Below are 56,978 nucleotides of genomic sequence, written 5' to 3' on the forward strand. Positions count from 1 at the left end.
ACCCAGCAGTATCGGCTGGTGGACGCGGCGACCGGCGAATTCGAACGCGGCTACGTCCAGGTGGCGGACATGGTGACCCGCCAACCGTGGGCCGACGACGTGCCGGTACACGTGCTCTCTCAAGCGCGCCGAGCGTAACGCCACTGCGAATCCGCCGTTCGAAAATCGCGGTGGCGTTACGCTCGCGCGAGACTAGGCGTTGGCGCGGACCTTCTTGGTCGCCTCGACCAGGTTGGCCAACGACGCGTTCACCTCATCGGAGTTACGGGTCTTCAGGCCGCAGTCCGGGTTGACCCAAAGCCGATCCGCTGGAACGGCTTTCAGCGCCTCGCGCAACGACGTGGCTATCTCGTCGGTGCTCGGGACCCGCGGCGAGTGGATGTCGTAGACACCGGGCCCGACGCTGTTGGAGAAGCCGATCGAGTTCAGGTCGTCGAGCACTTCCATGTGCGAGCGGGCCGCTTCGATCGAAGTGACGTCGGCGTCCAGGTCGGCGATCGCACCGATCACCTCACCGAACTCCGAGTAGCACAGGTGCGTGTGGATCTGGGTCGAGTCCTCCACTCCCGACGTCGCCAGCCGGAACGAGCCGACCGCCCAATCCAGATATGCCGGCTTCGCAGAGTTGCGGAGCGGCAACAGCTCTCGCAGCGCCGGCTCGTCGACCTGGATTACTGCGATACCGGCCGACTGCAGGTCCACGGTCTCGTCGCGGATCGCCAGCGCCACCTGGTAGGCGGTGTCGGCCAGCGGCTGGTCGTCGCGAACGAACGACCACGCCAGGATCGTCACCGGACCGGTGAGCATTCCCTTGACCGGCTTGTCGGTCAGCGACTGCGCGTACGTGGCCCACTGCACCGTCATCGGGTGCTGACGGGTCACGTCGCCATAGAGAACCGGCGGACGTACGCAGCGGCTGCCGTAGGACTGCACCCAGCCGTTCTTGGTGGCGAAGAAGCCGTCCAACTGCTCAGCGAAGTACTGCACCATGTCATTGCGCTCCGGCTCGCCGTGCACCAGCACGTCAAGGCCCAGGTCTTCTTGCAGCTTGATCACGTCGGCCACCTCGGACTGCATCCGGCGGGTGTATTCCGCGTCGTCGATCTCCCCGGCGACCCAGGCGGCGCGCGCCTTTCGGATCTCGACGGTCTGCGGGAACGACCCGATGGTGGTCGTCGGCAGCGGCGGCAGGTGCAGCCGATCAGTCTGGGCCGCACGGCGTTGGGCCGCCGGCCCGCGCTCGGTGCCCCCAGACGTCGCGATCGACTCGATGCGCTCGCGCACCTTGTCGTTGTTCAGCCGTGGGTCCTTCTTGCGGGACGCGACCGCCGCGTTCGATTCGGCGATCTCGTCGGCCACTGCGTCTCGGCCGTCCTTCAGGGCCTTGGCCAAGGTGACCACCTCGTGCACCTTTTCGGCGCCGAATGCCAGCCAACTGCGCAGCGCGTCGTCCAGATCGGTCTCTGGCTCCAACGAGTACGGCACGTGCAGCGTCGAGCACGATGTAGAAACAGCCACGGCAGCAACGCTTTCCCGCAAGCCGGCCAGCGTGCCGAGTGCCGCTTCCAGATCGGTGCGCCAAATGTTGCGACCGTCGACGATGCCGGCCACCAGAGTCTTGCCGCTCAGTTGGGGGACCGACCCGATCGCGGCGTCGGCGCCATAGACCAGGTCGACACCGATCGCCTCGACCGGCGTGCGTGCCAGAGCGGGCAACGTGGCGCCGGGGTCACCGAAGTAGGTGGCGACGTGAATCGCCGGTCGGTTGTCCAGCGCGCCCAGCGTGCCGTAGCCGCGCTCGGCGAGCGTCGCGGCGTCGGCCGAGATGTCGGTCACCAGCGCCGGCTCGTCGATCTGCACCCATGCCGCGCCCTCGTCGGCGAGTTGGCCGAGCAGATCGCTGTACAGCGGAACCAGCTCGTCGAGCCGCTCGATCGGTGCGCCGGCGCCGTCGACTGCCTTACTCAGGAGCAGGAAGGTGATCGGGCCGATGATGACGGGACGGGCCGGAATACCTTGGTCGCGAGCCTCTTTGAGTTCGGAGATCACTTTGTCCGGGTGCAGTGAGAACTCGGTGTTCGGGCCGATCTCCGGCACGATGTAGTGGTAGTTGGTGTCGAACCACTTGGTCATCTCCAGCGGCGCGATGTCCCCGGTGCCGCGAGCCGCGGCGAAGTAGCGGTCCAGGTCGTCGGAGACGGCCTGGACGCGGGACGGCAGCGCGCCGAACAGCACGGCGGTGTCCAGCATTTGGTCGTAGTAGGAGAAGGTGTTCACCGGCACTGAGTCGAGGCCGGCGGCGGCCAGCGCAGACCAGGTGTCGCGTCGCAGCGTGGCGGCGACCTTCTCCAGATCCGAGCGGCTGGTCTTGCCATTCCAGTAGCTCTCGGTGGCGCGCTTGAGCTCACGCTTCGGGCCGATGCGCGGAGAGCCGGTGATGGTGGCGGTAAACGGTGTTGCGGTCACAATCGTTGTCGTCCTTCAATCGACGGGGTGGTCACCGCCAACGAACGCACAACCGGTCCGGTGCAGCGCACACAGCCACTGCAACCGTTACGGCCAGACGCCCATTCCACGAGGCGATGAGCCGCCAGGCGCGGCGCGCCCGGCACAGTCGGCAGGTCTTCGGACTCACAGGCGTGCACCCGGTGGTGCTCCTACTGGCCGTCGCTTCCCGGTCTGGGTTGGTTCTCCGAAGACCAGTGCTATTGACGGCGGTCGTTCCTGCATACCGCTGCGGGACAGTCCCGGACTCACACCGGGTTCCCTCTTACGAAGCACATCTAACCTGCTTCGCTCGATGCCGAATCTCCTCGTGTACGACGAGATCGGCAGACCGACTGCGAGGTGGACATTATCTGATCGACGCCGGTGACCCGCTGCTCCCGCTTTTTGCCGGGCTAGCTATCGCCGCTGGTAGCCAGTGCTTCGGCGATAGGCAGGTCGCCGTTGTTGAACTCGATCGTCCGGTGGATCGTCGCGTCGTCGAGGAGCACTTCGGCGGCGACCAACGCGACATCCTCGCGCGACACCGAGCCCTTCTTGGCCGCGGCAGCGCCGACTTCGATCCGCCCGGTCGCCGGGTCCAGGGTGAGGCCACTGGGTCCCAGCACGGTCCAGTCCAGGTCGGTGGCGCGAAGATGGGCGTCGGCGGCCGCTTTGGCCTCAGCGTAGGGGTAGAACGAGTTGTTCTCCGCCACACCGTGATCAGGTCCCGCTCCGAAATACGACACCATCACGAATCGCCGGACGCCGGACTGCCCGGCCGCATCGATCACGCGGATCGCGGCGTCGCGGTCGACGGCGTAGGTGCGGGCCGGGTCGCCACCGCCGGCGCCGGCGGAGAACACCACGGCATCGTGGCCGGCCAGCAGATCGGCCAGCGCTTCGGTGTCCGACTGCTCGATGTCTGCGACGACGGGATGCGCGCCGGTGGCGCCGATGTCGTCGGCGTGATCGGGATTGCGGATGACCGACGTCACCTCGTCCGAACGGTCGCTGAGGATGCGGGCCAGGTGCAGAGCGACTTTGCCGTGGCCGCCGATGATGAGGATGCGAGACATGTTCTCGACGCTACCGACCGGTAGGGCACCCCGACGAGTGCCCAACTAAGCGGTTGGTCAACAATCGGAAGAAGTCCTCACGTCAAAGGAGATAGAGCCATGGCTGAAGCCGTCATTGTCGAGGCAGTTCGTTCACCGGTCGGCAAACGGAACGGCGGGTTATCCGGTGTCCACGCCGCCGACCTGTCCGCGCAGGTGCTCAACGCCCTGGTCAACAAAGCCGGCATCGACCCGGCCCTTGTCGACGACGTGATCTGGGGCTGCGTCATGCAGGCCGGAGAACAAACTCTGGACATCGCCCGCACCGCCGTGTTGACCGCCGGCTGGCCCGAGACCGTGCCCGGCGTGACCGTCGACCGCCAGTGCGGATCCAGCCAGCAATCCATCCACTTTGCCGCTGCCGGTGTCGTCGCCGGACACTATGACGTCGTCGTCGCCGGCGGCGTGGAGTCGATGTCGCGGACGCCGATGGGCGCCTCGCTGGCCAACGGCGGCCGGCCTTATTCCGAGACGTTCCTGGATCGCTACCACGGCCAGGTACCGAACCAGGGCATCGGTGCGGAGATGATCGCCGAGCAATGGGGACTCGACCGGACCGCAGTCGACCAGTTCTCGCTGGGATCGCACGAAAAGGCGGCGGCTGCACAGGATTCCGGTGCTTTCGACGACCAGATCGCGCCGATCAAGGACCAGGACGGCAATCCGGTGCTCAAGGACGAGGGCATCCGCCGTGGCACACCGATCGAGAAGATGGCACAGCTCAAGCCCGCCTTCAAAGAGGACGGTGTGATCCACGCCGGTAACTCCAGCCAGATCTCCGATGGATCGGCCGCGTTGCTGTTCATGTCGGCGGAGAAGGCAAAAGAGTTGAAGCTCAACCCGATTGCCAAGGTGCACACCGCGGTGCTGGCCGGCGCCGACCCGGTGATCATGCTGACAGCGCCGATTCCGGCAACTCAGAAAGCGCTGAAGCGTTCCGGTCTGTCGCTGGACGATATCGGCGTCTTCGAGGTCAACGAGGCGTTCGCGCCGGTGCCGTTGGCCTGGCTCAAAGACATCGGAGCCGACGAGAAGAAGCTCAACCCCAACGGCGGGGCGATCGCACTCGGCCACCCGCTCGGCGGATCCGGTGCCCGGATCATGACCACGATGCTGTACCACATGCGGGACAAGGGAATTCGTTACGGCTTGCAGACCATGTGTGAAGGTGGGGGCCAGGCCAACGCCACCATCGTGGAGCTGCTGTGACCGACCCCGCGGTACTCGTCGAGCGTCGCGACGACGTCCTCGTCGTCACGATCAACCGGCCGGAGGCGCGTAACTGCGTCAACGGCGCTGTCAGCATCGGCGTGGGTGACGCACTCGAGCAGGCGCAGCATGACGCGGACGTGCGCGCCGTGGTGATCACCGGTGCCGGCGACAAATCCTTTTGCGCCGGAGCGGATCTCAAGGCCATCTCGCGCCGCGAGAATTTGTATCACCCGGACCACGGCGAGTGGGGTTTCGCGGGCTACGTTCACCACTTCATCGACAAGCCGACGATCGCCGCGGTCAACGGCACGGCGCTGGGTGGCGGCACCGAGCTGGCCCTGGCCAGCGACCTGGTGGTGGCTGAGGAACGCGCGCAGTTCGGACTGCCGGAGGTCAAGGTCGGCCTGCTCGCCGGCGCGGGTGGCGTGTTCCGAATCGCGCAGCAACTGCCCCGCAAGGTAGGCATGCAGATGTTGCTGACCGGTGAGCCGATCAGCGCCGACGAGGCCGCGGATTGGGGACTGATCAACGCGGTCGTCGCAGATGGCACGGTGCTGGAAGCCGCACTGGCGCTGGCCAAGCGGATCACCGTCAACGCCCCGCTGTCGGTGCAGGCCAGCAAGCGCATCGCGTGCGGCGCCGACGACGGTGTGATCCCCGACGAGGAGCCGAGCTGGTCGCGGACCATGCGTGAGTTCGGCACGTTGCTGCGCACCGAGGACGCCAAGGAAGGACCGGCGGCGTTCGCGGAAAAGCGTAAGCCGATCTGGAAGGCGCGCTAAGGCGATCGCGGCGGTCTACCAGCCGAGCAGCACGAGTTCCGAGCAGAATGCCGGGCCCATGGCGATCATCAGCCCGAACGAGCCAGGCGGCGGTGGATCGGCCAAGTTCGCCCGGAGAACGTCGAGCACCGATACCGACGACATATTTCCGTTGTCGCGTAACGAGTTTCGAGTGTGGTCCAGGGCGTCTACCGGTAGGTCGAGGGTGTTTTCGATGGCTTCGATGACTTTCGGGCCGCCGGGATGGCAGATCCATGTGGCAATGTCGGCTTTGCCCAGGCCGTAGTCGCTGAGAAAATTCCGGACGTCGTCACCCACATACTTTTCGGCGACGGTGGCCACCTCGGTCGACAGCTTGATCTTGAACCCACTGCTGCCGATGTCCCAGCCCATCACGTCCTCGGTGTCGGGATAGATACGGCTTCGAGTGGCCAGCACCCTGGGCCCGGTGCACGAGTGATTGCCACCTTTGCCGACGACGGCAGCCGCCCCATCGCCAAACAGGCTGCTGGCCACCAGATTTGCGATGGAGGAATCGTCGCGTTGCAGCGTCAGCGAACACAATTCGACAGCCAGCAACACCCCAACGTGGCCGGGGAACGCCAGCAGATAGTCGTGCATGCGCGCTACTCCAGCGGCACCGGCGACACAGCCGAGTCCGAACAGCGGCACCCGTTTGACGTCGGGCCGCAAACCGATGCGCGTCGCCAATCGTGCTTCCACGGTGGGTACCGCCAGGCCGGTCACCGTCGTCGAGAAGATGACATCCACGTCGGCGGGTTTCAGGTCGGCAGAGTCGAGCGCCGCGAGAATCGCGCGTTCGGCGAGTGTCATCGCGACATCGATGTAGATGTCGTTGGCTTCGGTGAAGCCGGTCAACGTGCCGTATTCAGCCAGCGGTAACGCGATGCGGCGCCACTCGACTCCCGCGCTTGCCGCGAACCGGTCGAATTGCGGGCCGCCGAACCCACTGAGGCCGGCCAGCGCTTCCGTCTGGCCAACCTGGTACGGCGGAAACTCGACAGCTACCGTCGTTAGCGACGGGCCGGGTGTCATGTTGGCTTCACCCCTCGGGATCCGGATAGGGCAGCGCGCACAGCCATGTCGTTTCCACGGTTGCGCGGCCCGGTTGGTTCAACCAATTTATCGGAATTTCATTCCGGCAGATCAGATGAGCCGCCGGCCTCGGAGGTCAACGCGCCAATATGTGCACAGCCTGCTCGAATACCGCAGGTAGCAGCGTGCATGCGGGTACGAGGGCGCGTCGAGCGGTTTTCGGCACGGTGGTCAGCACCAGCCCGCGGGTGAGGAGTCGGTAGTCGCGAGTGACCCGGCGCCAGGCCAATTCATATCTGGCCGGCGAGTCGTCGGTAATGGCGCGCACCGCGGCGGCGGCCTGTTTTACGGCCAGGCTGACACCCTCGCCGGTGAGTGCGTCTTCGTAGCCGGCCGCATCGCCCACCAACAGCACCCGTCCCGCGACGCGGCGGGACACTACCTGGCGCATCGGCCCGCAGCCGCGAGCACGGCCGTGATCGGCATCCCGTAGATGGTGCGCCAGCCCAGGGAACCAGGCGAGGTCCGGACGCTCGTCTGACAAGATCGCCACGCCGACGAGATCGGGCTCGACGGGTGTCACATACGCCTCGCCCCACCGTGACCAGTGCACCTCGACGAACTCCGACCACGCCGGTACTCGGTAGTGCCAGCGAACGCCGTGCCGTCGCGGACGTCCGGTGACCACGCCGATACCGACGGCACGGCGAACCGCCGAATGCAGTCCGTCGGCGGCGATCAGCCATTTCGCTCGGATCCCGGCTGCCATGACGCCGTCGGCATCCTGTTCGACTGTGGTGACGCGCTTCGAGATCCATTCGGTGTCTTGTTCTTTGGCGCGCGACGCCAGCGCTGCGTGCAAGGTGGTACGTCGCACACCGCGCCCGGTGCGGCCGCGAAATGGCGCTTCGACCCGGCGTTTGTCATCGAGGTAGGCGATGCCCCGCAACGGCATCCCGGCGGGGTCGACGCCCAGCGACACCAGTTCGGCCAAGCCGCCGGGCATCAGGCCCTCGCCGCATGCCTTGTCGATCGGATCATTTCTGGGCTCGGCGACGATCACCGAAAGTCCTTGTCGACGAGCGTTTATCGCCGAAGCCAGGCCGGCCGGCCCGCCGCCGACGATCAGCAGGTCGGCGTCATATGTCATCTGTGCCGCTTCCCGTCGCGGTGCTCTGCATGGTCGCCGATGCGTCGTGCGTATAGCCCAGTGCGGCGTTTTCGACCCTGATCCGCACCCTCAGCAGCAGCAAGTTCGCCAACGTGAACACAATGGCTGTCAACCATGCCGTGTGCACCAGAGGCAATGCCACGCCTTCGGCGACGACGGCCACGTAGTTCGGGTGGTGCAGAAACCGGTACGGACCTCGGCGAACAAGGGGGGCGTTCGGCACCACGATGACCAAGGTGTTCCAGCGCCGGCCCAGCGTCGTGACACACCACCAGCGCAGCACCTGACTGGCCGCCGCCACGCCGAGCATCGGCCAACCCAGCCAACCGATGAAAGGCCTGTGCAGACCCCACACTTCGAGGACGCAGCCCAGCAGCAGCGTCGTGTGGAGGGTGACCATCACCGGATAGTGGTTGTGGCCGAATTCCTTGCCGCCGTGGCTGAAGGCCCATCGCGCATTGCGTTTGGCGACGAACAGCTCTATCAGGCGTTCGACGCCGACGGCCAGTATCAGCACGTAGTACATGTCTACCAGCTCATCAACACGAGCTCGGCGGAGAATCCGGGGCCCATGGCGATCATCAGCCCCATGGAGCCCGGCGGTGGAGGATCGGCCATAGTGTCCTGCAGTATATCCAGTACGGAAACTGATGAAAGATTTCCGTTGTCGCGCAGAGACTTTCGGGTTATGTCGAAGGCATCCCTCGGCACGCCAACCACACTTTCGACCGCGTCGATCACTTTCGGGCCGGCGGCGTGAAGGACCCACCTCGAGATGTCCGAGGTCGTCAGCCCGTGATCGGCAAGGAAGTCGCGGATGTCCTGACCGAGGTATCTCTTGACGACGGTGGCGATTTCGACGGACAGGACAATCTGGAATCCCGAGGCGCCGATATTCCAGCCCAGCACGTCCTCGGTGTCCGGGTAGGTGCGGCTGCGGGTCGCGATCAGTTTCGGTCCGGTTGCGGGGCGGTCGGCTCCGATCGCGATAACCGCGGCGGCGCCGTCACCGAACAGACTGGACGCGACCAGGTTTGCCATCGAGTGGTCATCACGCTGAATGGTCAACGAGCACAACTCGACAGCGAGTAGAACAGCCACATGATCGGGGAAAGCGCGAAGGTAATCGTGGACGCGCGCCATCCCAGCGGCACCTGCGACACATCCCAGTCCGAACAGCGGGACCCGCTTGATGTCAGGCCGAAAACCCAGCCGTGTCGCCAGTCGCGCTTCGAGCGAGGGAACGGTGAGCCCGGTGACCGTCGTCGAGAACACGACGTCGACCTCGGACGGCTCGATTCCAGCTTGTGCCAGTGCCGATTTTATTGAGCGCTCGCCGAGTTCGAGTGCGATGTCAAGGTAGGCGTCGTTGGCTTCGGTGAAGCCGCTGAGCTCGCGGTAGCGCGACAATGGCAACGCCAGGTGGCGGGTGGCGACACCACTCTTCGCGGCGAACCGCTGAAACTCCGGACCGGCGAAGTCGGCCAGGGCGCCGATCACTTCGTCTTGGGTGTGCCGGTTCGGAGGGAACTCGACGGCCACCGATGCAACCGACGGGGTTCGCTTGGTCAGCTCGCTCAACTCGATTTCAGGTTTTACGGAATGCGCGCTAGGCGTTAGGTTTCCCACATTGAAGGTACGAGGCTCGGCTGTGATCGGTTCAATGTCTCGGTACAGATTGCCGATTCGACGTACGCCAATTGCGGTGGTACTGGCCGGGCCACCGTGTTTGAAGTGTGCCGATAATGTCTACGTTGGGGGTGTGCGAGTTCTTGTGACCGGCGCGACCGGTTATGTCGGGTCGCGACTGGTCACGGAGCTCCTCCTCGCCGGTCATGACGTGTGTGCCGCTACCCGTGACCCCGAGCGGCTCGGCGGGTTCGGATGGATCGACGACGTCAGGCCTGTGCAACTGGACGCCGGGAAACCTGAGTCGGTTCGCGCCGCGCTGGCCGCTTCCGGGCCGATCGACGTCATCTACTACTTAGTGCACGCTATCGGTCAGCCGGACTTCCGCGACGCCGACCGCGCCGCGGCCGGAAACGTGGCTGCCGCGGCCAAAGACGCCGGCGTCGGTCGCATCGTCTATCTCGGCGGTTTTGTTCCGTCGGACGAGGGGCTGTCCGAACACCTGGCAAGTCGGGCAGAGGTGGCCGAGGCGCTGACGATCGACGGCGGACCCGAAGTCGTATGGCTTGGTGCCGCAGTGATTTTCGGCGCAGGCTCGACGTCCTTCGAGATGATGCGATACGTCGCCGACCGGTTCCCGGTGATCCCGGTGCCCAAGTGGATGGAGAATCCGATCGACCCGATCTCCATTCGGGACGTGCTGCACTACCTGCTCGCTGCCGCAGACGCCGAGCAGGTTCCGGCCGGCGCCTACGACATCGCCGGGCCGGATACGACGTCCTATCGCGACATGCTGAAGACGTATGCGAGCGTTGCCGGCACCTGGCAGGGCGGTCTGCCGGTGTGGGGGATCGACACCGCGTTGGCGTCGTGGGTGACCGGATTGGCGTTGCCGGTTCCCGATGGGCTGGCCGCCGATCTGGTCCAGTCGCTGGACTACCCGATGCAGGCCAGCGGCCGCGGCCTGCGCGACCTGGTTCCCGATCCGCCGGGTGGGCTGCTGTCCATCAAGAGCGCCATCAGTCTCTCGCTGTCCACGCATCGGCCGCGCCCAGTCAATGCCCTCGCCGATCCGCACCACCTTGCCGACAGCGATCCGGCCTGGGCCGGCGGCGATGCGCTGCGCCTGCGCCGGCTGGCCTGCCTGGTGACGCCGTCGATCGCGCGACCCGGCCTCAGCTTGGTTAATGTTGTTCCCGGCCCGATCGCCGGCGTGTTGCGGACCGGGCTGGACATCCTGATCACGCTGACACCGAAGGTGCACCTGTGACGAATGCACGACCACGCGCTGAGGACGGACGGCGGTGATGGCTGACCTGTCTCAGCCGCCCAGCGCTCTGGAGGAAATCCGCCGCGGCGTCGTCAATATCGCTGTGTCGCATAATGAGCCGCCTCGCGTCGTGCTCCGCCGACGGATCGTCGTCGCGATCGTGCTGGTGCTTGGTGCCACGGCGCTCAGCTTCGCGTTACGTAGCCATCCCGGTCAGCCGAATTTCTACTGGTGGTCGCTGGTGCTGGCGGGCGTGTGGGCGCTCGGCGCGATGGCGTCCGGACCGCTCCATCTGGGTGGCGCCCGCTGGCGCGGTCGCAATCAGCGACCGGTGATCAGCGGTTCCGTGATCGGTCTGCTGCTCGGCGGTGTCTTTGTGCTCGGCGGTTTGGTCTGCAGGGAGATCCCGGTGATCGCGGAGCTGATCACCCGCGTGCTGCAGTACACCGACCAGGGATCATGGCGGCTGACCATGGCCGTCGCTCTGCTGGGTGGCATCACTGAGGAATTGTTCTACCGTGGCGCGCTCTACACTGCGCTGGGCCGGCACCACCCGTTGCTGATTTCGACGGTGATCTACGTGATCGCGACGCTGGCCAGTGGCAATGTGATGCTCGGCTTCGCCGCGATCTTTCTCGGGACCGTCTGCTCACTCGAGCGTCGCGCCACCGGTGGCGTGCTGGCACCGATCCTGACCCACTTCGTGTGGACCCTGGTCGTGCTGCTCGCTTTGCCGCCGCTCTTCGGTTTGTGAGCCGAAAGCTCAGTTATCCGTGCTCAGCTGTCTCTGAAGGCAGGTGCCCGGTGCTGCTGGAAAGCCCTTGCGCCTTCGCGGAAATCGTGCGATTCGAGCAGCAGCGACTGACCCTCGAGCTCGCGCTGCAGCGTCGGCTCCAACTCGGTCAGCGTGGCCGCGTTGATCGCGTGCTTGGTCTTGGCGAAGGCCACCGCGGGACCCGCCAACAGGCGTGCGATCACGTTGTCCACTTCGGCGTCGAAGTCGTCGGCCGGGTAGACGGCGGTGACCAACCCGGCGGCCAGGGCGTCGGCCGCGGGCAGTCGCTCGGCCAGTAAGGCCATCCGCATCGCTCCGATGCGACCGATCGCGGCGGCGATCAGTGCCGAGGCGCCGCCGTCGGGCATCAGCCCGATCTTGGTGAAGGCGAGCATGAAAAATGCTTTGTCCGAAGCCAATACAAGGTCGCAGGCCAGTGCGATGGAGACGCCGATACCGGCCGCCGGACCCTGAATCACCGCGACGACCGGGCGCGGCAGCGTCGTGATCGCCCGCACCAGCCGATTGGCCGCCAAGATCAGCGCATCGCCGGGGCCACCGCCGGCGACGTCGTCGGCGCTCATCCCCGCCCCCGAGCAGAAGCCGCGGCCGGCACCGCCGAGTCGCACGACCTTCACCCGGGGATCGTTGTCCGCGTGCTCGATCGCGTCGGCGAGTCCTTCGAACACCGAAAGTGTCAGCGAGTTCAAGCTGTCGGGACGGTCGATCGTCACTGACAGCACGCCGTCGGCCAGGCTTACCGCAAGTCCGTCGACGGGTGCCAGGGAGTCGATTCCGGAATCGATGGCAGTCATGCGCTCGACTCTAAGCCACCGGCGTGCAGCGTCGGTCGGGCCGACTGCGAAGATGCATAGAGTTTTGGTGGCGACCCGCTGCGCCCGGCTTTGCCGCGCTGGCGATCGCCACGGAGTTTTGGTGGCGACCCGCTGCGCCCGGCAATGCCGCGCTGGCGATCGCCACGGAGAATTAAAGCGTCGACAAGGAGGTCGGTTGAGATGGCGGGTCCGCTGACAGGATTGCGAGTCGTCGAACTCGCGGGAATCGGGCCGGGCCCGCACGCCGCGATGATTCTCGGCGATCTCGGCGCCGACGTGGCGCGAGTCGATCGGCCCGGAGCCAAAGGCACCGACCCCACGCTGCGCAACCGCCGGTGCGTCATCGCCGACCTGAAATCCGAGGAAGGCCGCGAGCTGGTGCTCAAGCTCGTCGCGAGGGCCGACGTGCTGATCGAGGGCTTCCGGCCGGGTGTCACCGAACGTCTGGGGCTGGGCCCCGAGGACTGCGCCAAGGTCAACGAGCGGCTCGTCTACGCCCGGATGACCGGTTGGGGCCAGACCGGGCCGCGGAGTCAGCAAGCCGGCCACGACATCAACTACATCTCGCTCAACGGTGTGCTGCACTCCATCGGCCGGGTCGGCGAGCGGCCGGTGCCGCCGTTGAACCTGGTCGGCGACTTCGGTGGCGGGTCGATGTTCCTGCTGCTCGGAATCCTGTCGGCGCTATGGGAACGACAGACCTCCGGCAAGGGCCAGGTTGTCGACGCGGCGATGGTGGACGGGTCCTCGGTGCTGGCGCAAATGATGTGGGGGATGCGCGAAATGGGCATCTGGACCGACGAGCGCGGCACCAACATGCTCGACGGCGGCGCGCCTTACTACGACACTTACGAATGCGCCGACGGTCGGTATGTCGCGGTGGGCGCCATCGAGCCGCAGTTCTACGCGGCGATGCTGGACGGGCTCGGCCTGAACCCCGCCGACCTGCCGGGGCAGAACGACCGCTCCCGCTGGCCCGAGTTGCGGGCCCGGTTCGCCGATGCGTTTGCCAGCAAGGACCGCGACCACTGGGCCAAGGTGTTCGCCACTTCCGACGCGTGCGTGACGCCGGTGCTGGCATTCGGCGAAGTCGAGATCGAGCCCCACATCACCGAACGCGACACCTTCTACCCGGTCGGCAGCGGGCTGCAGCCGCTCCCGGCACCCCGATTCTCGCGCAGCACTCCCCACAAGCCGCGTCCGCCGCGGCAACCGGGATGCGACACCGAATCCGTCCTCAACGACTGGGTATAGCGTCCCCCGTCGAACGTCGAGTTGTTGGGACGAAATCGCCGGTGCTGCTCAACAAGTCGACGTTGGCGCCGAAAAAGCCCCCGCCGAGGGGCGAGGGCTTTATTGCTCTATAGCGAGCACCCGAGGTGACACGGAGGCTGACGATCGCCTCGACACGCCGCAGTGGTGAGCGTGTGTCGCGCGGACTAACTCGCGTTGGGCAGCGGGTGCCAGTCGTCGAGCTGCTCCGAGCACTCACCCTCGACTAACACGTCACCGTGGTAGAGAGCGTCGAAATCAACTTTGATCACGTCGGCACTGGCATCGTCGATCCACATGAGATGAGCCTATGGGCAACGTTTAAGGAATCTTTGAGTCACGATTCGGAAAATCATGGCAATTGTTACCGCTCAGTAGGGCTCAGCCGGCCGGACGCCCCGTCCGGATGGTTGGAAGAGGGCTATTGGGCAGACGTTCAACCACATATGCTCCGCAAATGTCCTGGTTATCGGGGGCCGCATTGAACCAATGCGGGTAGCGGCCTCGTTCCCTTCGATGAGGCGCCGACGACGCGCCCAGATGTTGCCACGATAGCTTATCGCTGATAACTTATCGTCGGTATCGAAGCGGGAGGATTACCATGCTGCAGCAGATCGCTCGCCTTGCCATCGCAGGGCCCCGGCGCATACTCGCAGCGGCGGTGTTGGTCCTGGTGGCAGCCGCGGTTTTCGGCCTTCCGGTCGCCAAAAGTTTGTCCGCCGGCGGCTTTCAGGACCCGGCCTCAGAGTCGGCGCGGGCGATCAAGCTGTTGACCGACAAGTTCGGCCAAAGCGATCAGCAGCTCGTCATCCTGGTCGCGGCACCGGGTGGCGCGCAAAGCGATCAGGCGCGCCGCATCGCCACCGACATCGCCGGCCAGGTCCGAGGGTCGGACGGGGTGTACAACGTCGTCTCGGCGTGGAACGGTCCTGACCCCGCGCACCTGATCGCCGACCTGGTCAGCAAGGACGGCAAGTCCGGGCTGATCGTGGCGAACCTCAAGGGCGGCGAGAACAACGCGCAGAACTACGCCAAGAAAATCGTGTCCCGGGTGGTACACGACCGTGACGGCGTCACGGTTCGGGCCGGCGGCGTGGCAGTGGCGTACGACCAGATCAACCGCCAAAACGAGCGCGACCTCCTGCTGATGGAGTCACTGGCGATTCCGCTCAGCTTCCTGGTGCTGGTGTGGGTCTTCGGTGGGCTGTTGACCGCGGCGCTACCGGTCGTTCTGGGTGGATTCGCCATCGTCGGATCGATGTCGGTGCTGCGCCTGATCAGCTTCAGCACCGACGTGTCGACCTACGCGCTGAACCTCAGCAGCGCGCTGGGCCTGGCCCTGGCCATCGATTACACGTTGCTGATCATCAGCCGCTATCGCGACGAGCTGGCGGATGGCAGCGCGCCGGACGTCGCGCTGATCCGGACGATGGCCACCGCCGGTCGCACGGTGTTGTTCTCGGCCACCACCGTCGCGCTGTCGATGGCGGTGATGGTGCTGTTCCCGATGTACTTCCTGAAGTCGTTCGCCTACGCCGGGGTGGCCACGGTGGCCTTCGTCGCGGTGGCCGCGATCGTCGTGACACCGGCGGCCATCGTGCTGCTCGGCCCGCGCTTGGACGCGTTTGACGTCCGCAAGCTCGCCCGTCGGATCCTTGGCCGCCCAGACCCGGTGCGCAAACCGGTGGAGCAGTTGTTCTGGTACCGGTCGACCAAGTTCGTGACCCGGCGAGCCATTCCCATCGGTCTGGCGGTCGTCGCGTTGCTGCTGATGCTGGGGCTTCCGTTCCTCGGGGTGAAGTGGGGTATGCCCGACGACCGGGTGCTGCCGACGTCGGCGTCGGCGCATGCAGTAGGTGATCAGTTGCGTCACGATTTTGCCGACGACTCGGCGACCACGGTGTCGGTTGTCGTCCCGGATGTTCGAGGGGTGCGTCCGGGCGACCTCAGTCGCTATGCGGCCGACCTGTCACGGGTGGCCGACGTCTCGGCGGTCTCGGCGCCGACCGGGACGTTCATCGGCGGCAACCGGATTGGGCCGCCATCGGCGGCGACCGGAATGGCCCAGGGCAGTGCGTTCTTGACGATTGCGAGCACCGCCCCGCTGTTCTCGAAAGCCTCCGACACCCAACTCGATCGGTTGCACGCGGTGCCCGGCCCGGCCGGGCAGTCGGTGGAGCTGGCCGGGATGGCTCAGATCAACCACGACAGCGTGAATGCGATCACCCACCGGCTGCCGCTGGTGCTGGGCCTGATCGGGATCATCACGTTCGCCCTGCTGTTCCTGCTCACCGGCAGTGTGGTGTTGCCACTAAAGGCGTTGGTGTGCAACATTTTGTCGCTGACGGCGGCGTTCGGCGCGCTGGTGTGGATTTTCCAGGACGGCCACCTCGGCGCGATGGGCACCACACAGAGCGGGACGGTGGTGGCCAACATCCCGGTGCTGTTGTTCTGCGTCGCGTTCGGGCTGTCGATGGATTACGAAGTGTTCCTGGTCTCCAGGATTCGTGAGTACTGGCTTGCTGCGGTCGGATCGCACCCGGTGCCGCCGGACAACCGAACCAAGCGCGCCGACAACGACGAGAGCGTGGCTCTCGGGTTGGCCCGGACCGGCCGGGTGGTGACCGCCGCCGCGCTGGTGATGTCGATTTCGTTCGCGGCGTTGATCGCAGCGCAGGTGTCCTTCATGCGGATGTTCGGTACCGGCCTGACGTTGGCAGTGCTGGCCGACGCGACCCTGGTGCGGATGGTGCTGGTGCCGGCGTTCATGCACGTTCTGGGCCATTGGAGTTGGTGGGCGCCCAAACCGCTGGTGTGGCTGCACGACCGGATCGGGATCAGCGAGTCGGACTCCGCGCCATTGCCGGTGCCCGCCGGTCCCGCGCACGGACGACACCGTCGGCTCGACGAGGATCCGGCCGTCTCGGCCGCCGCGTCCCGCGGGGCCGCACGTACTGGCACGACGGTCGTCGATGGTCGCTGATCCGTCCACGGACAGTCTTCGCAGGCGGCGCGCCCCGCGCGGATCCGGCGATCTGCTGCGCGACGAAATCCTTGATGCGGCAACCGAACTCCTGCTCGAAATCGGCCACGCCAAGGCGGTGTCGATCCGCTCGGTGGCCGAACGCGTCGGCGTCACCCCGCCGTCGATCTATCTGCATTTCCAAGACAAGGACGCACTGCTGGACGCGGTGTGCGCGCGCTATTTCGAGAAGCTCGATGAGGAGATGCAGCGGGTGGCCGCCGTGCAGCCGAGCACCGTCGAGGTGCTGCGCGCGCAGGGGCTGGCCTATGTACGGTTCGCGCTCGAAAACCCGGAGCTGTACCGGATCGCGACGATGGGCGAGTGGAAGTCCAACAGCAGTGTCGATGCGGCCCTTGCCAGTTCGGCCTTCGCGCACATCTGCGCGACCGTCGAGGTGCTGATGGCCGAAGGTGTGTTCCCGCCGGGCGATGCGACCGGCATTGCGCTGGAACTGTGGAGTGCCGCGCACGGAGCGGCCTCGCTGCTGATCGCCAAGCCGCATCTGCCGTTCGGCGACGCCGATGCATTCACCGACCGGGTGCTGCGTGCGGTCTTCTCCGGGAATATGGTGACCGCACTGGTCGGCGCCGACGCAACACCGCAACAGGTGGTGGAACGGTTGACGGCGCTGGGGTCGAAAGGCTTGCCGACGTGACATCCTCGACTGCGGAGACCGTCCACCATCCGTTCTTCGCCCGGATCTGGCCCGCGATCGCCGCGCACGAGACCGAGCAGATGCGCGACTTTCGCCGGACGAACCTGGCCGGGTTGTCCGGCCGGATTCTCGAGGTGGGCGCGGGAACCGGGACCAACTTCGCGTTCTACCCACCGACCGTCGAGCATGTCGTCGCGATCGAGCCCGAGCAGCGACTGGTCGGGCTGGCGCGCGAAGCGGCCGCCACCGCACCCGTCCCGGTCGAGGTTACCAACCGCACCGTGGAGAGTTTCTCGGCCGACGAGCCGTTCGACGCGGTGGTGTGCTCGCTGGTGTTGTGTTCGGTCGCCGATCCCTGATTCGGTTCTTCGACAGGTTCTTTCGCTGCTGCGACCGGGCGGCGAGTTGCGCTACCTCGAGCATGTGGCCAGCACGGGACTCCGGGGCCGGCTGCAGCGATTCGTCGACGTGACCACCTTATGGCCGAGGCTGGCCGGAAACTGCCACGCTCATCGCCACACCGAACAGTCAATCCGGGCCGCCGGATTCGACGTCGACCGCACCCGCACCGAGCAGGCATTACCGGCGTGGGTGCCGTTGCCGGTGTCGGAGTTCGTGCTGGGGCAGGCGCGCCGGCCGGCCTAGTGCGGCCCCGGCTGATTCAACCCCGTCTAATTCAGTAAGGCAGGCAGTCGCTGCAGCAGGGTCGGAAGCGCTGTGCTGGCCGATTCGCGCACGGTGATCGTGGCGCTGTCCGACAGCGGCGTGGGCTCCGGATTGACCTCGACCACGACGATCCCGCGGGCCAGTGCTGCCTCGGGCAGGCTCGCCGCCGGGTAGACGATGCTCGAAGTGCCCACCACCACCAGCACATCGGCAGTCGTGGTCGCCTCGACGGCGTGCTGCCAGGGCTCCTGGGGCAGTGCTTCGCCGAACCACACGATGTCGGGCCGGATCAAACCCCCGCAGTGGCATGTCGGCGGCTCGACTTCCAGTGCCGGCTCGGTCATCTTGGGAAGCTCACCGGTGTACGGGGAACCGCATGTCGCGCAACGGAAGTCGAACAAACTGCCGTGCAGGTGATGCACCGGCGAGCTGCCCGCGCGCTCGTGCAGATCGTCGACATTCTGGGTGACGACGCTGACTTCCGCGTGGTCCTGCCAGGCGGCCACGGCGCGGTGACCGGGATTGGGTTCGACCATGCTGGCCAGGTAGTACCGCCACAGATACCAGCCCCAAACCCGCTCGGGGTTGCGTTCCCAGCCTTGAACGCTGGACAGCTCGTACGGGTCGAACTTGGCCCACAGTCCGTTCTTGTCGTCGCGGAACGTGGGCACGCCGCTCTCCGCGGAGATTCCCGCACCGGACAGCACCGTGATTCGCACTCCACCAAGATAGCCGTACTGCGAGATACTGATCGGGTGGAGTTGGGCGAGTGGCTGCGGGTTGACGGGCAGGCGGATCGGCCGCTGTTCGACCAGCTACGCAACCAGATCATCGAAGCGATCCGGGCCGGAACGTTGCGGCCCGGCATGCGGCTGCCGACGGTGCGTGAATTGGCCGGCGAATTGGGCATCGCCGTCAACACCGTAGCTCGTGCGTACCGAGAACTCGAGACGGCCGCCATCGTCGAAACCCGCGGCCGCTTCGGCACTTTCGTCGCCCGCGCCGATCCGGTGGACACGGCGATGGCGGCCGCGGCGGGTGCCTATCTCGACGTGGCACGCGGATTGGGCCTCGGCAAGGCCGAGGCGCTGCGCTACCTGGAGACCTACGCCGACGGCTGAGCCGCCAGCACCTTGACCAGCGTGCGCAGGTTGCGGGTGGTGGTCGACGACTTGTACTTCTTCTTGCCCATCGTCTTGCCGATGGTGCTGTCCAGCGTGCGGTTTTTGGCCACCTGCCAATAGATCACGCCCGTGGACTTGGGGCCGCGCTCGATCTTCTCGTCGGCGGTTGCGGCCTTGGTCAGCCCCGCGAGCTCGGCGAGCACATCGGGGTCGCTGACGAACGTGACGTAGGACTGGTACCCGTCGACGTCGTCGAACGGGTAGCCGTCGACGATCGTTTTCAGCTTGTTGACCGGATAGACCAGCACCCAGGCGTCATACCCGAACTGCTGTCGCAGCGCCTTTTCGGCGATCGCGCGTACCGCGTCGGTGCCCTTGGCCGAGCCCAGCCGTGCGTTGCCGGTGGCCAGAATGGTGCGGACGTCGGTGAGCCCGGCGTCGCCCAACGCGGTTGCCACCTCGGCCATTTTCAGGTTGACGCCGCCGACGTTGACGCCGCGCAGGGAAGCCGCGTATTGAGTCATGACCGCGATGGTAGCGACGAGTGAGAGTCGGGCCGTACGCTCATCCCATGGGGCGCCACGTTTTCGACGACAAGTTGCTGGCCGTGATCGCGGACAACTCGCTCGGCGTGCTGGCCACACTCAAGCGGGACGGCCGACCGCAGCTGTCCAACGTCTCGTACTACTTCGATGCCCGCAATGCCGTGATTCAGGTGTCGGTCACCGAACCGCGGGCCAAGACCCGCAACCTGCGCCGCGACCCGCGGGCGTCGCTGCATGTCAGCTCCGACGACGGTTGGTCGTATGCCGTCGCAGAAGGCAACGCGACGCTGACCCCACCGGCCGCCGCGCCCGGCGACGACACGGTCGAGGCGCTGATCGCGTTGTACCGCAACATCTCCGGTGAGCACCCGGACTGGGACGACTACCGGCAGGCGATGGTCACCGACCGTCGCGTCGTGCTGACCCTGCCGGTGGCGCACGTCTACGGCATGCCGCCGGGCCTGCGGTGAATGCCGCCGCGACGCCGAGGGCGCGCTAGGCTTCCCGGCATGGCTGAATCGGCGTCCGAGGACGACACCAAACGTAAATTCCGTGAAGCCCTCGAGCGCAAGAACTCGAAGTCATCGAGCGGCGCGGACCACAAAGACCGCGGCGCCAAGCAGCCCGGTGCCCACGGCGCGGCGAGTAACCGCCGCGAGTTCCGCCGCAAGAGCGGCTAGGCCGCCAACTCCTTCTCGCCGGCCGTAGTCAGCCTGGACGCAGTCAATCTGGTCCTGGTCAATGCGAAAAATGCTGCCGGGACGGCGATTTCGACCGCGGTCAACACTTCCTGGAACCAGTGCGGGCGTCCGTTGTTGACCAGCGAGATCACCCGTCCGACCGCGCTGACCAACATCAGGCCGGCCAGCAGGCGTATCTCGGTGGCGCGGATGGGCGATTTGCGCGCCGCGCCCAACCAGGCCAGCCCGTAGCCGGCGAAATAGGCGGAGTAGAACCGTTCCCGCGAATCGACGGTTGCGTTAGCGTCGGTCGCACCAGGAACCGAGGCGGTGCCAAGCGCGAAGTGGTAGATCCCGATGGCGACGCAGGATAATCCGGTGAACCCGGCGAGGTTTCTCAACGCGCGGCCGGAGTGGGCAGGTGTGCTGGCCATTGCCTCACCGTAATGCGTCGGCGAACGGCGTCAGCCCCTTCTCGCGATCAACACGATGGGTACCATCCTCGTCGAGCGCTGGCGGCTTCACATGTAGCGCCGACACTGGGTGAAACCGTCGCAAACGGTCATCGGCCTAGTCGCCGCGACCGGCGGCAATCGGCTATGCGCCGGCCATCGAGTAGTACTGAGACGGCGACAGCCCGCCCCCATCATCGGGGTTCTCGTGTGTCCTTCACTTCTTTCGGGTCATTGTGGTTGGGTTGTACTCGTTGGCTCCATGGAAGGAATGTCGTTGACCGTGCAGATCTGCCTGGCGCAGGACACCGACGCCGATCAGCTTCTGTCCGCGAATCCGCTGGCACTGGTGGTCGGCATGCTGCTCGACCAGCAGGTGCCGATGGAGACCGCCTTCGCCGGTCCCAAGAAGATCGCCGACCGGATGAGCGGTTTCGACGCCGCCGAGATCGCCGACTACGACCCGAACAAGTTCGCCGCGCTGTGCTCGGAAAAGCCTGCGATACATCGCTTTCCGGGATCGATGGCCAAACGGATCCAGACGCTGGCGCGGATCATCGTCGACGACTACGACGGCGACGCCGCCGGGCTGTGGACCGCAGGCGATCCCGACGGGCCCGAGCTGTTGCGACGGCTCAAGGGCCTACCCGGCTTCGGTGAGCAGAAAGCGCAGATCTTTCTGGGCTTACTCGGCAAGCAGTACGCGGTGACTCCCAAGGGCTGGCGCGCCGCGGCAGGAGAATTCGGCAAGACCGGCACGCACATATCGGTTGCCGACATCGCCGACGCGGGCTCGCTGGAGAAGGTGCGTTCCTACAAGAAGCAGATGAAGGCAGCCAAGAAAGCAGCAGGAGAGGCGACACCGTGAAGACACATCTGAATTGCCCGTGCGGCGAGGCGATCACCGGCAAAGACGAAGACGAACTGGTCGATCTGACGCAGGCCCACCTGGCCAGCGCGCACCCCGGTCTGGAGTACGACCGGGACGCGATTCTCTTCATGGCTTATTAAGGCCATGAACGACTAGCACCGCATGGCCTACTGACACAAGCTGGCCTTTAGACGGAAATCCGCCGCGCGCACGACGATGGGCGCGACGGCGGATTGTCCGGGTCTAGATCGGACAAGCACGGGGGGTTACGGCACCACCGTCGAGCCGATGGTCGGCATGAACTGGCACTGCTTGTCCTTGGTGCTGACCTGCCCGAAGACCGTCGACATGATGCTGCCCGATCCGGTGTCGACGGTGGCGGTCAACGTGGTCGGGCCCTGCGGGTTGATGTCCGCCTGCGGCTTGAGGGTTGCGCTGCCCGACTTGCCGCTGGTGAGGTTCACCCAGGTGACATTCAGCGGCAGCTTCTGCACATCCGCCGGTCCGGACGTACCGATGGCGGTGAACACGTAGGCCGTCTGGCCCGCGGCCGGGCCCGGTGCCGGGATCTTGGCGGGACCGGCCACTGACAGGACGGGCGCCATCACGGTGCCGCCGTCGCCTCCGCAGTTGTTGCTGATCGACGGGTACATGAAGTCCTGGGTGGGTGGCGCGTCCGGACTGAAGGTCGGCGTGGCTGCCGTTGGCGCGGGCGCGGGTGCGGCGGCAGGCGCCGGAGCAGGAGCGGCGGCGGGGGCAGGAACCGGCGCAGCGGCGGGAACAGTTCCAGCGGCAGCCACCGGAGCGGCGTTCGGGGGGGCCGGCGTGGCGGCCTCGGGTGCGGGACCTGCCGCGTGGACTGGGTCGATACCGGTCGGCAGGTGCGCCTGCGTGCCCGGCTCGACACCGGGCGGAACGACGTGCGCGGTCGAGGCGGCTTCGGGCGATCCGGCGAACTGATTCACCGACGCCGCAACGTTTTTCGACTCTTCAGGCGCCGACGGGTTGCGACTGAACGCCTGTGCCGCGGCCATCAGCAGCTGCGTGGCCTGCTCGGGGTTGCCGGCGGCCTGCTGGATGATCGGGCTCAGTTCGGTCAGCGCCGGCAGCCCCGGCATTCCGGGTATTGCCGGTAGCTGCTGCGCGGGAAGCGGTGCGGGCGGCGCCGGGTCGGCTACCGCGGTGGGGGACAGGGCCACTGCGGCGCTGGCTGCGACGGCCGCGGCGGCGAAGGTGCTGATCAGGTTGCGTGCGAAGTACATGGTGTCTCCCCAGTCGTCGAAGTTGGTGGTGGCCGGCTAGCGCACGGTGGCGCTAGCCGGCCGGTAGCTCGGTCAGGGCAGGGCGGAAACCGGGAACAGCGATGCGCCGGCCGCCGCGGGCAGCACCGGAGCGGTCGCCAACGGCAAGGTCGCCGGTGCTGCGGTCAACGGCAGAGACGCCGCCGGTGCAGCGGCAGCAGCGGCCGGAATACCTGCAGCCGAGGCGAGGCCGCTGCTGAGCGGTGATCCGCCGGTGAGCAGCGAGGTGAGGTCGCCGGGCAGCGACACCTGTTGCGGCAGTGGGAACGGCAGCCCCGGAATCTGCGGCAGGTTCAGCTGAGCCTGGGGCAGCATCCCCGCGGGGTTGGTCGTCGGTGTAGCCGCCGGAACGGCGGGTGTCAGACCCGGAAGGCTGAGACCGGGTGTCGACGTCGCGGCCGGAGCCGGAGACGTCAGCCCCGGAATGCCAAGAGTCGGTGCCGACGTCGCGGCCGGAGTCGGGGACGTCAGACCTGGAATACCAAGTCCGGGTGCCGCGCTCGTGGCCTGAGTGGGCGACGCCAAGCCCGGAAGCAGCGACGTAGCTCCCGGTGTGGTGGTTGCTGCTTGCTGCGGCATCTTGATCGACGCGCTGGCCAGCGGCGGCGGCGTGGCCGGCTGACCGCCCAGGGCGCCGGCGACGCTTTGCAGCATCTGCGGCGCCTGAGCCGCGGTGCCGACGAGTTGCTGGCTGATGTCGGGTGCGGGCACCGGTGCTGGGTCGGCGTGGGCTGTGCCCATCAATCCGCCCATGAGCAACGCTGCCGACGAGCCCGCCACTACAGCCGTGGCGCGGACGAAGGTCTTGATGGTTGACATGACTCTCCTGAATCTCGGTGACAGGTCCTCGGCGCAGACGATCCGCTTGATATTCAAGTGACTCAAGTGACACGTGTGGCATTTATGCGACCGTTACTGAACCGAACGGTTGCGGTGACCGAGCGGCCTCATGGCTGTTGCCGCTGTGCTCGCCGGACCCGGCGATAGAGTCGTGCAGATCAACACCACTTCGGCCGCTCCCGCGGCGATCACCCACCGCCGGCGCGCGATGTCGGTCGACACGATCGGTCCAGTGGTTCTGGTCGTTAGCGTCCTGGCGCGGCTGGCCTGGACCTACCTGGCGCCCAACGGGGCCAATTTCGTCGACTTACACGTCTACGTCGGCGGGGCCGCCATGATCGACCACCCAGGCAGCCTGTATCACTACGTCTACGCCGATCAGACGCCGGATTTCCCGCTGCCGTTCACGTATCCGCCGTTCGCGGCCGTCGTCTTTTATCCGCTGCATCTGCTGCCGTTCGGCCTGGTCGCGTTCTGCTGGACGGTCGGGACGATGGCGGCCCTGTACGGGGTGGTCCGGATCAGCCAGCGCTTACTCGGCGCGGCGCCGGGAGAGGGGCGCCGGCTCGCGATGTTGTGGACCGGGATCGCGATCTGGCTCGAGCCGCTGCGCAGCACGTTCGACTACGGCCAGATCAACGTGCTGCTCGTGCTGGCCGTGTTGCTGGCCGCGTTCTCCGCGCGCTGGTGGTTGTCCGGGCTGCTGATCGGGACGGCGGCCGGGATGAAGCTGACGCCGGCGATTGCGGGCCTGTACTTCGTCGGCGCCCGACGGTGGGGCGCGGCGGTGTTTTCAGCGGTCATCTTCTTCGCCACGATCGGAGTATCGGCGTTGGTCGTCGGAGACCAAACCCGTTACTACTTCACCGATTTGATCTTCAAGACCGATCGAATCGGTCCCATGTGCACGATCTTCAACCAGTCATGGCGGGGCGGCGTCTGCCGGATCTTCGGCCACGACGCCGGCTACAGCCCGGCGGTATTGATCGGGATCGCCGTCACCGCAATACTTTCCATTCTCGCCTGGCGCGCAATGAATGCCCACGGGAGCGAACAACTCGGGCCGCTGTTGGTCGTTGAGCTGTTCGGGCTGTTGCTGTCGCCGATCTCCTGGACTCACCACTGGGTGTGGTTGGTGCCGTTGATGATCTGGCTGCTGCACGGGCCACTGTGCGACCGCCTCGGCGCGCGCATCCTCGGCTGGATGTGGCTGGCGCTCACCATCATCGGCGTGCCATGGCTGCTGAGCTTTGCGCAGCCGACGATCTGGCAGAACGGCAGACCGTGGTACCAAGCCTGGGGCGGGCTGGTCTACATCGTCGCGACGCTGGCCACGCTGGCCTGGATCGCGGCCAGTGTTCGGCGCTCCAAACCTGCCCGCGCGGTGGCCCAGCCGCGAACTTAGGCCCGCATTCTGTTGCCAGACAACGGCTGTCGGCAGCACTCTCGCCACACGGTTGTTCAAGCGCCACCTGGCGCACGGGTCGACTGGGCAGTTTGTGGTCTAGGGACCGAGCGATTCGTAGAACTTCTGGGCCGCCGAGTTCATTCTGGGCGACGGCGCGCATGGAGGTGCTTCTTGATCAGACTTCGCGCCGCCCCGTCTATTAACCGCAACAGCCGTCGTTTTCGGCCCGATCCAGCCTAGGAGCTAAGACCGCGCTCAGGAAAATCTCAGTCAAGCCGACGCGCTTGGTTGCGCCCGCAGCAAAGTATTTGGTCGCGGGTCTGCGGACCGCTGAACAGCTAGACGAACCCCCGGGCAACTGGCTCCGTGCAGCACCAGATGACGGCAGATCATTGGTTCGCAGGACCTCAGAACGAGAACCAGTGGCCGAGGTCGAGCAGTGAGCTGAGTTCGGCACCGAAATCGCTGGGGTTCAGAGCCGCCGCTGCGTCAACGGCCGTCGAACCGGTCGGGAAGAGGAACGACGCCGCGGTCAAGGCGTCTGTGGCGGTGAAGCTGACCGGAATGTTGATATCGCCGAACGGCGTGACCAGGGTGTCGGTGATTGTATTCGTCGCGCCGTTTGCCGCGACGACGTCGGAATAAATGTTCTCATAACCGAAGCCGCTGAAGGTGTCGAAGAACGAGCCGGCCGCTGGGGCATCGGTTCCGTCGTACCCGCTGACCAGAAGGTCCTGGGCGACCGGGGTCGGTTCTTTCACCAGGCTCGCGCCGGTAACCAAGATCTCCTGGTTGCTGAAACCGAGCGCGTCCACCTGGTGGGTTGACACGCCTTCGAAACTTCCGACCTCGGTTCCGGATGGGTTTTCGACGTCATACAGCTGACGACCTGTGACGGTTTGACTCATCAATGCCTGGCCGCTTGTCGAGGTCACGAATTCTGCGTTTGCGGAGTCGGGCACGTAGCTGAAATCGCCGAAGGCGCTTGATCCTGCCGGGTAGGTGAACTGCGCGGCGGGCGCTGCCGCGGACGCGTCGAACGTCGTAGGGATGTTGAGGTCCCCGAACGGCGTGACAAAGGAATCATTGACGATCTGCGGTGTGGTGTCGGTCGCCGCGACGTCGGAGTACACATTCTCGAACCCGTGCCCGTAATTGGTCGTTTCGAATACCGACCCGGGCGAAGGGGTGGCGGGGCTGGAGTCACCGCCGAAGCCGCCTCCGCGGAATCCGCCGCCGCCGAATCCGCCTTGAGCTGCAGCCTTTACCGGATCCGGGATGGTAAAGGCGAGGTTGTCGGTTACCAGGATTTCCTGGTTGGTCTGGCCCACAGCGTTGGCATCGTTGAACGACACGCCCTCGAACTGGTCGACCTCGGTGCCGGTCGCGTCGTCGACGTCGTAGATCTGAATGCCCGAGACCGACTGATCGAACGGCAACGTTCCGCCAATCGAGCGGATCTCCAGATGGTCATTGGCGTCGGGCACAAAGCTGTAGCCGGGGAAGACAGCCGAGTTCGACGGATAGGTGAACTCGGCAGGCTGCAACGCGGCGGTCGCATCAAAGGTGGTGGGCATAGTGAAGTTGCCGAAGGGCGTGACGACGGTGTCGCTGATCGTGTTCGTCGAGCCCAACCCTGTACCGGCGAGGTCGGTGTACACATTGTCGACACCGTTGCCGTAGTTGAGTGTGTCGAAGAACGATCCTTGTGCCGGGGCGTTGTCGCCGCCGACCAGGGCGTCGCGCTGCATCGCTAAAGCTTGCGGAAGGGCAAGGATCTCCTGGTTGGTGACGCCGGAGGCGGCGACGTCGTGCAGTGAGAGGCCTTCGAACGAGCCAGTGTCTCCGGTCGTGAGGTCCTGGTAGTTGTAGTACTGAAGTCCGGCAACCGCCTGGTCTTGAGGTGGCATCCCGTCAATGGCGGTGAACGGCCCGGCCGACGTTGGATCCGGCGTGATGTCGTACTTGTCGGCGGCAGCGACTGCGGCCTGGAAGAACGCAGTGGCCAGCACGCCGCTACCGACGACGCCGAGGCTGAGTGTGAAACGACGAGAGTTCACCGGAATTCCTCTCAAGCGACCTTGCTTCGCAAACGCTGAAGCTCGCTCAGTGTATGTGGATGGCGTCCGATATGTGAACATAAACTGATAAAAAACTGAGGCGCGTTTAACAATTATTCAGCTTTTTCAAGAAGTGCGCGCAGTAGTCCGATTCTCGCGTCGCTAGACAGCCTGTTACGCCGGCGGCCCGACCGATAGCAGAGTTGGATCCCTAGCTATGGGCCGCCTGAACGTCCCGCAGACCACCGTGCTCGACGCACAGGTGAAAGCGCGAGGATCGGGCGCCCACTTGTTACTGAGTGAATTCCGAGTCAATCGCCGAGTCGGCCAGCTTGCCTAGGGGCGCGGTTAATCTGTTCGCCGGCCGCTACTCCGCGACAATCGCGTCGATGTCGTGCGCCATTGCGACGTCTTTGTCGGTGATACCACCTTCGGAATGTGTGACCAGCGCGAAAGTCACTGTCCGCCAACGGATATCGATGTCCGGATGATGATCCTTTTCCTCGGCGCGCTGAGCTACTCGGCGGACCGCCTCGATGCCGGAAAGGAACTTCGGAAACTTCACCGACCGACGGAGTGCGCCATCTTTGCGTTCCCATCCACTGAGGTCAGGCAGCGCGGCATCCACTTGTTCGTCCGTTAACACAGCCATATGCCCGACCGTATACCGTCAGCTGCGATGGTCAACCGGATCGTGGTCGCCGCAGCTGTCGTCGCCGAGGGCAAGCTGCTGGTCGCGCAGCGTGTTCGGCCGCCGGAACTGGCCGGCCGCTGGGAGCTGCCGGGCGGCAAGGTCGCCGCGGGGGAGACCGAAGAGGCGGCGCTGACTCGCGAACTCGCCGAGGAACTCGGCGTAGAGGTGGAGGTCGGCGAGCGGCTGGGCGACGACGTCGAGCTCAACCCGACCTCCACGCTGCGGGCCTACCAGGCCACGCTGCTGCGCGGCGAACCCCAGCCGCACGATCATGCCGCGCTGCGCTGGGTGTCTGCCTCGGAGCTTGCCGCTATCGACTGGGTGCCCGCCGACCACGCCTTTGTGACCGTGCTAGCGGGAATCCTCTAGACCCGGGTCGGCCGTGCGGCCGCTGCGGCGGGGTGACATGCAGCACACCGTACGGGCCGATGGCTCACAGACCCCCGAGGGTCGCCGCAACCTGCGTCTCGGAGAGTCGACCCACCGTCGCCTCGGATTCCAGCCGGTCGCTACCCGCCCGGGACGGGCTGGAGACGAGTGCCGAGGCCCGGTCCTTGCGCCCGTCAACGTTCCAGGTCGTCATGCCTTTCGGGCGCGCTTGAACACCTTCTCCAACTCCTTGCCGTGGATACCGTTTCGTTGCGCCTTCTGGACCTCGTGCAACACCAAGGGGCAGCGCTTGCACCGGGGCGTGGAGCGGCAGCACTTCTTCTTATGCTTTGCCGTCGCGTACTTTTCGAACTTCACGTGACCTCCTGTATACAGGTCGCGTTTTCGCGATTGGTGACCTGCGCTGCGACAATTCATGTCGTGGATTTCCGAAACGTCGCCATCGTCGCTCACGTCGATCACGGCAAGACGACCCTGGTGGACGCGATGTTGCGGCAATCGGGGGCGCTGACTCATCGCGGCGACGACGTGATCGAACGCCTGATGGACTCCGGTGACCTGGAGAAGGAAAAGGGCATCACGATCCTGGCGAAGAACACCGCGGTGCATCGCCAGCACCCGGATGGCTCGATGACCGTCATCAACGTCATCGACACACCCGGGCACGCCGACTTCGGCGGTGAAGTCGAGCGGGGCCTGTCCATGGTCGACGGCGTACTGCTGCTGGTCGACGCCTCGGAAGGCCCGTTACCGCAAACCCGCTTCGTGCTGCGTAAGGCGCTGACCGCACATCTGCCGGTGATCCTCGTCGTCAACAAGACCGACCGCCCCGACGCCCGCATCGCCGAGGTGGTGTCCGAAAGTCACGACCTGCTGCTCGATGTCGCATCCGACCTCGACAAGGAAGCCCAGGCGTCTGCCGAAAACGCGCTCGGGCTGCCGACGCTGTACGCCTCCGGCCGCGCAGGCATCGCCAGCACCACCGAGCCGACCAACGGCGAGAACCCCGCGGGCGAGAACCTGGACCCGCTATTCGATGTGCTGCTCGAGCACATCCCGCCGCCGCAGGGTGACCCCGAAGCCCCGCTGCAGGCGCTGGTGACCAACCTCGACGCGTCGGCCTTCCTCGGTCGGCTGGCGCTGATCCGGATCTACAAGGGCCGCATCAAAAAGGGCCAGCAGGTGGCCTGGATGCGAGAGGTCGACGGCCACCCCGTCATCACGAACGCCAAGATCACCGAATTGCTCGTCACCGAGGGTGTCGAACGGTCGTCCACCGACGAGGCGATCGCGGGTGACATCGTCGCCGTGGCGGGGCTGCCGGAGATCATGATCGGCGACACGTTGGCCGACACCGAGCACGCCCACGCGCTGCCGCGCATCACCGTCGACGAGCCCGCCATCTCGGTGACCATCGGGACCAACACCTCACCGTTGGCCGGCAAGGTCTCCGGACACAAACTCACCGCGCGAATGGTGAAGTCGCGCTTGGACTCTGAACTCGTCGGCAACGTCTCGATCAAGGTCGTCGACATCGACCGGCCCGACGCGTGGGAGGTGCAGGGCCGAGGCGAGCTCGCGCTGGCGGTGTTGGTCGAGCAGATGCGCCGGGAAGGCTTCGAGCTCACAGTCGGCAAGCCGCAGGTCGTCACCAGGACCGTCGACGGCAAGCTGCACGAGCCGTTCGAGGCGATGACCATCGACTGCCCCGACGAATTCGTCGGCGCGATCACCCAGCTGATGGCCGCGCGCAAGGGACGGATGGAGGAGATGGCCAACCACGCCGCGGGCTGGGTCCGGATGGACTTCATCGTGCCCAGCCGCGGCCTGATCGGTTTCCGCACCGACTTCCTCACCATCACGCGTGGCACCGGCATCGCCAACGCCGTGTTCGACGGCTACCGGTCGTGGGCCGGTGAGATCCGGGCCCGCCACACCGGGTCGCTGGTCTCGGACCGAACCGGCAAGATCACGCCGTTCGCCTTGACCCAATTGGCCGATCGCGGGCAGTTCTTCGTCGAACCCGGCGACGACACCTACGAGGGCCAGGTCGTCGGGATCAATCCCCGCGCGGAGGACCTCGACATCAACGCGACCCGCGAGAAGAAGCTGACCAACATGCGCTCGTCGACGGCCGACGTCTTCGAGACGCTCGCCCGTCCGCTGGAATTGGGCCTGGAGCAGGCGATGGAGTTCTGCGCCGACGACGAGTGCGTCGAGGTGACACCCGAGATCGTCCGAGTCCGCAAGAACGATCTGGACGCTACGACCCGTGCTCGCAGCAAGGCGCGGGCGAAGGCCCGTGGCTGACGCGTCGCATTGAGCGTCGACGGGCATAGCGGCCCAGATACCCTGTGGGGCGTGCCGAAACGAGCTCGCCGCGTCTCCGTCGGCGTGCTGGTTTCGCTGTTGGCGGTCGGCGGCTGCTCGGTCAGCCCGCCGCCGGCGCCGCAGAGCACCGAGACCTCGCGCAGCACGTCGCCGCCGCCGCAGCGCAGGACCCAGATCATTGTGGGCATCGATTCGATCGGTCCGGGGTTCAACCCGCATCTGCTGTCCGATTTGAACGCGGTGAACGCCGCGGTCAGCGCGCTGGTCTTGCCCAGTGCCTTCCGTCCGGTGGCCGATCCGAACACGCCGACGGGATCGCGGTGGGAGCTGGATCCGACGCTGCTGATGTCCGCCGAGGTGACCAACGAGAGCCCGTTCACGGTCACCTACAAGATCCGGCCGGAGGCGCAGTGGACCGACAACGCCCCGATCGCCGCGGACGACTTCTGGTACCTGTGGCGGCAGATGGTCGGCCAGCCCGGGGTAGTCGACCCGGCCGGTTATGACCTGATCACCGGGGTGCAGTCGATCGACGGCGGCAAGCAGGCCGTCGTCACCTTCTCCCGGCCCTACCCGGCGTGGCGCGAATTGTTCACCAACATCCTTCCGGCGCACATCGTCAAAGACGTGCCCGGCGGCTTCCCGGCCGGGCTGGCCCGTGCCCTGCCGGTGACCGGCGGACAGTTCCGGGTCGAGTCCATCGACCCGCAGCGCGACGAGATCCTGCTCGCCCGCAACGACCGTTATTGGGGCCCGCCGTCCAAGCCGGATCTGGTGCTGTTCCGCCGGGCCGGGGCGCCCGCCGTGCTGGCCGACTCGGTCCGCAACGGCGACACTCAGGTGGCCCAAGTGCATGGTGGCTCAGCGGTTTTCGCGCAGCTGTCGGCGATCCCCGACGTGCGGACGGCCCGGATCATGACGCCACGGGTAATGCAGCTGACCTTGCGGGCCAACGTCGCGAAGCTTGCCGACGGGCAGGTGCGCAAGGCAATCCTGGGGCTGCTCGACGTCGACCTGCTCGCTGCGGTGGGCGCGGGCAGCGACAACACCGTCAGCCTGGACCAGGCGCAGATCCGATCGCCGAGTGATCCCGGCTACGTGCCGACCGCGCCGCCGGCGATGAACCGGACTGCGGCGCTGGGGCTGCTCGAAGCATCGGGCTACCAGATCGACAACGACACCTCGACTCCGGAGAACACCCGCGGCCACGTCACCAAGGACGGCAAAGAGCTGACGCTGGTGATCGGCGTCGCGGCCAACGACCCGACCTCGCTGGCGGTGGCGAACACCGCCGCCGACCAGCTGCGCAATGTGGGCATCGCCGCGACGGTGCTTGCCCTGGACCCGGTCGCAATGTACCGCGACGCGCTGGTCAACAACCGGGTCGACGCGCTGGTGGGCTGGAGTGAGGCCGGCGGAAACCTGGCGACGCTGCTGGCGTCCCGCTACAGCTGCCCGGCGTTGGAGGCGACGGCGGTGTCCACCGCCGCGGGCCCGACCGCATCGTCCGGCCCGTCATCCAAGCCGGCTCCCGTGACGACGCCGACGGCAGCCACCTCGTCGCCCCCGTCGCGTGCGCAGGAACCGGGCGCGCTGGTGCAGGCGCCGTCGAATTTGACCGGCATCTGCGATCACAGCGTCCAGGGAGATATCGACGCCGCCCTCGGTGGCACCAAAGACATCAACGATGTGATCAACGCGGTGGAGCCGCGGCTCTGGGAGATGTCGACGGTGCTGCCGATCCTGCAGGACACCACGATCGTCGGGGCGGGCCCGAGCGTGCAGAACGTCAGCCTCTCCGGCGCGGTGCCGGTCGGCATCGTCGGCGACGCCGGGCAATGGGTGAAGACCGCGCAATAAGTCGCGCCGGTGACGATGCAGAGCGTAGCGATGCGGAGGAGCGGCGCAATAAGTCATGCGGCGATCCTGGCTGCATAAGCCCTGCGTAACGATTCGTTTCTTATTGGACAAAAGTAAGCAAAACCGTTTTCCTAAGCTTGCTCTCAGGTACGGTTCGATGTACCGGTTGAATCAGCAGCCGGGGGCATGCACCAGCTACTCGAGATCGCTGCCATCCACGGCGGCGCGTCCCGCGCAGATTCTGATCGATGTCCCACGTCGAACACTCACACGCTAAAAGGCGGACCGACCAGGGGGCGGCCCGCCTTTTCGCGTGTTGGCTGTTACTGCGTACAAGGCGCGATCAGGTTGGATGCGGCAACACCGTGTCGACGATCTGCGCGAGCTGACGTTTGTTCGGCGGGGCGCCCGTGAGGAGCAGTTGCTGTTGAACCAGCGCGGTGCCGACCCGGGCGGTGTAGGTCGTCAGCGTGGCCGCGTCGATCTCGCCGTCGGCCGCGCCGGCCTGCAGGATTGACTCGGTCATCCGCAACCGCGGCCCGACCACGGCGTCGGCGAAGATGGCCCGCAGCTCCGGCTCGTGCAGCAACTGCTGCAGGCTGGCCAGGCCCGGAAATGCGGTCTTGCCCGCCACCAGGTCGCAGTGGGCGCTGAGCACAGCCAGCAGATTCTCCCGCGCCGAGCGGTCCGGGCGTGGCTGGGGAAACGGTGGCAGCGCGTAGAGCAACGCCGCCTGAACCAGGTCATGCTTGCAGGACCAGCGTCGGTACAGCGCGGCTTTGCCGGTCCGGGCCCGCGCGGCGATGCCCTCCATGGTCAGTCCGCCGTAACCGACAGCCGACAGCTCGGCCAGCGTCGCCTCGCAGAGGGCGTCCTCGAGTTGCTTGCCCCGGCGCCGGGTGCGGACCGGTGCCGTCTGCTGTCCCATCCGACGATAGTAGCCAGCGACGTATCTTTCGGCCGGGCGGGCGTTGCCGATGCTTCGACTATTTTTGCAGCTCAGGCGTCCAGCCCGCGAAATCCTTTGCCGCGCAGCGCGCGAGTAGGGTGCGTGCCATGCTTCAGAGCCCGCGGCTGTTGTTCGTGCATGCCCATCCCGACGACGAGAGCATCACCAACGGGGCCACGATCGCCCATTACGTGGCGCGCGGGGCGCAGGTGCAGGTCGTCACCTGCACGCTCGGCGAGGAGGGCGAGGTCATCGGTGACCAGTGGGCGCAGCTGGCCGTCGACCACGCCGACCAACTCGGTGGCTACCGGATCGGCGAGCTGACCGCCGCACTGCGCGCCCTGGGCCTCGACGGGCCGGTCTACCTCGGCGGCCCGGGCCGGTGGCGCGATTCCGGCATGGTCGGTTCCGAGGCGCGCGACCGCGAGCGATTCAGCGACGCCGACCAGCACGAAGCCGTCGGCGCGCTCGTCGAGATCATCCGCGAGCTGCGTCCGCACGTCGTGGTGACCTACGACCCGAACGGTGGATACGGCCACCCCGACCACGTCCAGGCGCACGTCGTCACCGCCGCGGCCGTCGCGGCCGCCGGCACCGACGGATACCCCGGCACGCCGTGGGCGGTGCCGAAGTTCTACTGGTCGGTCATCGCCCGCAGCACGTTCATCGCGGCGTGGGGATCGCTTGGCCCCGGCGATCTGCGCGACGGCTGGATCGTCCCACCACCCGACGGCGACTTCGGTGAACTCGGCTACCCCGACGACGAGATCGACGCCGTCATCGACGATCCGGACGCGCTACCGGCGAAGACGGCGGCGCTGCGCGCGCACGCCACGCAACTCACCGTGGGGCCCACCGGCCGCACGCTCGCGCTGTCGAACAACATCGCGCTGCCCATCGTCGCGCAGGAGCACTACGTTCTGGCCGCCGGCGTCGCAGGCGACCGAGACGCCCGCGGTTGGGAGACCGATCTGCTCGCCGGAGTCGACCTTGCCGAGCCCGCGACCCGGTAGGCTGCCGGAATGGACCCCGATCTGGACCAGAACCAGCAGCACTGGCAGGACCGACTGGGCAGCTTCCAGTGGGAGGTCATGTCCACCGTTTCGCAGTTGGACAGCATCCCGACCTGACCGCCTTTCGAGTCGCCATCTTGGCGTTGCTGGCTGTCGACGGTGTGTTGTCCGCGGTCGGCGGCGCCCTTTTGTTGCCGTCCTACATCGGCTCGGTCCCGTTCCCGATCAGCGCGCTGATCAGTGGCCTGATCAACACGTCGCTGGTGTGGGCCGCCGCGCGATGGACCACCTCGGTACGCGTCGCCGCGCTGCCGCTGTGGACCTGGCTGCTGACCGTCCTGGTGATGTGCCTGCCCGGTCCGGGTGACGACGTCATCTTCGCCGGCCGGGGACTCTTCGCGTACAGCCCGTTGTTGCTGCTCGCGGTCGGTTTGCTGCCGCCCTTCTGGGTCCTGCTGCGACAGCGGCCCGCCCGCTGAGGGCAGGAACTCCGTGACGAGTGGCCGGAGGCTACTGTTGGCGCTCATGGCATGCGTCGGGTCTCGGACAGTTGGGACGTGCGGATGAAATGTGGTTGCCCGGAAGTTACACCAACGTGCCGTTGACTCCGGGCGAAGAGCCGACCCTGCTAGCCAGCCCGTCAGTGCCCCCTCTACCTGGCAGGTCTGCAGTGCGCCGGGTGCTGCGGCGGGCCCGCGACGGCGTGGCGCTCAACGTCGATGAGGCGGCGGTCGCCCTGACCGCCCGCGGCGACGCCCTGGCCGACCTCTGTCGCAGCGCCGCACGGGTGCGCGACGCCGGTCTGGAATCGGCCGGACGGCGGGGCCACACCGGACGGCTGCCGGTCAGCTACTCGCGCAAGGTGTTCATCCCGGTGACGCATCTATGCCGCGACTCCTGCCACTACTGCACTTTCGTCACGGTCCCCGGCAAGCTGCGCGCCCAGGGCGCAGGCATGTACCTGGAGCCCGACGAGATCCTCGACATCGCGCGTCGGGGCACCGAACTCGGTTGCAAAGAAGCCCTATTCACCCTCGGCGATCGCCCGGAGGATCGGTGGCCGGAGGCGCGCGAATGGCTGGACGAGCGCGGATACGACTCCACGCTGTCCTATCTGCGCGCGATGGCGATCCGGGTGCTGGAGGAAACCGGGCTGTTGCCGCACCTGAATCCCGGCGTTATGAGCTGGTCGGAGCTGTCGCGGCTGAAGCCGGTGGCCCCGTCGATGGGCATGATGCTGGAGACCACGTCGCGGCGGTTGTTCGAGACGAAAGGCCTTGCGCACTACGGCAGTCCGGACAAAGACCCCGACGTCCGGCTCCGGACGCTGACCGACGCGGGCCGGCTCTCGATTCCGTTCACCACCGGACTGCTGGTCGGCATCGGCGAGACGCTCACCGAGCGGGCCGAGACGCTGCACGCAATCCGCAAGTCGCACAAAGAGTTCGGCCACGTTCAGGAAGTCATCGTGCAGAACTTCCGGGCCAAGCAGCACACCGCGATGGCCGGGGTGCCCGACGCCGGAATGGACGACTTCCTGGCCACCATCGCCGTCGCGCGACTGGTCCTCGGCCCGGCGATGCGGATCCAGGCGCCGCCGAACCTGGTCTCGGAGCAGGAGTGCGTGGCGCTGATCGGCGCCGGAGTCGACGACTGGGGTGGTGTGTCTCCGCTGACGCCGGACCACGTCAACCCGGAGCGGCCGTGGCCCGCCCTCAACGGCCTGGCGGCGGTCACCGCGGCCGCGGGGTACGACTTGGTTGAGCGTCTGACCGCCCAGCCCAAGTACGTGCAGGCCGGATCGGCGTGGATCGACCCCAGGGTGCGCGGTCACGTTGCCGCACTGGCCGATCCGGCCACCGGGCTGGCCCGCGACGTCACACCGGTGGGTATGCCGTGGCAGGAACCCGACGACGTCTCATCCGCCGGCCGCGTCGACCTCAACGCGGCGATCGACACCGAGGGCCGCCGGACCGAGGCCCGCAGTGACCTCGACAGCGCGTTCGGCGACTGGGAGTCGATCCGCGCCAAGGTGCACGACTTGGCCGCCAAGGGCGCCGCAGCGCCCGAGCGTCTTGCCGCCGACGTGCTCGCCGCCTTGCGCTCCGCCGAGCGCAACCCCGCATCGTGCACCGACACGGAGTATCTCGCACTGGCCAACGCCGACGGGCCGGCGCTGGAAGCCGTTGCTGCACTGGCAGATTCGCTGCGTCGTGACGTGGTCGGCGACGACGTGACCTTCGTGGTCAACCGGAACATCAACTTCACCAACATCTGCTACACGGGTTGCCGGTTCTGCGCCTTCGCGCAGCGCAAGGACGATGCCGACGCCTTCTCGCTGTCGGCCGACGAGGTCGCCCAGCGGGCGTGGGAAGCGCACGTGGCCGGCGCGACCGAGGTCTGCATGCAGGGTGGCATCGACCCGGAGTTGCCGGTCACCGGCTACGCCGATCTGGTCCGCGCGGTCAAGGCGCGGGTGCCGTCGATGCATGTGCACGCGTTCTCGCCGATGGAGATCGCCAACGGCGCCACCAAGAGCAACCTGAGTGTTCGCGAGTGGCTGACCAGCCTGCGCGAGGCCGGGCTGGACAGCATCCCCGGCACCGCGGCAGAGATCCTCGACGACGAAATCCGTTGGGTGCTGACCAAGGGCAAGCTGCCCACCTCGATGTGGATCGAGATCGTTACGACCGCACACCAAGTGGGCTTGCGGTCATCGTCGACGATGATGTACGGCCATGTCGACGACCCGCGGCACTGGGTCGGGCATCTCAACGTGCTGCGCGACATCCAGGACCGCACCGGTGGCTTCACCGAATTCGTGCCGTTGCCGTTCGTGCACCAGAACTCCCCGCTCTACCTGGCCGGCGCGGCGCGCCCGGGTCCCACCCACCGCGACAACCGCGCCGTGCATGCGCTGGCGCGGATCATGCTGCACGGCCGCATTTCTCACATCCAGACCAGCTGGGTCAAGCTCGGTACCGAGCGCACCCAGGTGATGCTCAACGGCGGCGCCAATGACCTGGGCGGCACGTTGATGGAGGAGACGATTTCGCGAATGGCCGGCTCTGAGTTCGGCTCCGCCAAGACCGTTTCGGAGCTCACCGCAATCGCTGAAGGGATTGGTCGTCCGGCGCGTCAGCGCACCACGGACTACAACCCACTGGCGGCCTGAGCGCTACCGCCTCGCCGCGCGTGACGGCAGCTTCACGTTCGGCGCGGTATTACAGCCGGGCGGCTAGCTCGGTGCCTTGCCGGTGGCGGCGTGCCCATGATCACCCGGTTGCGCAGCGCGGTGAATCCGATGTCCAAGGGGAACAACAGGTTTGGATAATTCACGGGCTCCCCTTCTTCGACGTCTTGGCAAGGCCCGAAGCCACTTCGTCGAGCCAGTCGATCGTGCCTTCCTCGGCGCGAATTCCACCGCGCAGCACGAGATACTGGTGTAATGCGCTGTCGTGCAGTACTTTCGGGTCGGAGAACTGTTTCTTCTCGAATCCCCGGTAGGTGTCCAGCAATTGGGCCCGTTCGGCACGAAGGGCGACGATCTGCTCGTGCAGCGCGCCCCGGTCGCCAAAGGCTGCGCCGCGTAGCTTGACCGCGACCTCACGGGTCAGGCCGTCGCCGGAACCGCCGGCGGCCAGCGGCGCCGCGATCCAGCGGGCCAACTCGTAACGCCCGGCATCGGAGACGGTGTAGACCTTCTTGTCCGGCCGTCCTTGCTGCGCCACCACCGTCGCCGACACCCAGCCGTCAGCCTCCATCGTCCGCAGCGTGCGATAGATCTGCTGGTGGGTGACGCTCCAGAAGTACCCGATCAAGCGGTCGAACCGGCGCGTCAACTCATAGCCGGAACCGGATTGTTCGCACAGCGACACCAGGATCGCGTGGGGGAGGGCCACCGGCGCAGCATAGAAACAATGGCCTAGCCTATGCAACTAGTTGCACTGCACCGACGCGCATAGCGGCCAGGTACTTGCGTTGTATATGCAACGTCTAGTATCAGTAACACCGCCGGGACGTTGCCAAACCAGATGGCCAGGCACCTACCGGCTCACAGCCCATCAGCTACCTGGAGACCGTGGAGGAGACGTCAGTGACGTACACGATCGCCGAACCCTGCGTCGATCTCAAAGACAAGGCATGTATCGAAGAGTGCCCGGTCGACTGCATCTACGAGGGTGCTCGGATGTTGTTCATCCACCCCGACGAATGCGTCGACTGTGGCGCCTGCGAGCCGGTCTGCCCGGTCGAGGCAATCTACTACGAGGACGACGTTCCCGAGCAGTGGGGCCAGTACACGCAGATCAATGCGGACTTCTTCGCAGAGCTCGGATCTCCGGGCGGCGCAGCCAAAGTCGGCTTGACTGAGAACGACCCGCAATCGGTGAAGGACCTCCCGCCACAGGCTCACGACGACTGAGCCGCCTGGTGAACCGCCGGCCACTGTCGACTGTGTCAGCTCTGTTGCCGGAGTTTCCGTGGGACACCCTGGCCGATGCCAGTGCCCTGGCCAAGTCGCACGCCGGCGGCATCGTCGACCTGTCGGTCGGCACACCCGTCGATCCGGTGGCCCCGCTGATCCGGGAGGCGCTCGCCTCGGCCAGCGCGGAACCCGGATACCCCACCACTGCGGGCACTTTGGAGCTGCGCGAATCGGCGGTCACCGCGCTGAGTCGCCGGTACGGCATCACCGGGCTGGCCGAGTCGGCGGTACTGCCGGTGATCGGCACCAAAGAGTTGATCGCCTGGCTGCCGACCCTGCTGGGGCTCGGCGCCGACGACCTTGTGGTGGTGCCGGAGCTGGCCTACCCGACCTACGACGTCGGTGCGCGGCTGGCCGGGGCGCAGGTACTGGTCGCCGACTCGCTCATTCAGATCGGCCCGCAGGTCCCGTCGCTGCTTTTCGTGAACTCGCCGAGCAACCCGACCGGCCAGGTGCTCGGCGTCGACCATCTGCGCAAGCTGGTCGGCTGGGCACGGGAACGCGGCGTCATCGTGGCGTCCGACGAGTGCTATCTGGGTCTGGGCTGGGACGCGCAGCCGGTGTCGGTGCTGCACCCCTCGGTCAGCGACGGCGACCACACCGGTCTGCTGGCCGTGCATTCGCTGTCCAAGAGTTCCTCGCTGGCCGGCTACCGTGCCGGCTTCGTCGCCGGTGACGCCGCGCTGATCGGCGAGCTGCTCGCGGTGCGCAAACACGCCGGGATGATGGTGTCGGGGCCCGTGCAGGCGGCCATGACCGCCGCCCTCGACGACGACGCCCACGAGCGCGAGCAGCGCGACCGCTACCGGCGACGGCGCGACGTGCTGCTGCCGGCGTTCCGCGCGGCGGGCTTCACCGTGGACCACTCCGAGGCCGGCCTGTATCTCTGGGTCACCCGCGACGAGCCGTGCCGCGACACCGTCGGATGGCTGGCGCAGCGCGGGATTCTGGCGGCGCCGGGCGAGTTCTACGGCTCGCGGGGTGCCCGCCACGTCCGGGTGGCGTTGACCGCCACCGACGAGCGGATTGCCGCAGCCGTCGAGCGTCTCGGGGGTTGAGACCGGCGATGACCCACTACAGCGACGAGGCCGTCGACCGGCTGCCGTTCAGCACTCCGGAGAAGTCGCAGCGTTACCGCACGCAGAACTACCGGGGGGCCGTCGGCCTCAACTGGTATCTCAGCGACCCGACCCTGCAGCAGACGATGGCCTATTACCTGCAGCCCGAGGAGCTGGCCGTCGCCGAACCGCACTTGCGCGATATCGGCCTGCTGATGGGCGGTCCGGTGGCCCGGTGGGCCGAGCAGACCGACCGCAACCCGGCCCGCCTGGAGCGCTACGACCGCTGGGGTCACGACGTCAGCGAGGTGGTCCAACCGCCGTCGTTCGTCGAGTCCAAACGCGCGGTGCTCGGCGCGCAAAAGGCGCTCAAAGACGATGCGCGCGCCGCCGGCTTCACGTCGTCGATGCCGCTGTTCGCCGCGAACTATCTGCTCGACCAGGCCGACATCGGCATGGGCTGTGCGCTGGGCACCGGTGGCGGCATGGTCAAGTCGCTGGTCGCGGCCTTCGCGCCGGCCGATGTCCGCGAACATGTCCTGGCCAAGTTCGCCAGCGGCGAGTGGGAAGGCGAGACCGCGCAGCTGCTGACCGAGCGGGCCGGCGGCTCCGATCTCGGGGCACTGGAGACCACGGCGACCCGTGACGGAGATGCGTGGCGCCTGAACGGCTTCAAGTGGTTTGCGTCCAACTGCGACGGCCAGGTGTTCGTCGTGCTGGCCAAGCCCGAAGGCGCACCCGACTCCAGCCGCGGCGCGGCGAGCTTCCTGGTGCTGCGGACCCGGCGCGACGGCTCGCGCAACGGCATCCGGATCCGGCGGCTCAAGGACAAACTGGGCACCCGTTCGGTGGCCTCCGGCGAGATCGAGCTCGTCGACGCCGAAGCCTTCCTGTTGTCCGGAGAAGCCAGCCCCGATCAACCCGGCACCGACTCGCAGCCATCCGACGGCAAGGGCCTGGGCCGGATGATGGAGTTGACCAATGCCGCCCGGCTCGGCATCGCCTTGTTCGCCCTGGGCAATTCGCGCCGCGCCCTGGTCGAATCGCTGTGTTATGCCCGGCAGCGGCAGGCCTTCGGCGGCCGGCTGATCGACAAACCGTTGATGCGGCGCAAGCTCGCCGAGATGATCGTCGACGTCGAAGCCGCTCAGGCGCTGGTGTTCGACGGCGTCGGACTGCCCAACCATCGCCAGCCGCGCCCGATCCGGCAGCGCATCGCCGTGCCGGTCACCAAGCTGAAGGTGTGCCGACTGGGAATCACCATGGCCTCCGATGCCATCGAGATCCACGGCGGCAACGGCTATATCGAAACCTGGCCGGTGGCAAGGCTTTTGCGGGATGCTCAGGTCAACACCATCTGGGAGGGTGCTGACAACATCCTGTGCCTGGATGTGCGGCGCGGCATCGAGCGCATCGGCGCCCATCAGCCGCTGCTGGAACGCCTGCACGATGCGGTGTCGGTGTCCGAGGAATCCGACGACGCCACCCGCTTGGTGCGCCGCCGCATCGAGGACCTCGAAGCGGCGATCACGGCTTGGACCAAGCTGCCGCCCGAGGTGGCTGAGGCGAGGCTGTTCCCGTTGTCGGTATTCATGGGCGACGTCTACGCGGGCGCCCTGCTGACCGAGCAGGCCGCCTGGGAGCAGGCGACCGGCGGCACCGACCGCAAAGCTGTCGTGGCGCGGCTCTACGCCCGGCGCTGTCTGACCGAGCCCGGCCCGCTTCGGGGGATCGACGAGGACGTCGATGAGGGACTCGACCGGTTCGACGAGCTTGCTGACGGATCGTTGATCGCCGACTATGCACAGCCCCCGACGGTCACGACTGGCTAGCGCGCGCCGCAAGGCATCAAGATTCCGTAAAGAAGGTTCCTCGAAACCCGGATACGCGGTTTCTGGCACGCGAATTCCAGCTTAAGACCCTAGGCTTTGCCGAGGTCCAAGCCCGTTTCTGTAAAAACCTAGAAATTGCGCGAGGTGTTTGCTATGTCACAACTGGCCGGCGATCTACGGATATCGCCGTCGTTCTCCGACCGGTGTAAGAGGGCCTTCCTCGGGAGGCCGATGATCAACGACCAGCTTCAGCACGAGCGCCTCTCCAACCCCATTGCGCTCGGTGTGCTCTCCCCGGACGCGATCTCGTCAACCGCCTACGGTTCCGAGCAGGTGATGATCGAGCTGCTCCCGGCTGCGGGTATGGCGGCCTTCGCGTTGCTACTGCCGATCACCGGCGTCATCCTGCTCATCCTGGTCCTGGTGGCCGCGTCCTATCGCCAGGTGGTGGCGGTCTATACCCGCGCTGGCGGGTCGTATGTGGTCGCCCGGGAGAACTTCGGACCCAAGATCGCGCAGATCGCCGCGGCGTCGCTGCTGATCGATTACGTGGTCACCGTCGCGGTGCAGTGTGCGGCGGGGACGGTGGCGGTCGCGTCGGCGATTCCCGCGCTCGGTCCGTACAGCCTGGAAATCACCGTCGGCATCGTCCTGGTGATGTGCTTTGCCAACCTGCGCGGATTGCGGGAGGCCGGGCTTCCGTTCGCGCTGCCGACTTATTTGTTCGTCGGCATGGTCTCGTTGACGATCGTTGTCGGACTCATTCGGGAATTCACCGGGGGCTTGACGGTGTACGACCCGGCCCACACCGCAGGGGCCGTGCCCGTCCAGCAAGGTAGCGGCCTGATCATGGGCGCCACGCTGCTGATCGTGTTGCGGGCCTTCGCAAATGGCGGTTCGTCGCTGACCGGCGTCGAGGCGATCTCCAACACCGTCAACGCATTTCGTCCGCCCGAGAGCGTCAATGCCCGCAAAGTGCTGGTCATCATGGCGTGCATCCTTGCGTTCCTGTTGGCAGGTGTCGCCTGGCTCGCGCACGTGACGCACGCCTTCCCCTACGCCTCGGGTTATCCGTCGATGCTGTCCGAGATCGCGAGGGCGGTGTTTGGCGACGGCACCTTCGGAAAGGTCATCTACTTCGTGGTCCAAGCGGCGACCGCGCTGGTTCTCTACACCGGCGGCAACACCAGCTTCAACGGCTTTCCCGCGTTGACGAGTTTCGTTGCCGAGGACAGCTTCCTGCCGCGGCCGCTGATGAAGCGCGGCCACCGGTTGGTGTTCTCCAACGGCATCATCACGCTGACGGTGCTGGCGGTGGCTCTGCTGATCGGGACGGGTGGTTCGCTCAACGCGTTGGTGCCGTTCTATGCGATCGGGGTGTTCACCGGCTTTTCGATGGCCGGCTACGGCATGACCAAACACTGGCTAACCCACCGCGGGCCCGGCTGGCAGTACAAGCTGGCGATCAACTTCTCGGCGGGAATCCTGTCCACGGTCGTGGTCGGCATCTTCGCGATCGCGAAGTTCTCCGAGGGCGCGTGGCTGGTGGTCGTGGTCTTCCCGATCCTGGTCTTCGCGCTGATGCGGGTAAACCGGCAATACCGCGCCGAAACGTCGGTGCTCGAAACATCGGTCATCGAACCGCCAGATCTGAACAAGCATGCCCGCCACCGCGTGTTGGTGTTCATCGATTCGGTCGACCTGGCCGAGGTCGAGGCGATCCGCTACGCCAGGGGATTGGACGCCGACGAGCTGACCGCGGTGCACTTCGTCCTGGACTCCGTGTACGCCGCTCAACTGCGGCAGCAATGGCAGCACTTCGGACATGTCACCGCTTTGCGGACGGTGAACTGCTTCGACCGCAACCTCGCCCGGGGCGCTCACGATCTGGTGCTCGAGGTCATGGCCGAGCAGGCGGACACCAAGGTCACAGTGTTGTTGCCGCGTCGGGAGTACTCGCAGCTGCTGGGCCGGCTGTTGCACGATCGCACCGCAGACATGATTGCCAAGGTGATCAGCCGGATTCCGGGCGCGAACGCGCAGATTGTCGCCTATGACATCGCCACCCGCATCGCGATGGCGAGTTCGGCTGCTGCTGAATGCGCGAGGTCAGCGGACCAGGAGGTTGATCCGTTAGAGTTGCCCCGGACCGCAGCGGACCTACGTGGATGACTCGACTCCGCGGGTCGCCGACTCCGGAGGAAAGTGATACGTGGTTACTGCAGCACAGCGCAACGCGGATATCCCGCCGTCGTTCAGTGACGGTTGGAAGCGCATCTTCCTCGGCAAGCCTCTGACAAGCGAACAGCTGGATTCTGAGCGACTGTCGAACCCGGTTGCGCTGGGCGCGATCGCGCCGGACGCGATCTCCTCGACCGCGTTCGGTCCCGAGCAGGTCATGACCGAATTGCTGCCGCGCGCAGGCATGGCGGCATTCACTTTGCTGCTGCCGATCATGGGCGTCATTCTTGTCATCCTGTTGCTGGTTTCCGCCTCCTACCGCGGGGTGGTGATGGCTTACACCCGGACCGGCGGGGCCTACATGGTGGCCCGGGACAACTTCGGGCCCCGGATCGCGCAGATCGCGGCCGCGGCACTGCTGATCGACTACGTGGTCACCGCCGCCGTCCAGCCCGCCGCCGGCACGGTCGCGGTGGTGTCGGCGATCCCGGTGTTGCGCCCGTACCACCTGGAACTCACGATCACCGTCTTGGTCCTGATCTGCCTGGCGAACCTGCGCGGGCTGCGGCAATCCGGGCGGATCTTCGCGGTCACCACCTACTGGTTCGTCGGCATGATGCTGCTGACGATCGTGACCGGGCTGATCCGCGAAATCATGTGGGGCCTGCCGACGTACAACCCGGCCGCCCTCGACGGTGCGGTGCCGGTGCATCAGGGCGGCGGTCTGGTGATGGGCGCCACGGTGTTGGTGGTGCTGCGGGCTTTCGCCAACGGTGGTACGTCGCTGACGGGTGTCGAGGCAATTTCCAACACCGTCAACGTCTTTCGCGAACCGCAAGGCGCCAACGCGCGTCGGGTGCTGACCCTGATGGCGTGCATCCTGGCGGTCCTGCTGGCCGGTGTGGCCTGGCTGGCGCACATCACGCATGCCACCCCGTACATCGACGAATACCCGTCAATGCTCTCGGAGATCGCCCGCACGGTGTTCGGTCACGGGCTGCTGGGCGACATTCTGTACCTGTCGGTCCAGGCCTCCAGCGCCGCAATCCTTTTCGCCGGCGCCAACACCGGGTTCAACGGTTTCCCGGCCTTGGCGAGTTTCGTTGCTGAGGACCGCTTCCTGCCGCGACCGCTGACCAAACGCGGCCACCGGCTGGTGTTCTCCAACGGCATCATCACGCTGACCGCGATCGCGGTTGCCCTGCTGCTGGTGACCCGTGCCAAGCTCAGCGCGCTGGTGCCGTTCTTCGCAATCGGCGTATTCACCGCGTTCGCGATGGCCGGCTTCGGCATGGCCAAGCACCACTACACCCGCCGCGGGCCCGGCTGGCGCCGCAAGGTGGCGGTCAACTTCTCCGCGGGTCTGATGTCGACGATCGTGGTGGGCATCTTCGTGGTGGCCAAGTTCACCGAAGGCGCCTGGCTGGTCGTCGTGGTGTTCCCGATCCTGGTGTACGGGCTGATCCGACTCAACAGGCAGTACAGCGCGGAGGCTTCGGTTCTAGAGATGTCGCGCACCGAGCGTCCCGAGCTGGCCAAGTACGCGCGGCTCCGGGTGTTCATCTTCGTGGACTCGGTCGACCTCGCCGAGGTCGAGGCGCTGCGCTACGGCAAGGGGCTGCACGCCGACGAGTTGACCGCGGTGCACTTCGTGGTCGACGCGGAACACTCCGCCAAGCTGCAGGAGCGCTGGCAGCACTTCGAGCACGACACCCCGCTGCGGGTCATCGACTGTCCGGACCGCAATTTGGGCCGGGTCGCACAGGAATTCGTCTTGCAGGTGAAGAGCAACCACCCGGAGACGAAGGTGACCGTCCTGCTGCCGCGCCGGACCTACTCCGCGATGCTGGGACGGCTGCTGCACGACCGCACGGCCGACAAGATGGCACGGGCCGTCAGCCGGATCGCGGGAGCGACCGCGATCATTGTGCCGTACGACGTGGAATCGCGTATCGCACGGGTGGATCCTGACGCTCTGGCGTCGGCCGGTCTCGCGTAGAACCGGCCGAGCGGGTCGTGACAACGTCAGCCGACGACGAACAGGAAGTACCCCCGTCCTTCGCTGACGTGTGCAAACGCGTCTTCTTGGGCAAGCCGCTCATCACGCAGGAGTTGTCCAATGAGCGGCTCTCGAATCCTGTTGCGCTAGGCGCACTGTCACCTGACGCGATCTCGTCCACCGCATACGGCCCCGAGCAGATCCTGACCGAGCTGCTGCCGCACGCCGGGCTGGCTGCGTTCGTTCTGCTGCTGCCCATCATGGGCGTCATTCTGCTGATCCTGTTACTGGTGACCGCGTCGTACCGACAGGTCGTGATGGCCTACACCAAGGCCGGCGGCTCCTACATCGTGGCGCGGGAGAACTTCGGACCCAAGGTGGCACAGGTCGCCGCCGCGGCTCTGCTGATCGACTACATCGTCACGGTCGCCGTGCAATCCGCGGCGGGCACGGTGGCGGTGGCCTCGGCGGTGCCCGCTGTCGGGCCCTACAGCTTGGCGATCACCGTCGGGGTGGTGCTGCTGATCTGCTACGCGAACCTGCGCGGATTGCAAGAAGCCGGAAAGCCTTTCGCGTTCGCCACGTACTTCTTCGTGGTCATGGTTGCGGCGATGATCGTGACCGGTGTTGTGCGCCACCTGGTCTGGGGCCTGCCGCATTACGACCCGGGCCACGCCGCCGGCGCCGTGCCGGTGCATCACAGCAGCGGGCTGGTGATGGGCGCCACCGTGCTGGTGCTGCTGCGGGCGTTCGCCAACGGTGGCTCGTCGCTGACCGGCGTGGAGGCGATCTCCAACACCGTCAACGTGTTTCGCAAGCCGCAGAGCGTCAACGCGCGGCGGGTTCTCACGACGATGGCTTGCATTCTCGGTGTGCTGCTGGCCGGGGTCGGCTATCTCGCGTACGCCACCCATGCCGCGCCCTATCTGAGTGAATACCCGTCGGTGCTGTCGCAGATCGCACGCGCGGTGTTCGGCAACGGGGTCATCGGCAACAGCATGTACGTCCTGGTCCAGATATCGACCGCGGCCATCCTGTACACCGGCGCCAACACCAGCTTCAACGGCTTCCCCGCGTTGGCGAGTTTCGTTGCCGAGGACCGCTTCCTGCCGCGCCAGCTGATGCAACGCGGTTATCGGCTGGTGTTCTCCAACGGCATTCTCACGCTCGCCACGCTGTCGATCGCGTTGCTGGTGTTCACCGGCGGATCGGTCAACGCGCTGGTGCCGTTCTACGCCATCGGGGTGTTCACCGGCTTCTCGATGGCCGGCTACGGAATGTCCAAACATCATCTGACCGAACGCGAACGGGGTTGGCAGTACCGGCTGGCGGTCAACTTCTCCGCGGCGGTGCTCTCGACGATCGTGGTGGGAATTTTCGCTGTCGCCAAGTTCACCGAGGGCGCCTGGCTGGTCGTGGTGGTCTTCCCGATATTGGTGTTCGGGCTGATTCGGCTCAACCGCGAATACCGGGCTGAGTCGGCGATTCTCGAGGGTTTTCGAACCGACCGCCCACAGATGACCAAATACGCGCGACATCGGGTGTTCGTCTGCGTCAACTCGCTGGACCTCGCGGTGCTCGAAGCGCTGCGCTACGGCAAGGGTCTGCGCGCCGACGACTTGATCGCGGTGCACTTCATGATCGACTCGGATCACGCTGCGGCACTGCGAGATCGGTGGGATAGCTTCGATCTCGACACCCGGCTACGGGTGATCGACTGCCCTGACCGCCAGATCGTCCGCGCCGTGCAGATGCTGGCGGTGAAGTCCCTCAAGGAACATCGCGATTCGCACGTTTCGGTGCTGCTGCCGCGACGAACTTACGCGCCGCTGCTGGGGCGGCTGTTGCACGACCGGACCGCGGACAAGATCTCGAAGGCGGTCAGCCGAATTCCGGACGCCGCGGCCACCATCGTTCCGTACGACGTGCAGTCGCGGATCCGCCAGGCATACCCGGACATCCTGGAGCAACGCGTCGCCACCAAGTTCGAGCAGATCGAGATGCGGATCTGGCGGGGCCAGGAGGATCCCGCAGACGACTACGAGCACCCCGAGAAATCCGCGTCGGTGATTCAGGTGGACGGCTTGATTCCAGGTCGCCGCGCCACGGTCGAAGGTCGGGTCAGTCAGGTCGAGGACATCACCAAACGGGGAAAAACGTTCCGCTGGATCGTCGTCGGCGATGACAGCGGCGAGGTGCGTTGCACGTTCCAGCCCGGTAGCGGCGACGATATCCAACCGGGTCAGGTCCTGCGGGTGACCGGTAAAGCGAGTCAGAGTGGCAACAAGCCGGTGTCGATCGAGGACCCGCAGTACTCGGTGATCGAGACGCCCGAGGAGTCCTAGGCTTTAGGGTCGACCCGTGCACGTGCATCCCGAGGTCGCTGACGCACTGGCCGCCGGTCGGCCGGTCGTCGCCCTGGAAAGCACCATCATCAGCCACGGTCTGCCGCGGCCGGACAACCTACGCGTCGCGCGCGAGATCGAGGCGGCCGTGCGCGCCGGCGGGGCGGTGCCCGCGACGATCGCCATCATCGCGGGCGAGCCACACATCGGGCTCGACGACGAGGCGCTGCGGCACATCGCGAAAAGCGACACCGTGGTGAAGGCGAGCGTTCGCGATGTGGCGATGGTCGCGGCCCGCGGCGGCGACGGCGCGACGACGGTGGCTTCGACCGCGCATTTGGCTGCGGCGGTGGGCATTTCGGTGTTCGCTACCGGTGGGCTGGGCGGTGTTCATCGCGACGCGCGCGACAGCTGGGACGAGTCCGCGGATCTGATGACGCTATCGCGGACCGGCGTGCTGGTGGTCTGCGCCGGGGTGAAGTCGATCCTCGATGTCGGGGCCACCCTGGAACGGTTGGAGTCGCTCAACGTCGGGGTGATCGGATACCGGACCGATCGCTTTCCCGGTTTCTATCTTGCCGACTCCGGTCACCCGGTGGGCTGGCGGGTGGAGACGCCGCAGCAGGTCGCCGAGGTGCTGCGGGCTCGTCGCCGGTTGGGCACCGACAGCTACGGCCTGGTGTTGGCCAACCCGATCGCGCCGGCCGACGAGATGGACCGCGCGCTGCACGACCGGGTGCTGGCCGACGCGCATGCCGCTGCCCGGGCCCAAGGCGTGCGAGGCAAGGACGTCACACCGTTTCTGCTCGACTTTTTCCATCGGGAGACGCACGGTGTGTCGCTGGCGGCCAACATCGCGCTGGTGTTGTCCAACGCTCGGTTGGCGGCACAGATCGCGGCCGCAGTGCCGGCTATCGGGTGAGGATGCAGTCGTCGTCGTGCGGCTGAGTGAGCATGCGGGTCAGGCGTTTTCGGTCGAACGGCCACAGGTCGATGTGGTTGTCGTCGGAGAAATACCAGGAGTTGCAGCCGGTGTTCCACACCGTCGGAACCATTCCGTCGGCGATGTCCTCGGCGAAGCGGTCGGCCGCCTCGTCGGTGACCTCGACGGCGGTGATCTCGCCGTCGCGAAACCGGTTCAGCCACATGGTGATATAGCGCGCCGTCAACTCGGCGACGTGCTGCAGCGAGATGGATCCGGTGGGCGAGTTGGGGCCCAGCACCATGAACAGGTTTGGGAATCCGGGGATCGCCGTCATACCCCAGGCCCGTGGGCCTTTGGCCCAGGCGTCGTCGATCGACAGGCCGCCGCGGCCGCGCAGTGCCATCGGCCGCATGTAGTTGTGCGCTTCGAATCCGGTGGCGAGCACGATCGCGTCGAGGTTATGGTGCACGCCGTCGGCGGTGCGCACGCCCGTCTTGGTGATCTCGGTGATCGGCTCGCTGACGAAGCTGGCGTTGGGCTTGGCGATTCGCCGGTAGTAGTCGCCGGAGAGCACCTGACGCTTGCAGAACGGCTGGTAGTCGGGAGTGAGCTTGGCGCGAAGTTCCTTGTCCCGCACCAGCGCTCGTAGGCACATCGACCCGTAGCGCTGGGCCGCCCGGCGTCGCCAGGTGGGCCGGATGACCAGGTCGACAAGGTAGTCGGAGCCGATGAATTGTGAGAGCCGGACCGTCTTGTCCTGCCTGGGCAACCTGCGCAGTATCCGGCTGACGATGCGTGGCTGCGGCATCCGCATCGGCATCCACATCACCCACTGTGGTGTGCGGGCGAAATGGGTGATGTGCGCCGCCTCGGGCTGCAGTGCTGAAAATACTTGCACCCCAGTCGAACCGGCTCCGATGACGGCGACTCGTTTGCTGCGCGTATCGATGTCGGTCCAGCGCGCGGTGTGCACCACCGGACCGGAGAAGGAGTCGAGCCCGGGAATGTCCGGAATGGACGGGTGATGCAGGACTCCGGTCGCGGCGATGACGAAGTCCGCCTCGATCTGCTCGCCGTCCGCGGTCCGCACCCGCCATTGGTTGTCGGCGAAGACCGCTTCGGTGACTTCGCGGCCGAGCCGCAGATGCGAGCTCAGCCGCAGCTCGTCGATCAGGTCGCGGTGGTAGCGCTGAATCTCGTCGCCGGTCGCCCACACGTGGGTCCAGTCCGGCTTGGGCGCGAACGCGAATTGGTAGCCGTACGACGGCACGTCGCACCGCAGGCCCGGGTAGCGGTTCCAGTGCCAGACGCCGCCGACGTCAGAACCCTTCTCCAGGATGGTGAAGTCGGTGAAGCCGGCCTGCTTCAGTACGTGAGCCGCGGCGATCCCGGACATGCCCGCGCCGACGATGACGATCCGCGGATCCCGCCGCTGGGTGGTGCCGGTCATGGGGGAACGGTATGCCCGCCGAAAGTGCGTCGGCAAGGGCTATGGCCCGTCGTCGTCGTCGTCCTGTAGGAGTTTTTCGGGGTGGTGGTAGGTGTTGACCCGCGACTGTCCGTGGTCGAGGTGTGGTGGGGGGATCCATTCGGTGTCGCCGCGGCTGTTTTTGCGGGTGGTCCAGCCTTGTTCGGTGAGGTCGTGGTTGGGGTGGCAGGTGAGGGTGAGTTGGTTGATGTCGGTGACCGGGTTGGTCCGGTAGGGGTCGCAGTGGTGGACCTCGCACAGGTAAGCCGGGATGGTGCAGCCGGGGAAGGTGCAGCCACGGTCTTTGGCGTAGAGGACTATTCGCTGGGCTGGTGAGGCCAGGCGTTTGGTGTGATACAGCGCCAAAGCTTTGCCGTGGTCGAAGATCGCCAGATAGTGATGGGCGTGCGAGCCGAGCCGGATGACATCGGACATCGGCAACAGCGTGCCGCCGCCGGTCAGCCCACGCCCGGCGCCGGCCTCCAACTCCTGCAGGGTGGTGGTGACGATGAGGGAGGCGGGTAGCCCATTGTGTTGGCCGAGCCCACCGGAGGCCAGCAGCGCGCGGGCGGCGGCCAGCAGGGCGTCGTGGTTGCGCTGGGCGTGGCTGCGGGTGTCGCCCTGGATGGCGGCCTGTGACGGTGTCCCGCTGATGCAGGGTTCGTGATCGTCGGGGTTGCACATGCCGGGGGCGGCGAGTTTGGCGAAGACGGCGTCGATGGTCGCGCGGGCCTCGGGAGTCAGCCATCCGCTGATCGGGGACATGCCGTCGATGTCTTGGGTGCCGATGGTCAGGCCGCGGCGTTTGGCGCGGTCCACATCGGTGAAGTCGCCGTCGGGGTTGAGGCAGTCCATGAGCTTGTCGGCCAGTTTGGCCAATTCGTCGGGGCGATGCTCCAAACTCAGCCGCGCCAACTGCGCCTCAGCTTTGCTCCGGGTCTCGACGTCGACGAAATCGGGCAGCCGATGGAAGAAACTGCGGATCACCGCGACGTGACCGGCACCGAGCTCGCCGTTGCGTTGCGCGGCGGCGGTGGCCTCCAGCACCGGCGGCAGGGGTTCGCCGTTGAGCGCCCGCCGCTCACCGAGATCGGCGGCTTCGTGGATGCGGCGGGAGGCTTCGGCGCGGCTGATCCGCAACCGGTCAGCCAACGCCGCCGCCAGCTTGCCACCCAACTCCATCGCGCTGGCCTGCTCGGCGAGCTGGTTGAGCAGCACGTGTTCGACGGCGGGCTGCTGACGGCGAAAGCCCTCGAACCTTTCCAACACGGCCAGCCGTTCCGGCGTGGTGAGCACGTCGAACGTCAGGTCCAGGGCGCGCTTGTAGTCAGCTTCGAGCGCGTCGAGGACCTCGACGATCCGTTCTCGACTACGAAACCGAAGTGACGCAAGTGGTTTCAGTGACAGCACGTTTACTTGATCACCCCTGTGGTTAAGTGGGGGCCGTGAAGAAACTGTCAGCCGTGCTCGCGTCTTTGGCCGGCCTCGCGATCACCGCCGACGGCTATCAGCCGCTGAGCAAGCGCGGCTTCCTGTCGGTGTATGCCTTCAGCTTCGGGGTTTTCGCCTCCGAGCTGCCCCTGCAGTTGATCGCCGGGCAGATCGCATTGCTGGCTGCGGTGACGCGCAGGCTCTCGCCGGGGATGCGTCGATTTAGCTGGCTGGTCTCGGCGCTGTCGTGGTTGGGGCTGTTCGGCTTGAACCGCATCGGCCACCAGGCCAATCAGCCACTCGGCGCGGCGCTCGACGCCGGGCTGGGTCCCGATCGCCGGACTGAGTCGGGTGATCTGTGGAAGCGGCCGGAAGGTGGGGGCACGGCCAAGTCGCCGGGCCTGGTCCGGATGGCGCGCATCTACGGGAACTACGCGCACGACACCGACATCAGCTACGGCGAACACGGCTCGCGGAATCATCTCGACATCTGGCGACGGCCCGACCTCGACCGCGGCGGGAAAGCGCCGGTGCTGCTGCAGGTTCCGGGCGGCGCCTGGATGGTGGGAAGCAAACGGCAACAGGCGTATCCGTTGATGAGTCATCTGGCCGAGTTGGGCTGGGTCTGTGTGGCGATCAACTATCGGCTCAGTCCGCGGTCCACCTGGCCGGACCACATCGTCGACGTCAAGCGCGCGCTGGCGTGGACCAGGGAACACATCGCCGAATACGGCGGCGACCCCGACTGGGTGGCGATCACCGGCGGTTCGGCCGGTGGCCACCTGAGCGCGCTGGCCGCGCTTACCGCAAACGACCCGCAGTTCCAGCCGGGCTTCGAAGACGCCGACACGAGTGTGCGCGCCGCGGTTCCGTTCTACGGTCTCTACGACTTCAACCAGGAAAGTGCGGTCCATCCAATGATGGCGCCCATGCTGGGCAAGTACGTGTTCAAGCTAGGGCGACGCGATGTGCCGGACGCATTCCGCAACGCGTCGCCGATCAGCTACGTATCACCGGACGCGCCACCGTTTTTCGTATTGCACGGTCGCAACGACTCGCTGATTCCCGTCCAGCAGGGCCGCGCGTTCAGCAAGCGTCTTCGCGAAGTCAGCCGTGAGCCGGTCGTCTACGCCGAACTGCCATTCGCGCAGCACGCCTTCGATATCTTCGGCTCGGTGCGGGCCGGTCATGCCGCCGTGGCCGTCGAACAGTTCCTCGCCGAGATCTACACCAAGACCAGGGTTTCGGTTTAGCTCGAGGGTCGGGGACTGCGCTCGTCCAGCAGGGCGATGACCTTCGCGGCGAGGTCGTCGATGTCGGCGCCGGCGGTGTCCAGCACCAGGTCGGCATTATCGGGCGGCTCGTAGGGCGCGTCGACACCCGTCAGACCCTTCAGCTCGCCGTTGCGCGCGCGCTTGTAAAGACCTTTGGGATCCCGCTTTTCGCACTCTTCCAACGATGTGGCGACGTGCACTTCGATGAATGGCAACTTGGCGGCATCGCTGAGGGCGCGCGCTGTTTCGCGGTCCGACTTCAGCGGCGAGACCAGCGAAGCCAGCGCCACCACCCCCGCATCGGCCAGCAATCGCGTCAAATGGCCGACCCGCCTGATGTTTTCGGTACGGTCGCCGGGGGAGAAACCCAGATCGTCGGACAGGCCATGCCGCAAATTGTCGCCGTCGAGCAGGTAAGCGACCCGGCCGGATTCGACCAGCGCCCGCTCGACGGCCACGGCAACCGTCGACTTGCCGGAAGCGGGCAGGCCCGTGAACCAGATCGTCGCACCGGCCTGGCCGGTGGACTGCTGCCGATGATTGCGTTCCAACGCCGAAGGGTGCCAACGGATGTCGGTGCGCGGATGGGTACCCGGCTTGACCTCGCGTGCCTCGATGATGGTACCGGCACCGATGGTGTCGTTGGTGACTTCGTCGATCAGGATGAACGCGCCGGTGTCGCGGTTGTCGGAGTAGCTGTCGGCGATGACGAGCGAACTGGTTCGCAGCGTCACAGTGCCGATGTCGTTGAGCTCCAACTCGACGGGATTGTCGACTTCGTCGAGCGTCTCGGGATCCAGCCGTGAGTGCAATTCCTGAACCGTGGCCCGGACGGTGGTGGCGGTCTGCTTGAGGGCAAGTCGGTCGCCGGCTCGTAGCGGAGAGTCGACGAACCAGCACACGTTCGCATCGAGTTCGCGGGCAAGCACCGGAAGCACTGCGTCGTCGGCTCCGCTGACCAGCACGTCGCCGCGGCCGACGTCGATGTCATCGGCGAGCTCCACCGAAACCGACAGCGGTGCAACACCTGTCGAGCGTTCGTCGTCAAGGGTGTCCAGAGTCGTCACCGTCGACTCGGTGCCGGCGGGCAGCGAGATGATCGGGTCGCCGACGCTGAGCGTGCCGGCGGCGAGCCGTCCGGTGTAGCGGCGGCGCTGGTCATCGGTCGGGCGGGAGACCCACTGGATCGGCAACCGTAGCCGACTCGGTTCGGCATGCGGCGCGGCGAGTTCGACGTCTTCCAGGTAGTCGAGCAGCGCCGGGCCGTCAAACCACGGGGTGTTATCGGAGCGGTGCACCACATTGTCGCCGAGCTTGGCGGCGATTGGGATCACCGTGATGTCCAGGCCGCCGAGACGCGTGCTCAGCTGCTGCAGCTCGGATTCGACTTCGGCGAACCGGGCCTGGTCAAAGTCGACCAGGTCGATCTTGTTCACCGTCGCGACAAAGTGTTTGATGCCCAACAGTTTTGCTATCCGGGCGTGCCTGCGGGTCTGGCGCAGAACACCGGCGCGCGCGTCGACCAGGAGAATCGCGACGTGGGCGTTCGAGGCCCCGGTGAACATGTTACGGGTGTAGCGCTCATGGCCAGGCGTGTCGGCCAGAATGTAACTGCGGGTAGCAGTGGAGAAGAACCGGTAGGCGACGTCGATGGTGATGCCCTGTTCGCGTTCGGCGCGAAGGCCATCCGACAGCGCGGCGAGGTCGGCGATACCTTCTTCGTCCGTGACGGCTTCCAGGTGGTCCAGCGGCAGGCTGTCGGTGTCGTGCAGAAGCCGCCCGATCAGGGTGCTCTTGCCGTCGTCGACCGAACCCGCGGTGGTGATCCGCAACAGTTGTCGCGTAACGCCATCGTGCGGATGGAATTTCGCGTGCTCGGTGTGCTCGCTGACGCTCATCAGCTCAGGCCCCTTCGTTCTTCTTCGCTGACGCTCATCAGAAGTAGCCCTCTCGCTTGCGGTCTTCCATCGCTGCGACCGAGGTGCGGTCGTCGGCTCGGGTCTCTCCGCGCTCGGACACTGTGGCCGCGGAGATCTCTCCGATGACGCCCGCAATATCGGTGGCCCTGGACCGAACCGCGCCGGTGATGGTCAGATCGCCCACCGTGCGGTAGCGCACCCACTCGACATCAGAGGACTCGTCGTTGTGCGGTTCGGTGTACTCCGAGACCGCCAACAGAATGCCGTCGCGCTCGAATACCTCGCGTTCGTGGGCGTAGTAAATCGACGGTATCTCAAGGTCTTCCAGCTCGAGGTAACGCCAGATGTCAATCTCGGTCCAGTTGCTCAGCGGGAACACCCGGACCTGCTCGCCCTTCTTGATACGGCCGTTGTAGAGCGACCACGGCTCCGGGCGCTGAGCGCGCGGATCCCACTGGCCGAACTCGTCGCGGAAGCTCAGGATCCGTTCTTTGGCGCGAGCCCGCTCCTCGTCGCGGCGGGCACCGCCGAACGCGGCGTCGAACTCGCCGGCCTCCAGAGCATCGAGCAGCGTGCGGGTCTGGGCGCGGTTGCGCGACGCGTGGCGGCCGGGGTCGGGGACCCGGCCCTTGTCGATGGACTCCTGCACGGAGGCGACGATCAGCTTGTGGCCCTCGCCTTCGACGCGCCGGTCGCGGAATTCGATCACCTCGGGAAAGTTGTGACCGGTGTCGACGTGCATCACCGGGAAGGGCAGAGGCAGTGGCCGAAATGCTTTCTCCGCCAGCCGAAGTAGTACGATCGAGTCCTTGCCGGCCGAGAACAGCAGGACCGGGCGCTCCAGCTCGGCGACCACTTCGCGGATGATGTGCACCGCTTCGGCCTCCAGTAGTCGCAGCTCATCGACGCGCTTAGCTTCCACAGGGGCGGTCATAACGGCAGGCCCTCTCTTTCGGCGTCTTCGCGGTAGCGGTCTACCCATTCGTCGGAGCGTTTATCCGCTTGGCGTTCCAGCACCGGCTCCGGGGCGAGCCCTCGGTTGAGTCCCAGCGACTCGAGGATGTCACCGACGACCTGAGTCAGGTTGCGCCACAACAACGGATAGGGAATTTCCAACGGCGTGACGGCCTCTTCGGCGAACCAGTTTCGCCAGCCCTCTTCCTGGTTGCGCAGCATGGTGATGACGTGCGCGATGGCGCGGGCGTGATAGGTCGCGCGCTCGTCGCGAATCGGGTCGGGCCGGCCGCGCCAGACTCGGGTCTGCACCGCCCGCCAGAACGACACCGCCTGCGACATCACGTCCGGCCGGTAGACATAGACGAGCAGTGGGTCCTGCCCAACGACATCGCGGATCGCGGACAGTAGCCCGTCACCGGATCGATCGGGCAGTCCGTTGGCGCGGTCCAGCAGCAGCGGCGTCTGGTTCCACATCAGCTTGCCGCCCCACACGCCGTTCGGCGTCCGGCCGACCGTGCGGATGTAGTCGCGCCAGATCTCGGGCGGGGCGAGGTCGGGCTTGCCGGTATCCAGCGGATCGAGCAGGCTCAGAATTGAATCGTCATCGATGCCGGCGAACCATTCGCGTGGCTGC

General features: G+C 66.3%; 49 protein-coding genes, 4 pseudogenes and 1 riboswitch (2 of these 54 cut by a window edge). Of the genes and pseudogenes, 29 read left to right on the forward strand and 24 right to left on the reverse strand.

Annotated elements, in window-relative coordinates:
* Positions 1 to 138 carry the 3' portion of a DUF3556 domain-containing protein gene (locus ACQY5A_RS14535; protein ID WP_428341032.1) on the forward strand. It extends 1,602 nt beyond the left edge of the window, so only the last 138 of its 1,740 coding nucleotides appear in the window; its start codon lies beyond the left edge, outside the window; its stop codon occupies positions 136 to 138.
* A 54-nt stretch (positions 139 to 192) separates the two neighbouring features.
* Here ACQY5A_RS14535 and metE read toward each other — a convergent pair whose 3' ends face one another.
* Together metE and ACQY5A_RS14545 are read right to left on the reverse strand one after the other, a co-directional pair.
* On the reverse strand, positions 193 to 2,466 hold the full coding sequence (gene metE / locus ACQY5A_RS14540; RefSeq protein ID WP_428341033.1) for a 5-methyltetrahydropteroyltriglutamate--homocysteine S-methyltransferase: 2,274 nt from the start codon (positions 2,464 to 2,466) through the stop codon (positions 193 to 195).
* Positions 2,467 to 2,599: 133 nt separating this feature from the next.
* Positions 2,600 to 2,807: riboswitch (cobalamin riboswitch) on the reverse strand.
* A gap of 93 nt (positions 2,808 to 2,900) precedes the next feature.
* Complete coding sequence (locus ACQY5A_RS14545) at positions 2,901 to 3,563, reverse strand: SDR family oxidoreductase (RefSeq protein WP_428341034.1); 663 nt, start codon at positions 3,561 to 3,563, stop codon at positions 2,901 to 2,903.
* Positions 3,564 to 3,662: 99 nt separating this feature from the next.
* On the opposite strand from ACQY5A_RS14545, the gene ACQY5A_RS14550 reads away from it, so the two are divergent.
* On the forward strand, positions 3,663 to 4,811 hold the full coding sequence (locus ACQY5A_RS14550) for a thiolase family protein (RefSeq protein ID WP_428341035.1): 1,149 nt from the start codon (positions 3,663 to 3,665) through the stop codon (positions 4,809 to 4,811).
* Positions 4,808 to 5,596, forward strand: a complete 789-nt coding sequence (locus ACQY5A_RS14555; RefSeq protein ID WP_428341036.1) for an enoyl-CoA hydratase-related protein — start codon at positions 4,808 to 4,810, stop codon at positions 5,594 to 5,596. Before ACQY5A_RS14550 ends, ACQY5A_RS14555 begins: the two co-directional genes overlap by 4 nt.
* A 15-nt stretch (positions 5,597 to 5,611) precedes the next feature.
* Here ACQY5A_RS14555 and ACQY5A_RS14560 read toward each other — a convergent pair whose 3' ends face one another.
* The 4 genes and pseudogenes from ACQY5A_RS14560 to ACQY5A_RS14575 form a co-directional block, all read right to left on the reverse strand.
* The gene (locus ACQY5A_RS14560; protein WP_428341037.1) at positions 5,612 to 6,652 is read right to left on the reverse strand and encodes a type III polyketide synthase; all 1,041 of its coding nucleotides are present in this window, start codon (positions 6,650 to 6,652) and stop codon (positions 5,612 to 5,614) included.
* A 136-nt stretch (positions 6,653 to 6,788) separates the two neighbouring features.
* The gene (locus ACQY5A_RS14565) at positions 6,789 to 7,802 is read right to left on the reverse strand and encodes an NAD(P)/FAD-dependent oxidoreductase (protein WP_428341038.1); all 1,014 of its coding nucleotides are present in this window, start codon (positions 7,800 to 7,802) and stop codon (positions 6,789 to 6,791) included.
* A gap of 52 nt (positions 7,803 to 7,854) precedes the next feature.
* Positions 7,855 to 8,349: pseudogene (locus tag ACQY5A_RS14570) on the reverse strand (isoprenylcysteine carboxyl methyltransferase family protein); the annotation flags it as partial.
* Positions 8,350 to 8,351: 2 nt separating this feature from the next.
* Complete coding sequence (locus ACQY5A_RS14575) at positions 8,352 to 9,404, reverse strand: type III polyketide synthase (RefSeq protein WP_428341039.1); 1,053 nt, start codon at positions 9,402 to 9,404, stop codon at positions 8,352 to 8,354.
* A 181-nt stretch (positions 9,405 to 9,585) separates the two neighbouring features.
* Here ACQY5A_RS14575 and ACQY5A_RS14580 point away from each other — a divergent pair, with 181 nt between their 5' ends.
* Both ACQY5A_RS14580 and ACQY5A_RS14585 read left to right on the forward strand, forming a co-directional pair.
* Positions 9,586 to 10,722, forward strand: a complete 1,137-nt coding sequence (locus ACQY5A_RS14580; RefSeq protein WP_428341040.1) for an NAD(P)H-binding protein — start codon at positions 9,586 to 9,588, stop codon at positions 10,720 to 10,722.
* A gap of 37 nt (positions 10,723 to 10,759) precedes the next feature.
* On the forward strand, positions 10,760 to 11,476 hold the full coding sequence (locus ACQY5A_RS14585) for a CPBP family intramembrane glutamic endopeptidase (RefSeq protein WP_428341041.1): 717 nt from the start codon (positions 10,760 to 10,762) through the stop codon (positions 11,474 to 11,476).
* Positions 11,477 to 11,499: 23 nt separating this feature from the next.
* Here ACQY5A_RS14585 and ACQY5A_RS14590 read toward each other — a convergent pair whose 3' ends face one another.
* Entirely contained in the window at positions 11,500 to 12,312 is an 813-nt protein-coding gene (locus ACQY5A_RS14590) for an enoyl-CoA hydratase (protein ID WP_428341042.1), read from the reverse strand.
* A 201-nt stretch (positions 12,313 to 12,513) separates the two neighbouring features.
* On the opposite strand from ACQY5A_RS14590, the gene ACQY5A_RS14595 reads away from it, so the two are divergent.
* Entirely contained in the window at positions 12,514 to 13,587 is a 1,074-nt protein-coding gene (locus ACQY5A_RS14595; protein ID WP_428341043.1) for a CaiB/BaiF CoA transferase family protein, read from the forward strand.
* 185 nt (positions 13,588 to 13,772) lie between these two features.
* Here the strand turns inward: ACQY5A_RS14595 and ACQY5A_RS14600 are convergent, their stop codons facing one another.
* The gene (locus tag ACQY5A_RS14600) at positions 13,773 to 13,904 is read right to left on the reverse strand and encodes a hypothetical protein (RefSeq protein ID WP_428341044.1); all 132 of its coding nucleotides are present in this window, start codon (positions 13,902 to 13,904) and stop codon (positions 13,773 to 13,775) included.
* A 302-nt stretch (positions 13,905 to 14,206) separates the two neighbouring features.
* On the opposite strand from ACQY5A_RS14600, the gene ACQY5A_RS14605 reads away from it, so the two are divergent.
* From ACQY5A_RS14605 to ACQY5A_RS14615, 3 genes and pseudogenes are all read left to right on the forward strand, one after another.
* The gene (locus tag ACQY5A_RS14605) at positions 14,207 to 16,588 is read left to right on the forward strand and encodes an MMPL family transporter (protein WP_428341045.1); all 2,382 of its coding nucleotides are present in this window, start codon (positions 14,207 to 14,209) and stop codon (positions 16,586 to 16,588) included.
* Entirely contained in the window at positions 16,578 to 17,285 is a 708-nt protein-coding gene (locus ACQY5A_RS14610; RefSeq protein ID WP_428341046.1) for a TetR/AcrR family transcriptional regulator, read from the forward strand. The genes ACQY5A_RS14605 and ACQY5A_RS14610 overlap by 11 nt, the downstream gene beginning before the upstream one ends.
* Positions 17,282 to 17,930: pseudogene (locus tag ACQY5A_RS14615) on the forward strand (class I SAM-dependent methyltransferase). Before ACQY5A_RS14610 ends, ACQY5A_RS14615 begins: the two are co-directional and overlap by 4 nt.
* 26 nt (positions 17,931 to 17,956) lie before the next feature.
* Here ACQY5A_RS14615 and ACQY5A_RS14620 read toward each other — a convergent pair.
* Entirely contained in the window at positions 17,957 to 18,670 is a 714-nt protein-coding gene (locus ACQY5A_RS14620) for an NAD-dependent deacylase (RefSeq protein ID WP_428341047.1), read from the reverse strand.
* Positions 18,671 to 18,706: 36 nt separating this feature from the next.
* Here ACQY5A_RS14620 and ACQY5A_RS14625 point away from each other — a divergent pair, with 36 nt between their 5' ends.
* Complete coding sequence (locus ACQY5A_RS14625) at positions 18,707 to 19,072, forward strand: GntR family transcriptional regulator (RefSeq protein WP_428341048.1); 366 nt, start codon at positions 18,707 to 18,709, stop codon at positions 19,070 to 19,072.
* On the opposite strand, the gene ACQY5A_RS14630 is transcribed toward ACQY5A_RS14625, so the two are convergent.
* On the reverse strand, positions 19,057 to 19,599 hold the full coding sequence (locus ACQY5A_RS14630) for a DUF1697 domain-containing protein (protein ID WP_428341049.1): 543 nt from the start codon (positions 19,597 to 19,599) through the stop codon (positions 19,057 to 19,059). The two genes, ACQY5A_RS14625 and ACQY5A_RS14630, sit on opposite strands and share 16 nt — an antisense overlap.
* Positions 19,600 to 19,646: 47 nt before the next feature.
* On the opposite strand from ACQY5A_RS14630, the gene ACQY5A_RS14635 reads away from it, so the two are divergent.
* Together ACQY5A_RS14635 and ACQY5A_RS14640 are read left to right on the forward strand one after the other, a co-directional pair.
* Positions 19,647 to 20,090: a PPOX class F420-dependent oxidoreductase gene (locus ACQY5A_RS14635; RefSeq protein WP_428341050.1), complete on the forward strand. Its 444-nt coding sequence runs from the start codon at positions 19,647 to 19,649 to the stop codon at positions 20,088 to 20,090.
* Between the two features lie 39 nt (positions 20,091 to 20,129).
* Positions 20,130 to 20,300 (forward strand): DUF5302 domain-containing protein, encoded by a 171-nt coding sequence (locus tag ACQY5A_RS14640; protein WP_428341051.1) that lies wholly within the window; start codon positions 20,130 to 20,132, stop codon positions 20,298 to 20,300.
* On the opposite strand, the gene ACQY5A_RS14645 is transcribed toward ACQY5A_RS14640, so the two are convergent.
* Complete coding sequence (locus ACQY5A_RS14645) at positions 20,297 to 20,734, reverse strand: DUF4345 domain-containing protein (protein ID WP_428341052.1); 438 nt, start codon at positions 20,732 to 20,734, stop codon at positions 20,297 to 20,299. The genes ACQY5A_RS14640 and ACQY5A_RS14645 overlap by 4 nt on opposite strands.
* A 301-nt stretch (positions 20,735 to 21,035) precedes the next feature.
* Here ACQY5A_RS14645 and ACQY5A_RS14650 point away from each other — a divergent pair, with 301 nt between their 5' ends.
* The gene (locus ACQY5A_RS14650) at positions 21,036 to 21,620 is read left to right on the forward strand and encodes an HhH-GPD-type base excision DNA repair protein (RefSeq protein WP_428341521.1); all 585 of its coding nucleotides are present in this window, start codon (positions 21,036 to 21,038) and stop codon (positions 21,618 to 21,620) included.
* Positions 21,617 to 21,763: a DUF1059 domain-containing protein gene (locus ACQY5A_RS14655; RefSeq protein ID WP_067334757.1), complete on the forward strand. Its 147-nt coding sequence runs from the start codon at positions 21,617 to 21,619 to the stop codon at positions 21,761 to 21,763. Before ACQY5A_RS14650 ends, ACQY5A_RS14655 begins: the two co-directional genes overlap by 4 nt.
* A gap of 126 nt (positions 21,764 to 21,889) precedes the next feature.
* Here ACQY5A_RS14655 and ACQY5A_RS14660 read toward each other — a convergent pair whose 3' ends face one another.
* Together ACQY5A_RS14660 and ACQY5A_RS14665 are read right to left on the reverse strand one after the other, a co-directional pair.
* Positions 21,890 to 22,885, reverse strand: a complete 996-nt coding sequence (locus ACQY5A_RS14660; RefSeq protein WP_428341053.1) for a hypothetical protein — start codon at positions 22,883 to 22,885, stop codon at positions 21,890 to 21,892.
* A gap of 72 nt (positions 22,886 to 22,957) precedes the next feature.
* Positions 22,958 to 23,743 (reverse strand): hypothetical protein, encoded by a 786-nt coding sequence (locus tag ACQY5A_RS14665; protein WP_428341054.1) that lies wholly within the window; start codon positions 23,741 to 23,743, stop codon positions 22,958 to 22,960.
* A 130-nt stretch (positions 23,744 to 23,873) separates the two neighbouring features.
* Here ACQY5A_RS14665 and ACQY5A_RS14670 point away from each other — a divergent pair, with 130 nt between their 5' ends.
* Positions 23,874 to 25,169 carry a mannosyltransferase gene (locus ACQY5A_RS14670; protein ID WP_428341055.1) on the forward strand — a complete coding sequence of 432 codons (1,296 nt, stop codon included), beginning with the start codon at positions 23,874 to 23,876 and terminating at the stop codon, positions 25,167 to 25,169.
* A 410-nt stretch (positions 25,170 to 25,579) separates the two neighbouring features.
* Here the strand turns inward: ACQY5A_RS14670 and ACQY5A_RS14675 are convergent, their stop codons facing one another.
* Positions 25,580 to 27,232, reverse strand: a complete 1,653-nt coding sequence (locus ACQY5A_RS14675; protein ID WP_428341056.1) for a hypothetical protein — start codon at positions 27,230 to 27,232, stop codon at positions 25,580 to 25,582.
* Between the two features lie 367 nt (positions 27,233 to 27,599).
* Positions 27,600 to 27,884, reverse strand: coding sequence for a 4a-hydroxytetrahydrobiopterin dehydratase (locus tag ACQY5A_RS14680; RefSeq protein WP_428341057.1), 285 nt, complete (start codon positions 27,882 to 27,884; stop codon positions 27,600 to 27,602).
* Between the two features lie 27 nt (positions 27,885 to 27,911).
* Here ACQY5A_RS14680 and ACQY5A_RS14685 point away from each other — a divergent pair, with 27 nt between their 5' ends.
* Positions 27,912 to 28,295 carry a (deoxy)nucleoside triphosphate pyrophosphohydrolase gene (locus ACQY5A_RS14685; RefSeq protein ID WP_428341058.1) on the forward strand — a complete coding sequence of 128 codons (384 nt, stop codon included), beginning with the start codon at positions 27,912 to 27,914 and terminating at the stop codon, positions 28,293 to 28,295.
* Between the two features lie 64 nt (positions 28,296 to 28,359).
* Here the strand turns inward: ACQY5A_RS14685 and ACQY5A_RS14690 are convergent, their stop codons facing one another.
* Entirely contained in the window at positions 28,360 to 28,509 is a 150-nt protein-coding gene (locus tag ACQY5A_RS14690) for a hypothetical protein (protein WP_428341059.1), read from the reverse strand.
* Positions 28,506 to 28,673, reverse strand: a complete 168-nt coding sequence (locus tag ACQY5A_RS14695) for a hypothetical protein (RefSeq protein WP_428341060.1) — start codon at positions 28,671 to 28,673, stop codon at positions 28,506 to 28,508. The genes ACQY5A_RS14690 and ACQY5A_RS14695 overlap by 4 nt, the downstream gene beginning before the upstream one ends.
* A gap of 63 nt (positions 28,674 to 28,736) precedes the next feature.
* On the opposite strand from ACQY5A_RS14695, the gene typA reads away from it, so the two are divergent.
* Entirely contained in the window at positions 28,737 to 30,626 is a 1,890-nt protein-coding gene (gene typA / locus ACQY5A_RS14700) for a translational GTPase TypA (protein WP_428341061.1), read from the forward strand.
* A 42-nt stretch (positions 30,627 to 30,668) separates the two neighbouring features.
* The gene (locus ACQY5A_RS14705) at positions 30,669 to 32,507 is read left to right on the forward strand and encodes an ABC transporter family substrate-binding protein (RefSeq protein ID WP_428341522.1); all 1,839 of its coding nucleotides are present in this window, start codon (positions 30,669 to 30,671) and stop codon (positions 32,505 to 32,507) included.
* Positions 32,508 to 32,850: 343 nt separating this feature from the next.
* Here ACQY5A_RS14705 and ACQY5A_RS14710 read toward each other — a convergent pair whose 3' ends face one another.
* Complete coding sequence (locus ACQY5A_RS14710) at positions 32,851 to 33,435, reverse strand: TetR/AcrR family transcriptional regulator (RefSeq protein WP_428341062.1); 585 nt, start codon at positions 33,433 to 33,435, stop codon at positions 32,851 to 32,853.
* 128 nt (positions 33,436 to 33,563) lie between these two features.
* Here ACQY5A_RS14710 and mshB point away from each other — a divergent pair, with 128 nt between their 5' ends.
* The 3 genes from mshB to ACQY5A_RS14725 all read left to right on the forward strand — a co-directional run bounded on the left by mshB (position 33,564) and on the right by ACQY5A_RS14725 (position 37,644).
* The gene (mshB, locus tag ACQY5A_RS14715; protein WP_428341063.1) at positions 33,564 to 34,469 is read left to right on the forward strand and encodes an N-acetyl-1-D-myo-inositol-2-amino-2-deoxy-alpha-D-glucopyranoside deacetylase; all 906 of its coding nucleotides are present in this window, start codon (positions 33,564 to 33,566) and stop codon (positions 34,467 to 34,469) included.
* A 68-nt stretch (positions 34,470 to 34,537) separates the two neighbouring features.
* Complete coding sequence (locus tag ACQY5A_RS14720; RefSeq protein WP_428341064.1) at positions 34,538 to 34,948, forward strand: hypothetical protein; 411 nt, start codon at positions 34,538 to 34,540, stop codon at positions 34,946 to 34,948.
* An 89-nt stretch (positions 34,949 to 35,037) separates the two neighbouring features.
* Positions 35,038 to 37,644 (forward strand): bifunctional FO biosynthesis protein CofGH, encoded by a 2,607-nt coding sequence (locus ACQY5A_RS14725; RefSeq protein WP_428341065.1) that lies wholly within the window; start codon positions 35,038 to 35,040, stop codon positions 37,642 to 37,644.
* Between the two features lie 160 nt (positions 37,645 to 37,804).
* Here the strand turns inward: ACQY5A_RS14725 and ACQY5A_RS14730 are convergent, their stop codons facing one another.
* Positions 37,805 to 38,371 carry a PadR family transcriptional regulator gene (locus ACQY5A_RS14730; protein WP_428341066.1) on the reverse strand — a complete coding sequence of 189 codons (567 nt, stop codon included), beginning with the start codon at positions 38,369 to 38,371 and terminating at the stop codon, positions 37,805 to 37,807.
* A gap of 194 nt (positions 38,372 to 38,565) precedes the next feature.
* On the opposite strand from ACQY5A_RS14730, the gene fdxA reads away from it, so the two are divergent.
* From fdxA to ACQY5A_RS14765, 7 genes and pseudogenes are all read left to right on the forward strand, one after another.
* Positions 38,566 to 38,892 carry a ferredoxin gene (gene fdxA, locus ACQY5A_RS14735; RefSeq protein ID WP_428341067.1) on the forward strand — a complete coding sequence of 109 codons (327 nt, stop codon included), beginning with the start codon at positions 38,566 to 38,568 and terminating at the stop codon, positions 38,890 to 38,892.
* A gap of 32 nt (positions 38,893 to 38,924) precedes the next feature.
* Positions 38,925 to 40,013, forward strand: coding sequence for a succinyldiaminopimelate transaminase (gene dapC, locus ACQY5A_RS14740; RefSeq protein ID WP_428341068.1), 1,089 nt, complete (start codon positions 38,925 to 38,927; stop codon positions 40,011 to 40,013).
* Between the two features lie 8 nt (positions 40,014 to 40,021).
* A complete protein-coding gene (locus ACQY5A_RS14745; protein WP_428341069.1) occupies positions 40,022 to 41,845 on the forward strand; it encodes an acyl-CoA dehydrogenase family protein in 1,824 nt (607 codons plus the stop codon).
* A 153-nt stretch (positions 41,846 to 41,998) separates the two neighbouring features.
* Positions 41,999 to 43,927 (forward strand): annotated as a pseudogene (locus tag ACQY5A_RS14750) (APC family permease); the annotation flags it as partial.
* Positions 43,928 to 44,057: 130 nt separating this feature from the next.
* Positions 44,058 to 45,998 (forward strand): annotated as a pseudogene (locus tag ACQY5A_RS14755) (APC family permease); the annotation flags it as partial.
* Between the two features lie 44 nt (positions 45,999 to 46,042).
* Positions 46,043 to 48,370 carry an amino acid permease gene (locus ACQY5A_RS14760; RefSeq protein ID WP_428341070.1) on the forward strand — a complete coding sequence of 776 codons (2,328 nt, stop codon included), beginning with the start codon at positions 46,043 to 46,045 and terminating at the stop codon, positions 48,368 to 48,370.
* 16 nt (positions 48,371 to 48,386) lie between these two features.
* Positions 48,387 to 49,292, forward strand: coding sequence for a pseudouridine-5'-phosphate glycosidase (locus ACQY5A_RS14765; RefSeq protein WP_428341071.1), 906 nt, complete (start codon positions 48,387 to 48,389; stop codon positions 49,290 to 49,292).
* Here the strand turns inward: ACQY5A_RS14765 and ACQY5A_RS14770 are convergent.
* Together ACQY5A_RS14770 and ACQY5A_RS14775 are read right to left on the reverse strand one after the other, a co-directional pair.
* Positions 49,282 to 50,745, reverse strand: coding sequence for a flavin-containing monooxygenase (locus ACQY5A_RS14770; protein WP_428341072.1), 1,464 nt, complete (start codon positions 50,743 to 50,745; stop codon positions 49,282 to 49,284). The two genes, ACQY5A_RS14765 and ACQY5A_RS14770, sit on opposite strands and share 11 nt — an antisense overlap.
* A gap of 39 nt (positions 50,746 to 50,784) precedes the next feature.
* A complete protein-coding gene (locus ACQY5A_RS14775; protein ID WP_428341073.1) occupies positions 50,785 to 52,173 on the reverse strand; it encodes an HNH endonuclease signature motif containing protein in 1,389 nt (462 codons plus the stop codon).
* Between the two features lie 26 nt (positions 52,174 to 52,199).
* On the opposite strand from ACQY5A_RS14775, the gene ACQY5A_RS14780 reads away from it, so the two are divergent.
* Positions 52,200 to 53,447 (forward strand): alpha/beta hydrolase fold domain-containing protein, encoded by a 1,248-nt coding sequence (locus tag ACQY5A_RS14780; protein ID WP_428341074.1) that lies wholly within the window; start codon positions 52,200 to 52,202, stop codon positions 53,445 to 53,447.
* Here the strand turns inward: ACQY5A_RS14780 and cysC are convergent.
* The 3 genes in view from cysC to stf0 are tightly spaced (at most 37 nt apart) and all read right to left on the reverse strand, a layout consistent with a single transcriptional unit that may run on beyond the window.
* On the reverse strand, positions 53,444 to 55,366 hold the full coding sequence (gene cysC, locus ACQY5A_RS14785; protein ID WP_428341075.1) for an adenylyl-sulfate kinase: 1,923 nt from the start codon (positions 55,364 to 55,366) through the stop codon (positions 53,444 to 53,446). The genes ACQY5A_RS14780 and cysC overlap by 4 nt on opposite strands.
* Before the next feature lie 37 nt (positions 55,367 to 55,403).
* Positions 55,404 to 56,321, reverse strand: coding sequence for a sulfate adenylyltransferase subunit CysD (gene cysD / locus ACQY5A_RS14790; RefSeq protein ID WP_428341076.1), 918 nt, complete (start codon positions 56,319 to 56,321; stop codon positions 55,404 to 55,406).
* Positions 56,318 to 56,978, reverse strand: the 3' portion of a protein-coding gene (gene stf0 / locus ACQY5A_RS14795) for a trehalose 2-sulfotransferase (RefSeq protein WP_428341077.1). Its footprint extends 143 nt past the window's final position; only the last 661 of its 804 coding nucleotides appear in the window; the start codon falls outside the window, past its right edge; it ends in the stop codon at positions 56,318 to 56,320. The genes cysD and stf0 overlap by 4 nt, the downstream gene beginning before the upstream one ends.

The organism is Mycobacterium sp. (assembly GCF_965277065.1).
Taxonomy (GTDB): Bacteria; Actinomycetota; Actinomycetes; order Mycobacteriales; family Mycobacteriaceae; genus Mycobacterium.

What these genes read in the sequence shown, in the direction of transcription:
- ACQY5A_RS14565 (WP_428341038.1), bottom strand. Translation starts at nt 7,802, where the DNA reads ATGACATATGACGCCGACCTGCTGATCGTCGGCGGCGGGCCGGCCGGC.
- ACQY5A_RS14670 (WP_428341055.1), top strand. Translation starts at nt 23,874, where the DNA reads ATGGCTGTTGCCGCTGTGCTCGCCGGACCCGGCGATAGAGTCGTGCAG.
- mshB (WP_428341063.1), top strand. Translation starts at nt 33,564, where the DNA reads ATGCTTCAGAGCCCGCGGCTGTTGTTCGTGCATGCCCATCCCGACGAC.
- ACQY5A_RS14635 (WP_428341050.1), top strand. Translation starts at nt 19,647, where the DNA reads ATGGGGCGCCACGTTTTCGACGACAAGTTGCTGGCCGTGATCGCGGAC.
- ACQY5A_RS14660 (WP_428341053.1), bottom strand. Translation starts at nt 22,885, where the DNA reads ATGTACTTCGCACGCAACCTGATCAGCACCTTCGCCGCCGCGGCCGTC.
- ACQY5A_RS14665 (WP_428341054.1), bottom strand. Translation starts at nt 23,743, where the DNA reads ATGTCAACCATCAAGACCTTCGTCCGCGCCACGGCTGTAGTGGCGGGC.
- ACQY5A_RS14640 (WP_428341051.1), top strand. Translation starts at nt 20,130, where the DNA reads ATGGCTGAATCGGCGTCCGAGGACGACACCAAACGTAAATTCCGTGAA.
- ACQY5A_RS14545 (WP_428341034.1), bottom strand. Translation starts at nt 3,563, where the DNA reads ATGTCTCGCATCCTCATCATCGGCGGCCACGGCAAAGTCGCTCTGCAC.
- ACQY5A_RS14770 (WP_428341072.1), bottom strand. Translation starts at nt 50,745, where the DNA reads ATGACCGGCACCACCCAGCGGCGGGATCCGCGGATCGTCATCGTCGGC.
- ACQY5A_RS14745 (WP_428341069.1), top strand. Translation starts at nt 40,022, where the DNA reads ATGACCCACTACAGCGACGAGGCCGTCGACCGGCTGCCGTTCAGCACT.
- ACQY5A_RS14585 (WP_428341041.1), top strand. Translation starts at nt 10,760, where the DNA reads ATGGCTGACCTGTCTCAGCCGCCCAGCGCTCTGGAGGAAATCCGCCGC.
- ACQY5A_RS14550 (WP_428341035.1), top strand. Translation starts at nt 3,663, where the DNA reads ATGGCTGAAGCCGTCATTGTCGAGGCAGTTCGTTCACCGGTCGGCAAA.
- cysC (WP_428341075.1), bottom strand. Translation starts at nt 55,366, where the DNA reads ATGAGCGTCAGCGAGCACACCGAGCACGCGAAATTCCATCCGCACGAT.
- ACQY5A_RS14605 (WP_428341045.1), top strand. Translation starts at nt 14,207, where the DNA reads ATGCTGCAGCAGATCGCTCGCCTTGCCATCGCAGGGCCCCGGCGCATA.
- ACQY5A_RS14690 (WP_428341059.1), bottom strand. Translation starts at nt 28,509, where the DNA reads ATGACGACCTGGAACGTTGACGGGCGCAAGGACCGGGCCTCGGCACTC.
- ACQY5A_RS14710 (WP_428341062.1), bottom strand. Translation starts at nt 33,435, where the DNA reads ATGGGACAGCAGACGGCACCGGTCCGCACCCGGCGCCGGGGCAAGCAA.
- ACQY5A_RS14600 (WP_428341044.1), bottom strand. Translation starts at nt 13,904, where the DNA reads ATGTGGATCGACGATGCCAGTGCCGACGTGATCAAAGTTGATTTCGAC.
- ACQY5A_RS14630 (WP_428341049.1), bottom strand. Translation starts at nt 19,599, where the DNA reads ATGACTCAATACGCGGCTTCCCTGCGCGGCGTCAACGTCGGCGGCGTC.
- ACQY5A_RS14685 (WP_428341058.1), top strand. Translation starts at nt 27,912, where the DNA reads ATGGTCAACCGGATCGTGGTCGCCGCAGCTGTCGTCGCCGAGGGCAAG.
- ACQY5A_RS14590 (WP_428341042.1), bottom strand. Translation starts at nt 12,312, where the DNA reads ATGACTGCCATCGATTCCGGAATCGACTCCCTGGCACCCGTCGACGGA.
- ACQY5A_RS14645 (WP_428341052.1), bottom strand. Translation starts at nt 20,734, where the DNA reads ATGGCCAGCACACCTGCCCACTCCGGCCGCGCGTTGAGAAACCTCGCC.
- ACQY5A_RS14610 (WP_428341046.1), top strand. Translation starts at nt 16,578, where the DNA reads ATGGTCGCTGATCCGTCCACGGACAGTCTTCGCAGGCGGCGCGCCCCG.
- ACQY5A_RS14680 (WP_428341057.1), bottom strand. Translation starts at nt 27,884, where the DNA reads ATGGCTGTGTTAACGGACGAACAAGTGGATGCCGCGCTGCCTGACCTC.
- ACQY5A_RS14725 (WP_428341065.1), top strand. Translation starts at nt 35,038, where the DNA reads ATGTGGTTGCCCGGAAGTTACACCAACGTGCCGTTGACTCCGGGCGAA.
- ACQY5A_RS14595 (WP_428341043.1), top strand. Translation starts at nt 12,514, where the DNA reads ATGGCGGGTCCGCTGACAGGATTGCGAGTCGTCGAACTCGCGGGAATC.
- cysD (WP_428341076.1), bottom strand. Translation starts at nt 56,321, where the DNA reads ATGACCGCCCCTGTGGAAGCTAAGCGCGTCGATGAGCTGCGACTACTG.
- ACQY5A_RS14560 (WP_428341037.1), bottom strand. Translation starts at nt 6,652, where the DNA reads ATGACACCCGGCCCGTCGCTAACGACGGTAGCTGTCGAGTTTCCGCCG.